At 47.1% G+C, this 57,671-nt stretch carries 42 protein-coding genes (2 of these 42 only partly in view); 23 read left to right on the top strand and 19 right to left on the bottom strand.

Annotated elements, in window-relative coordinates:
• Together BLV62_RS06155 and BLV62_RS06160 are read right to left on the bottom strand one after the other, a co-directional pair.
• A protein-coding gene (locus tag BLV62_RS06155) for a RagB/SusD family nutrient uptake outer membrane protein (protein ID WP_089759748.1) crosses the window boundary here: on the bottom strand, nt 1-391 show its 5' portion. The gene continues 1,103 nt to the left of window position 1, outside the view; only the first 391 of its 1,494 coding nucleotides appear in the window; it begins with the start codon at nt 389-391; its stop codon lies off the left edge, out of view.
• Between the two features lie 23 nt (nt 392-414).
• Nucleotides 415-3,498, bottom strand: coding sequence for a SusC/RagA family TonB-linked outer membrane protein (locus tag BLV62_RS06160; RefSeq protein ID WP_089759749.1), 3,084 nt, complete (start codon nt 3,496-3,498; stop codon nt 415-417).
• 189 nt (nt 3,499-3,687) lie between these two features.
• Between BLV62_RS06160 and BLV62_RS06165 the strand changes: the two genes are divergently transcribed.
• The 4 genes from BLV62_RS06165 (at nt 3,688) to BLV62_RS06180 (ending at nt 7,311) form a co-directional block, all read left to right on the top strand.
• On the top strand, nt 3,688-4,575 hold the full coding sequence (locus BLV62_RS06165) for a helix-turn-helix domain-containing protein (protein WP_089759751.1): 888 nt from the start codon (nt 3,688-3,690) through the stop codon (nt 4,573-4,575).
• A 132-nt stretch (nt 4,576-4,707) separates the two neighbouring features.
• Entirely contained in the window at nt 4,708-5,058 is a 351-nt protein-coding gene (locus tag BLV62_RS06170; RefSeq protein ID WP_089759753.1) for an L-rhamnose mutarotase, read from the top strand.
• 6 nt (nt 5,059-5,064) lie between these two features.
• On the top strand, nt 5,065-6,570 hold the full coding sequence (locus BLV62_RS06175; protein WP_089759755.1) for an alpha-L-fucosidase: 1,506 nt from the start codon (nt 5,065-5,067) through the stop codon (nt 6,568-6,570).
• A gap of 138 nt (nt 6,571-6,708) precedes the next feature.
• Nucleotides 6,709-7,311, top strand: coding sequence for an SMI1/KNR4 family protein (locus BLV62_RS06180; RefSeq protein ID WP_089759899.1), 603 nt, complete (start codon nt 6,709-6,711; stop codon nt 7,309-7,311).
• On the opposite strand, the gene BLV62_RS06185 is transcribed toward BLV62_RS06180, so the two are convergent.
• Entirely contained in the window at nt 7,308-8,300 is a 993-nt protein-coding gene (locus BLV62_RS06185; protein ID WP_089759756.1) for an AraC family transcriptional regulator, read from the bottom strand. The two genes, BLV62_RS06180 and BLV62_RS06185, sit on opposite strands and share 4 nt — an antisense overlap.
• Nucleotides 8,301-8,442: 142 nt before the next feature.
• Between BLV62_RS06185 and BLV62_RS06190 the strand changes: the two genes are divergently transcribed.
• From BLV62_RS06190 to BLV62_RS06200, 3 genes are all read left to right on the top strand, one after another.
• On the top strand, nt 8,443-8,838 hold the full coding sequence (locus BLV62_RS06190) for a nuclear transport factor 2 family protein (protein ID WP_089759758.1): 396 nt from the start codon (nt 8,443-8,445) through the stop codon (nt 8,836-8,838).
• A 149-nt stretch (nt 8,839-8,987) separates the two neighbouring features.
• Nucleotides 8,988-9,293, top strand: coding sequence for a DUF493 domain-containing protein (locus BLV62_RS06195; protein ID WP_089759761.1), 306 nt, complete (start codon nt 8,988-8,990; stop codon nt 9,291-9,293).
• Between the two features lie 28 nt (nt 9,294-9,321).
• On the top strand, nt 9,322-10,494 hold the full coding sequence (locus BLV62_RS06200) for a glycosyltransferase (RefSeq protein WP_139169960.1): 1,173 nt from the start codon (nt 9,322-9,324) through the stop codon (nt 10,492-10,494).
• On the opposite strand, the gene BLV62_RS06205 is transcribed toward BLV62_RS06200, so the two are convergent.
• Genes BLV62_RS06205 through BLV62_RS06215 form a run of 3 tightly spaced genes read right to left on the bottom strand, consistent with a single transcriptional unit; the run spans nt 10,480 to nt 13,944 of the window.
• Nucleotides 10,480-11,556, bottom strand: coding sequence for a glycosyltransferase family 2 protein (locus BLV62_RS06205; protein WP_089759765.1), 1,077 nt, complete (start codon nt 11,554-11,556; stop codon nt 10,480-10,482). The genes BLV62_RS06200 and BLV62_RS06205 overlap by 15 nt on opposite strands.
• A gap of 10 nt (nt 11,557-11,566) precedes the next feature.
• Entirely contained in the window at nt 11,567-12,754 is a 1,188-nt protein-coding gene (locus BLV62_RS06210; RefSeq protein ID WP_089759767.1) for a glycosyltransferase, read from the bottom strand.
• A 20-nt stretch (nt 12,755-12,774) separates the two neighbouring features.
• Nucleotides 12,775-13,944, bottom strand: a complete 1,170-nt coding sequence (locus tag BLV62_RS06215) for a glycosyltransferase (RefSeq protein WP_089759768.1) — start codon at nt 13,942-13,944, stop codon at nt 12,775-12,777.
• Between the two features lie 173 nt (nt 13,945-14,117).
• Here BLV62_RS06215 and BLV62_RS06220 point away from each other — a divergent pair, with 173 nt between their 5' ends.
• Nucleotides 14,118-14,405 carry a hypothetical protein gene (locus BLV62_RS06220; RefSeq protein ID WP_089759770.1) on the top strand — a complete coding sequence of 96 codons (288 nt, stop codon included), beginning with the start codon at nt 14,118-14,120 and terminating at the stop codon, nt 14,403-14,405.
• Nucleotides 14,406-14,615: 210 nt separating this feature from the next.
• Here the strand turns inward: BLV62_RS06220 and msrA are convergent, their stop codons facing one another.
• Entirely contained in the window at nt 14,616-15,107 is a 492-nt protein-coding gene (gene msrA, locus BLV62_RS06225) for a peptide-methionine (S)-S-oxide reductase MsrA (RefSeq protein WP_089759772.1), read from the bottom strand.
• A gap of 68 nt (nt 15,108-15,175) precedes the next feature.
• The gene (locus tag BLV62_RS06230) at nt 15,176-15,658 is read right to left on the bottom strand and encodes a glutathione peroxidase (protein ID WP_089759900.1); all 483 of its coding nucleotides are present in this window, start codon (nt 15,656-15,658) and stop codon (nt 15,176-15,178) included.
• Nucleotides 15,659-16,184: 526 nt separating this feature from the next.
• Here BLV62_RS06230 and BLV62_RS06235 point away from each other — a divergent pair.
• From BLV62_RS06235 to BLV62_RS06250, 4 genes are all read left to right on the top strand, one after another.
• Nucleotides 16,185-17,069 (top strand): hypothetical protein, encoded by an 885-nt coding sequence (locus BLV62_RS06235; protein WP_089759774.1) that lies wholly within the window; start codon nt 16,185-16,187, stop codon nt 17,067-17,069.
• 9 nt (nt 17,070-17,078) lie between these two features.
• Nucleotides 17,079-17,600 carry a baeRF3 domain-containing protein gene (locus BLV62_RS06240; protein ID WP_258522412.1) on the top strand — a complete coding sequence of 174 codons (522 nt, stop codon included), beginning with the start codon at nt 17,079-17,081 and terminating at the stop codon, nt 17,598-17,600.
• Between the two features lie 150 nt (nt 17,601-17,750).
• A complete protein-coding gene (locus tag BLV62_RS06245; protein ID WP_139169962.1) occupies nt 17,751-18,200 on the top strand; it encodes a hypothetical protein in 450 nt (149 codons plus the stop codon).
• Nucleotides 18,201-18,242: 42 nt separating this feature from the next.
• Complete coding sequence (locus BLV62_RS06250; RefSeq protein ID WP_089759780.1) at nt 18,243-18,767, top strand: YceI family protein; 525 nt, start codon at nt 18,243-18,245, stop codon at nt 18,765-18,767.
• A 60-nt stretch (nt 18,768-18,827) separates the two neighbouring features.
• On the opposite strand, the gene BLV62_RS06255 is transcribed toward BLV62_RS06250, so the two are convergent.
• From BLV62_RS06255 to BLV62_RS06265, 3 genes are all read right to left on the bottom strand, one after another.
• Nucleotides 18,828-21,647, bottom strand: coding sequence for an FAD-binding and (Fe-S)-binding domain-containing protein (locus BLV62_RS06255; protein ID WP_089759782.1), 2,820 nt, complete (start codon nt 21,645-21,647; stop codon nt 18,828-18,830).
• Between the two features lie 193 nt (nt 21,648-21,840).
• On the bottom strand, nt 21,841-22,539 hold the full coding sequence (locus tag BLV62_RS06260) for a siderophore-interacting protein (RefSeq protein ID WP_089759784.1): 699 nt from the start codon (nt 22,537-22,539) through the stop codon (nt 21,841-21,843).
• Between the two features lie 83 nt (nt 22,540-22,622).
• The gene (locus tag BLV62_RS06265; protein ID WP_089759785.1) at nt 22,623-23,510 is read right to left on the bottom strand and encodes an AraC family transcriptional regulator; all 888 of its coding nucleotides are present in this window, start codon (nt 23,508-23,510) and stop codon (nt 22,623-22,625) included.
• 296 nt (nt 23,511-23,806) lie between these two features.
• On the opposite strand from BLV62_RS06265, the gene BLV62_RS06270 reads away from it, so the two are divergent.
• Nucleotides 23,807-25,360 (top strand): S41 family peptidase, encoded by a 1,554-nt coding sequence (locus BLV62_RS06270; protein ID WP_139169964.1) that lies wholly within the window; start codon nt 23,807-23,809, stop codon nt 25,358-25,360.
• Between the two features lie 32 nt (nt 25,361-25,392).
• On the opposite strand, the gene BLV62_RS06275 is transcribed toward BLV62_RS06270, so the two are convergent.
• The 6 genes from BLV62_RS06275 to BLV62_RS06300 all read right to left on the bottom strand — a co-directional run bounded on the left by BLV62_RS06275 (nt 25,393) and on the right by BLV62_RS06300 (nt 34,952).
• Complete coding sequence (locus tag BLV62_RS06275) at nt 25,393-26,706, bottom strand: sensor histidine kinase (protein ID WP_089759790.1); 1,314 nt, start codon at nt 26,704-26,706, stop codon at nt 25,393-25,395.
• 210 nt (nt 26,707-26,916) lie between these two features.
• Complete coding sequence (locus BLV62_RS06280; RefSeq protein WP_089759792.1) at nt 26,917-28,011, bottom strand: glycosyltransferase family 4 protein; 1,095 nt, start codon at nt 28,009-28,011, stop codon at nt 26,917-26,919.
• Nucleotides 28,012-28,107: 96 nt separating this feature from the next.
• Nucleotides 28,108-29,394 (bottom strand): hypothetical protein, encoded by a 1,287-nt coding sequence (locus BLV62_RS06285; RefSeq protein WP_089759795.1) that lies wholly within the window; start codon nt 29,392-29,394, stop codon nt 28,108-28,110.
• A gap of 177 nt (nt 29,395-29,571) precedes the next feature.
• The gene (locus tag BLV62_RS06290; protein WP_089759796.1) at nt 29,572-32,721 is read right to left on the bottom strand and encodes an error-prone DNA polymerase; all 3,150 of its coding nucleotides are present in this window, start codon (nt 32,719-32,721) and stop codon (nt 29,572-29,574) included.
• An 11-nt stretch (nt 32,722-32,732) separates the two neighbouring features.
• Nucleotides 32,733-34,223, bottom strand: a complete 1,491-nt coding sequence (locus BLV62_RS06295; RefSeq protein ID WP_089759798.1) for a Y-family DNA polymerase — start codon at nt 34,221-34,223, stop codon at nt 32,733-32,735.
• Nucleotides 34,224-34,226: 3 nt separating this feature from the next.
• Nucleotides 34,227-34,952, bottom strand: a complete 726-nt coding sequence (locus BLV62_RS06300) for an ImuA family protein (protein WP_089759800.1) — start codon at nt 34,950-34,952, stop codon at nt 34,227-34,229.
• A gap of 230 nt (nt 34,953-35,182) precedes the next feature.
• On the opposite strand from BLV62_RS06300, the gene BLV62_RS06305 reads away from it, so the two are divergent.
• The 6 genes from BLV62_RS06305 to BLV62_RS06330 all read left to right on the top strand — a co-directional run bounded on the left by BLV62_RS06305 (nt 35,183) and on the right by BLV62_RS06330 (nt 46,825).
• On the top strand, nt 35,183-35,779 hold the full coding sequence (locus tag BLV62_RS06305) for an RNA polymerase sigma-70 factor (RefSeq protein ID WP_089759802.1): 597 nt from the start codon (nt 35,183-35,185) through the stop codon (nt 35,777-35,779).
• 61 nt (nt 35,780-35,840) lie between these two features.
• Complete coding sequence (locus BLV62_RS06310) at nt 35,841-36,905, top strand: FecR family protein (RefSeq protein WP_089759804.1); 1,065 nt, start codon at nt 35,841-35,843, stop codon at nt 36,903-36,905.
• Nucleotides 36,906-37,013: 108 nt separating this feature from the next.
• Complete coding sequence (locus BLV62_RS06315; protein ID WP_211117674.1) at nt 37,014-40,466, top strand: TonB-dependent receptor; 3,453 nt, start codon at nt 37,014-37,016, stop codon at nt 40,464-40,466.
• A gap of 30 nt (nt 40,467-40,496) precedes the next feature.
• Nucleotides 40,497-41,960: a RagB/SusD family nutrient uptake outer membrane protein gene (locus BLV62_RS06320; protein ID WP_089759806.1), complete on the top strand. Its 1,464-nt coding sequence runs from the start codon at nt 40,497-40,499 to the stop codon at nt 41,958-41,960.
• 56 nt (nt 41,961-42,016) lie between these two features.
• Nucleotides 42,017-44,770: an MGH1-like glycoside hydrolase domain-containing protein gene (locus BLV62_RS06325; protein ID WP_139169966.1), complete on the top strand. Its 2,754-nt coding sequence runs from the start codon at nt 42,017-42,019 to the stop codon at nt 44,768-44,770.
• A gap of 129 nt (nt 44,771-44,899) precedes the next feature.
• The gene (locus tag BLV62_RS06330) at nt 44,900-46,825 is read left to right on the top strand and encodes a glycoside hydrolase family 97 protein (RefSeq protein ID WP_089759810.1); all 1,926 of its coding nucleotides are present in this window, start codon (nt 44,900-44,902) and stop codon (nt 46,823-46,825) included.
• Nucleotides 46,826-46,911: 86 nt separating this feature from the next.
• Here BLV62_RS06330 and BLV62_RS06335 read toward each other — a convergent pair whose 3' ends face one another.
• On the bottom strand, nt 46,912-48,186 hold the full coding sequence (locus tag BLV62_RS06335; protein ID WP_168927746.1) for a neutral/alkaline non-lysosomal ceramidase N-terminal domain-containing protein: 1,275 nt from the start codon (nt 48,184-48,186) through the stop codon (nt 46,912-46,914).
• Between the two features lie 210 nt (nt 48,187-48,396).
• Here BLV62_RS06335 and chrA point away from each other — a divergent pair, with 210 nt between their 5' ends.
• The 4 genes from chrA (at nt 48,397) to BLV62_RS06355 (ending at nt 55,487) form a co-directional block, all read left to right on the top strand.
• Nucleotides 48,397-49,563: a chromate efflux transporter gene (chrA, locus tag BLV62_RS06340; RefSeq protein ID WP_089759904.1), complete on the top strand. Its 1,167-nt coding sequence runs from the start codon at nt 48,397-48,399 to the stop codon at nt 49,561-49,563.
• A 179-nt stretch (nt 49,564-49,742) separates the two neighbouring features.
• Nucleotides 49,743-52,193 carry a glutaminase family protein gene (locus BLV62_RS06345; protein WP_089759814.1) on the top strand — a complete coding sequence of 817 codons (2,451 nt, stop codon included), beginning with the start codon at nt 49,743-49,745 and terminating at the stop codon, nt 52,191-52,193.
• Between the two features lie 108 nt (nt 52,194-52,301).
• The gene (locus BLV62_RS06350) at nt 52,302-54,584 is read left to right on the top strand and encodes a GH92 family glycosyl hydrolase (protein ID WP_371863511.1); all 2,283 of its coding nucleotides are present in this window, start codon (nt 52,302-52,304) and stop codon (nt 54,582-54,584) included.
• 102 nt (nt 54,585-54,686) lie between these two features.
• On the top strand, nt 54,687-55,487 hold the full coding sequence (locus BLV62_RS06355) for a response regulator transcription factor (RefSeq protein WP_089759818.1): 801 nt from the start codon (nt 54,687-54,689) through the stop codon (nt 55,485-55,487).
• Here the strand turns inward: BLV62_RS06355 and BLV62_RS06360 are convergent, their stop codons facing one another.
• A protein-coding gene (locus BLV62_RS06360; RefSeq protein ID WP_089759820.1) for a ligand-binding sensor domain-containing protein crosses the window boundary here: on the bottom strand, nt 55,488-57,671 show its 3' portion. Its footprint extends 981 nt past the window's final position; the window shows 2,184 of its 3,165 coding nt (coding positions 982-3,165); the start codon falls outside the window, past its right edge — the gene reads right to left on this strand; its stop codon occupies nt 55,488-55,490.

Here is a 57,671-nt window from a genome sequence, read left to right on the forward strand (position 1 = left end):
GCAGTACTTTACCCACATTGGCAAGAAAGGAGTTGGCGGAGGCTATAGCCTGGTAGCAATTCACATAATAAGAGTAAACAAAATCTCCTGATTGCGGCGTTATGCCTGCAGTAAGCGCGGTAGTACCGCCGCCGTAGTTATATTGCCCGTACGAGTCATCACTGAAGTTGTCCCAGGCCATAACTGTGTATTGAGAAGTGGCATATCCTACGCTGGCATAAAGGGAACTGTAAAGTCCTGTAAGCGCCAGGTCGGCATCCGATTCACTTTTCCAGAATACAGAGGAGGAGAGCGCCGAAGGCGGTGTTTTATCAAGGAATGTTTTACTGCATGATATTGTACTTAAGACAAGCGGCAGTGCAACAAGTATATTAAGCGTCAGTTTTTTCATATTGGTAGCATTGAGAAAGATGATTAGAACTGCACAGAAGCGCCGAAGGTGAATGTCCTGTTTTGCGGATAGCTGAGATAGGTGCCGCTGGCGGAAGTCCTTTCAGGGTCCAGGCCCGGAAATTTGCTGGCTGTAAATACATTGTCGGCGGTGAAATAAATCCTTGCCATCTTCATACCTACCTGCTTTGCCAGGCTGGCAGGGAATGTATAACCCAGCTGTATGTTCTTCAACCGCAGGAACGAAGCGTCTTTCAGGAAGTAAGTAGAAGCGTAGTTCTGTACGGCCGGGTAGCTGTCGGCAACATAGATCTTGGGCATGGTGTTGGAAGGATGCTCAGGCGTCCAGCGCTGCAGCCAATCGGTAGTGGGCACTGAACCCTGCCTGAAAGGTTCTATTCCCCAACCGTTCACATAGATCTTCTGACCCTGGGAGCCGAATAACTGGGCGCTGAAATCAAACCCTTTATATCCTGCACTGAGGTTAATGGCATACTGGTAAGCCGGGTAACGTCCGCTTACATAGGTTCTGTCTTTATCATCTATCTTTTTGTCGCCATTGAGATCCTTGAATTTCAGGTCGCCGGGCGTTGGAGTAACCGGTTGAACCGGCGATTGATCTATTTCCTGCTGGTTCTGGAATATGCCGTCCCAGGTATAAAGGTAGAACTCATCCAATGGTTTACCTTCCTGCCTGATTGAGTTGCCTATGATCTCCGTTTTTCCATACTTTTCCAGCTTATTCGTATAGTGCTGTATGTTAGCTCCAATGCTCCAGGAAAAGTCGGTGCCGATAACATCCCGGTACAGCGCACTCAATTCAAACCCTTTGTTCCTTAAGGCGCCGTCGTTGATCGTTGGGGCGTTAAGGCCCAACCATAACGGAACCTGCGAGGTGCGCAGGATGTCGAATGTATATTTATTGAACCAGTCGCCGTTCAGCGTTAACCTGTTGTCCAGTATGCTGAAATCGAAGCCCAGGTCGAAAACGCGGGTAGTTTCCCATTGCAGGGAAGGATCGGTGAGCGTAGTAGCCGCAAACCCCGGCGCCGGCGAGCTGCCAAATGCATAGCTCCTGTTCTCGAGGGTTGACTGGTAAGGATATGTTCCGATATTCTGGTTGCCTAACTGCCCCCAGGAACCGCGCAGTTTCAGGTCGTTCAGCCAGGATGCATGTTCCAGGAACGATTCCTTTGAAATACGCCAACCGCCGGAAAATGAATAGAACAGTCCCCAACGGGTATTGCCCGGCAGGCGGGAAGTGCCGTCGTACCTGACGCTGGCGCCCAGCAGGTATTTATCCATATAGTCGTAGTTCGCCGTTCCATAGTAAGAGCGGATAGCCCATTCGGCGGAGGTGCCGTTGTTTGTTTGCCCGTTCGCCGGTCCGGCATCCAGTTCTCTCAGGAGGTTGGTAGGGAATTGGGTGCGCGAAGCATTGAGCCTGCCGCTTCCGTTATGTTCCTGCTGGTAGCCTGCCAGCGCGGAAATGTTATGATCGCCCAATTGTTTTTTATAGGTGAGCTGGCTGTAGTATACAGTGTATAAACTATCGGACCTGCCAACATTCAGTCCTGGCGTTCCTACATCCAGCGCGCCGGCCGAACTCATATCTGAGTAGAAGTAGGTTTGTACCAGCGGCCTGAAATCGTTGAACTGGTAAGCGTCATAGTTAATGCCCGCCCTGTTTTCCCATTTCAGCCCGTCAACTATATCTACATCCAGCGATAAATTGCCTTGTGCGTAATAGTCCTTATACCTGATCCTCACATCCTCGCCTACGATAGCCACGGTATTTTTGTTTCCCAGTTCGTTGGGGTAGGCCCGTTTGATCCAGCGGCCGTCAGCGCTCCGTGGCGGGTAGAGAGGCGATTGAGCCAGCGTGGAAAGGAACATATCCGTACTGCCATTTTCAGGCGCTTTACGGTCGCTGTACCGCATCTGGATATTGGTACCCAGGGTAACGCGTTTATGCACCCTGGATGATAATCCGAAATTGAGCGTATATTTCTTTTCCTCGAAGCCTATCATCACCCCGTTCTGGTTGGAGAGTCCTACTCCCAGGCTGTAGGTAGTGCCTTCACGCCCGCCATTGATATTTAGATAATGGTTTTGTACAGTACTGGTTCTGAATACATCATTCAGCCAGTTATGGTTCGGGTATTTTATGCGATCGGTTGCATTTTTGTACAGATCAATTTGCGATTGGGTGTACAAAGGTTGCAGGCCGGAGTTCAATCTTGCTTCGTTGGATAATTCCATGAACTGGGCTGAATTGGTAACCAGGTCGGGCAACGCGGTAGCAGATTGAAATCCGATGTTATAATTGTAACTGAGATTGAATCCGCCGCCTTTTCCTTTCTTTGTTTTTACGACTATTACGCCATTGGCGCCCCTTGATCCGTAGATCGCGGCGGAAGCGGCGTCTTTAAGCACGGAAATGGATTCAATATCATTCGGGTTGAGGATACCCAGGCTGCCCGGCAATCCATCTACGATCACCAGCGGTTCATTGCCTGCGCCGCTGAAAGTGCCGATACCCCTGATGCGCAATTGCACAGATTCATTGCCCGGTTCCCCCGAGTTCTGCACTACCTGCAAACCGGGGAGTTGCCCCTGCAACAGCGTGGAGGGATTCGTTGCAACCCGTTTGTTCAGGTCTTCGCCGGATACGGTAACTACTGCACTGGTCAGTTTTCGCTTGCTCTGCGTATTGTACCCGACTACCACAACCTGGTTCAGGTCTGCCGTCTGCGTTTGCAATACGATATTTATGAATTGCTGCCCCGATATTTTAATCGTCTGTGGCGCAAACCCAACGGAGCTGAACGTAACGAAAGCGCCTTCCGTCACATTGATGGTAAATTCTCCCTTTGCATCCGTAGTGGCCACAAATACCGGTTTGTCAACATTGACGGTAACATTGGGCAACGCTTCGCCCGTTGGTGAAACAACTTTTCCCTGGATTTTCCTGGCAGGAGGCGCCTGACCCTGGAACGCTTTTGCCGGACTAAAAAATAAGAGAGAAAGAAAAACAGAAAGTACACACAGTCGGTGGAATGACCCCGGTCCCAATTTGGGGGGATAGATTTTTGGTTTCAATAACATATATTTTGGTTTAGACGTGGATAGGCTTTTATTGGTTCACTTTTTACATCCGAAGTTCACAGAGGAAAGATCTTTGTCCCGTTGCTAACAAATATAAAATCAGGCAGATAACTGCCAGCACTATGAATAAGACTTTGTTTTATACAATTCCGACCAATTGTTTATCTTAGCCCGGGGCCTTTATTATATATGAGCAGGAGACTTCTGAAACATTCTTTTTCTTTACTGCATGTTGATCATGTGCAATTAAACCATAGATGGAACTATAAGAACGTTATCAGTCCGTACTATCGCCTTTACTATATCAACGAAGGCGAAGGACTGCTATCTAACGCCTCGCAACAAATTTGCCTGGAACCCGGCTATATTTATCTCATTCCCAGTTTTACGCTCTGCAACCTCTATTGCAAGGAATATCTCAGCCAGTATTTTATCCAGTTTTTCGAAGATTCGCCGGATGGTATTTCCCTGTTCCATCATAACCGGTCGCTGATGAAATTGCCGGCTACGGAACTGGACATCGTACATTTCCAGCGTATGCTGGCCATTAACCCGGGCCGGGGTATTAACAGGAGCGATAATCCCAAAGTTTATGAGAAAAGTGATTATTACCGCGAGTACCAGGCGCTGAATAACAGGCAGAGCATGGGAGCTTACCTGGAAACGCAGGGCATCATTTTGCAACTTTTGTCGCGGTTCGTGGATTCCGAAAATTTCGACCAGGCCGGCAGCGAGGAGATCCCCCAGAAAGTTCTCAGCGCTATGAGCTATATCCAGATCAACCTGCATCAACCTATTACAGTAGCGCAGCTGGCAAGCCGCGCAAGCCAGCATCCCGATTATTTCTCCCGGCAATTCCTGCGCTATACCGGCGAAAGACCGCTGGCATATATTCATACCAAACGGATTGAAAGAGCGCAGTTCCTTATTATCACTACCCGCATGGCATATTCCGAGATCGCCTCCGAGATCGGATTTGATAGCCTGCCGCACTTCTCCCGCGTATTCAAGAAGATCACCAGGCTAACCCCCGGCGAGTATCGCCGCCAGTACCAGCAGATGCACGACGGCGAATAATGGCAGAAGTCGGATTTAGATAAAACAAAGTCTTTTTCGGTATACCCCCGTGCACGACGGCAAATATAAATTTGCTGCCATGTCAACCTTTTGAATAGTCAGGTAGCAGCATTAATTCCACTTAAATAAACTATGAAACGATTCGCACTCGCACTCGACCTGGTAGACGACCCGGTTCTTATCCGTGAATATGATGAATGGCACCGTAAAGGAAATGGCTGGCCTGAAATAACCAAAAGCATTATGGATGCCGGCATTTTAAATATGGAAATTTACCGTACCGGCAACCGCCTTTTCATGATCATGGAAACGACCGATGATTTCTCTTTTGAAGAAAAATCACGTCTCGATGCCGCCAATCCCAAAGTCCGGGAATGGGAACAACTCATGTGGAAATACCAGCTGCCATTACCATGGGCGCAACAGGACGAAAAATGGGTCATGATGGATCAAATATTCAAACTCAACGAACCTGATAAATAGTTTAATATGAAAAATACAATTATCCTACTCTTTGGTGTTTGCGTAATGGCATCGGCCAACGGTCAGGACAAATCCCACGTTACCGGCCCTTATAAGGCAAGCGAAAAATCCCTGGAACAATACAGCTATCCCGACTGGTTCCGCGATGCAAAATTTGGTATCTGGTCCCACTGGGGCCCCCAGGCCGTTCCACGGGAAGGCGACTGGTATGCTAAGAACATGTACATCCAGGGTAGCCGTCAGAACGTCGCACATGTAAAGAAATACGGACCTCCGTCGAAGTTTGGATATAAAGACATTATTCCTTTGTGGAAGGCCGAAAAATGGCGCCCTGAAGAACTGATGAAGCTCTACAAAAAAGCAGGGGCGCGTTATTTTGTGTCTATGGGTACGCACCACGATAACTTCTTTCTCTGGCATTCTTCCATCAACAAATGGAATGCGGTGAACATGGGTCCGCATAAAGATGTGGTGAAACTCTGGCAACAGGCAGCCAAAAAAGAGGGATTGCGTTTTGGCGTATCTGAACACCTGGCTGCCAGCTTCAACTGGTTTCAACCCAGCCACGGGGCCGATGCAACAGGACCGCTGGCCGGCGTACCATACGATGGCGCAGATCCTGCCTACCAGGATCTCTACCACGAAAAAGCCGATTCGGCTGATATAAACAACTGGCTTACCAATAATCCAAAATGGCATGCGCACTGGCTTAAATGCATAGAGGAACTGATCGATAATTATCATCCCGATCTTTTGTATTCAGACAGCCAGGTGCCATTCGGAGAAACAGGTCTGGAAATGGTTGCGCATTTTTATAATGATAACGTATCCAGGAACAATGGCAGGATGACTGCCGTATACACGCCTAAACAGCCATCCGGCGGCAGATGGGTGCAGGATGTGGAACGCGGACTGCTGGATTCTATCTGCCCTTTCCCATGGCAAACGGATACTTCAATAGGCGACTGGTATTACCAGACCGGCCAATCTTATAAAACCGCTGAAGAAATAATCCGCCTGCTGCTCGACATCGTGAGCAAGAACGGGAACCTGCTGCTGAACGTTGTACAAACACCGGAAGGCGACCTGGAGCCGGATGTGATCAGCATACTGGACGGCCTGGGCGCCTGGATGCAGGCCAACAGCGAAGGTATATATGGCTCACGGCCCTGGAAGATCTATGGCGAAGGGCCATCTACTATTAAAGGTAACCAGGCGAAAGGCCACTTCGGCGGTATCAGCGATGTACAGCAATACCAAACCTCCGATGTGCGATTCACTACCAAAGGAAATTCTATCTATGCCTATTGCATGAAAACGCCTGAGAAAACAGTGCGCATCAATTCACTGGCTAAAGGGAACGCATATACGGACAAATCCGTAAAAGCTGTTTACATGCTGGGAGTAAAGAAACCTGTACGTTGGCAGCAAGAGGCCGACGCGCTGGTGATCACGCTGCCGGATAATGTACCGGCTTCGGGCATCACCGGGTTCAGGGTGGAGATGAAGTAAAGCATAATACATCGAAAAAAGCGCCTCTTGTTGTCATAAAACAGGAGGCGCTCTTTGTTTTTCTGCCAATTTTTATTTCGGCAGCTTGGCGATCCGGTAGAAAACCCTACATTCGGGCAGCATATTTTTATCAGAATTATGAGCACCATTGTAGACCAATTTTTGAAAGGCCTGAAAGAACGCCTGCCGGAAGAAGATAACGAAGATCTTTCTTACGCTGTTGGCGCCACAGACGAAGAGATCGCCCGGCTTAAAGAACGTTACCCGCAAACTCCGGATTCTCTTGTTTACCTGCTGAAACAGATCAACGGTACTTATCACCAGCAATATGGAGACAGGAAAATTGCTGTATTGATGTTGGGGTCGGATGTGGGAGAATACCCGTACTACCTGAAGTCAGTAGACCAGATACTAAAAGAAAAGATGTACAACGAAAGTATCCGTGAACGTTATGATACTTATTTCGATGAAATATCTGAACTGGTAGGAGAAGGGATAGACCCTGATGTGCCTGTGCAATCCTGGCTCCATTTCTCCGACTGTATGAACAATGGCGGCACTTCCAGCTTATACATCGATTTTAATCCCGCGCCCGGCGGAACGCCGGGGCAGATAGTCCGCTTCCTGCATGATCCCGATAGTTACAAGGTGATCGCGCCGTCGTTTGATCAATACCTGCAGGACCTGGTAGATAAAGACTATGATTTTATTTTGGAAGAAGACGAAGATGATTTTTATTAACCGGCTTCCTGGTAATGGCCTGGCGCCTTTCCTGTCCAACGTTTGAAGGCCCTGCTGAAGGCGCTGGGTTCATTGTAGCCTAACATCCAGGAAATATCTTTCAGTTCAAAATTACCTGAAGAAATATATTGTTCAGCAAGGGAGCGTTTTACTTCATCAGCAATCTGCTGAAAAGTAAAACCTTCCTTTTTTAACTGGCGCTGAAGGCTGCGTGGACTGACATTGAAATTGGCGGCGATATCGTCCAGTGAGGATACGCCCAGGTATGCGTTTGCCAGCAGGTAATTATAGATCCTTGTTTGCAGGGTAGAGGTTCTGGCTGCCGGTTTGGCAAGCCGCTTTATTTTCTTGAGGAATAATTCCTGCAACTCATAATTAGCCGTAAGGATAGGTTCATCCCAGAGCGGCCCCGGGATAGTTAACCCGTATTTCCCGCTGCTTTTTACCGGCCTGCAACGCAATACCCGCTCATATTCTTCAGGGTCGCTAACCTTATAGGGCAGGAAAACGGATTGGGGAACAATTTTCTTCAACATCAGCCCATCCAGTTCATGGATGGTTATTACCAGCAATAGTTCCATCAGGCTGCCGAGGTCATTTGACGACTGCTGTTTGGTTGCTGGCAGCAGGGTTATATGAGTGCTGTTTTTATCCTGCCTGAGGCTCATGCTGGCCTGGTCGGTGAACAGGTGCACCAATGCTGCCGCATGGGTAAGCGCTTCGCCTACCGTTGCACTGCTTTGAATGATATGGCCCACTATTCCCAGGGCGCTGGCGCGAAGAGATTCGCCCATATGCAGGCTGAACAACGGGTCATTTGCCAGGTGTGCAGCGTTCTTCCACAGGTGATGGAGTTGTTGATGGGTAAGAGGTGCACTGTTTGGGTTTTTAAGGTAGGTAGAAGGAATGCCTGACAGTTTACAGAGTTGCGCTGCGTTAACATCCCGCTGTACTGCGTAGGCGATGATATTGTTTACCAGTTCTTTCATGCCGTAAATATAAAACCTATAACCGGGTTAAATAAACTGGTGTCGTGATATGGTATGTGATTGTCGTGAAAAGATAAGCAGCCGGGCTGCCCCCGATGCTAGTTTTGCTGTATCAAATTAACAAAACAAAAAAAGATACATTATGGAAAAGCAATCACTGGCCGTAGTAACCGAATTTATTGATGCAGTAAAAGCATTGAACCTGGAAAAAGTAGGCGCCCTGTTGCATCCTGAAGTTAAGTGGCATCAACCGGGCCGGAACCGTTTTTCGGGAGCTAAACAATCAGCAGCCGAAGTATTCCAGATGGTAGGAGGGATGTTTGAAGTGTCGCAGAATACAATGAAACTGGAGAAGGCGGATCTTTTTGCCCTCAATGGCGGCAGCGTGGCGGTATCGCTGACCTGGAAGGCTTCCAGGCCCGGCGCTGAGCTGGATACTGAAAATATAGATGTCTATACTGTCGAAAACGGGCAGATAGTTGCCGTCACGGTATTTGCCACAGACCTGGGGCAGGAAGACAATTTCTGGGGTAATTGAGTGCATGGGCCGGTCAGCTGACCGGCCTTTTTTTAATCTGTTATTTGAATGTAACTTTTAGACCTTAACATCGTTTTATTGACGATATGTTGGAAATAAGCGCCTAAAAATGGTTAATTTGCAGGTTTGGTAATTAATAAAAAAAGAAAATGGCAATTGAAGAGAACAGGGATGCCAACTTGAGCGGAGATCCATATGAGAATTTTCGGGCATTATTGCAGCAATCGGTAGTTTTTCCTACTACATATACTTTCAAATTCATCGTTAAAGCAGAGGAAGAAAAGATCATTGAATTGGAATCGATATTCGTTGGCACTCCGGCGAAGATCACGGTTACCAATTCATCTACCGGTAAATACAGGTCATTTACCGTAAAAGTGCAGGTGCAGGATGAAGAAGAAGTGATCAACTATTATAAAGAAGTGTCGAAGATCGACTCGGTGATCATGCTGTAAAAAGCCGTACGTTTAATATTGTTCATAAGTGAAGCGATTATTGTTCTACTTTCCCGTCAACCCGGCAGCGAAGAATGCAGGTAACATTACCAGGGCTTTAGGATTCCTGGAATATTTTAAGAAAAGGAACCTGGAGGTCGATTTTGTATCCGAAAAATACTGGGGCATCTATACCCCTGAAGGGATAGCGGAACTCAAAGCAACCGGCCTGGTGAACGAAGTACATTTGCTGGAGTGGAAACCCAAGAAGAAAAATCCGATCACCTATTTCTTCGGATATAAACTTAAGAACAAGTCATTTGTCAGGAAGATAAACCCGAAAGGTGCTGTTTTTAACCGCGTAACTTTATATTTGCAGCAACAGTTCAATGAACTGCTTTTAAAAAAGCATTACGATTATATCCTCATCAGCTATGCTTTCTGGGCCGACCTGATCTATAAAAATCCCCTTGCTGCCAAATCCCTTACCATCATAGATACGCATGACCTGGAATCGTCGCAGTTTCAGCATGAAGAAGGGTTTGATGTTGGCGTGGCGCTGGGCGATGAATTAAGACGGCTGGAGCTTTACGACCAGGTATGGGCTATTTCGCCGGAAGAAAGTTATTTCTTCTCACAATTTCTTGGCAACCGGGTAAAATATATTCCCATGATGTTGCCTGATCCTATACCGGTAACCCCCAACTCTAACCCGGAATTCGATCTTGTTTATGTAGCCAGCGATAATCCAAAGAATATCATGTCGGCAGCCTGGTTCTTTGATCATGTATATCCATTGATCTCTCCGGACGCCAGGCTGGCGGTAGTAGGCAAGATCACCTCGCATGTGCCTGAAAACCTGCCCAATGTTACGCTGATCCCGTATGTGGAACACCTGGAAACCATTTATACCAATGCCCGCGTTGCTTTATCGCCTATGCTGGAAGGAACCGGCGTAAAAGTGAAAGTAGTGGAAGCTCTGTCGCATGGCCTGCCGGTAGTTTGTACGGAAAGAGGTACAGATGGCCTGCCGTTCAAGAGCAATAACGGCTGCCTGGTTGGGGAAACGCCTGCAGAATTTGCCGGCTATGTAAACCAGTTGTTGCAGGATGCCGACTTGTATAAGCAACAGGCTGAAATGGCGAAAAATACTTTCCTGCAATGCTTCTCCGCTGAAGAAGTATCCAAACGCCTGGATGCTGCATTATCAATCGGCCGATGAGGGCTTGTCGAAAGCCCATTTTTTTTCATAGGTGCTGAAGTACCGGTGAGCGAGCCAGGGGCTGATCCGGCTCAGGAACAAACCGACATGCAGCACAGGGATTCTTTTCCCGTATGTATCGTAAAGAGAAGCTTTTTCCCAGCCCAGGTCGCGGCTGTTCTTTTGTAATAGTTTTATAAACGCCCTGTATGCTTCTTTGCTTACAGCGCCCCCGTTCCTGTACAATTCAAAGTACCCGCTATAAATGATCACCCTGGCGTTGTGATAACGCATGAAATCATTTTTGTATTTAGCCCAAACGCCTTTGGAAATGAGAAATAATTTCATCTGCTGGTCGGCCTGGTAAAAGAGCGCTGCTTTATCTTCCCTGAAACCGCTGCTCATGGTAGAAGCTTCTCCTTCATTGCTCCTGAGAAAATAATTATACAGGCAGCCGCTGATACATACCAGCTTTTTAGTGTGAAAAACAGCTTCCAGCATAAATGGAGAGTCTTCAAACACGCGCTGGCGGAAGCGTATATTATGGGCTTCCAGCAACGAACGTTTATAAACCTTGCCCCAGGTAGCAGTGTTCAGCACTTCTTTTCCCGGTGTGTTTTCAGCAAGAAAACAGGAAATGGGGTCTGCATTGATAAACGCCGAAGGATCATATTCAAACTGGTATAAGACTTCCGGTTTTTCATCTCGTTTTTTTACGATCCGGTAACCGAAACAAACTATCTCCGCATTCTCTTTCACCGCCGCATCCATTGCCCGTTCCAGGGTTTCAGGCTCTATCCAGTCGTCGCCATCCACGAAAGTGATGTATTCTCCCGTTGCCTTCTCTATTCCCTTATTCCTCGCTACCCCCTGTCCGGCGTTCTCCTGTTGTATTATCCTGATATTAGCATGTTTTTCCGCCGCCGCTTCCAGGAGGTTCAACGACTGGTCGGTAGACCCATCGTCAATAAAGAGCAATTCCGTGTTGGGATAAGTTTGCCCAACCAGGGACGCAATTGTGTTTCCCAGGTACGGAGCAAGATTATAAACCGGAATAATTACTGTGACAAGCGGAGAGGACATCTGGAATATTTTACTTTTTCACCTTTAATGCGGCGTCAATTCGTTGAAACACTTTTTCTGCTGCGAATGTTCTCCTGAACGACGCGGCGCTCAATGCGCTTTGTTCTGCATACAATGCCGGGTCGGTCAGCAGCCGGATGATATGATCTGCAAAACCTGCGGGATCTTCCGATACCAGGCAGCCATTGTCGATTTTATCAGGAAGGCCATCCAATCCCCTTTCATTGCAAACAACGGGTTTGCCGTATGCGAAGGCCTCCACAACTTTTATCTTAACGCCGGTACCCGCCAGCATAGGGCATATCACAACTTTTGACGCCTGGTAGTAATCGTTCAGGTCTTCCACGAACGGAAGATAGGTTACATTGCCGAGGCCCTGCGGAATATGCGAATTGATCTTTCCTATCACGCATAAACGGTACGATTGAGGCAGCAGCGGGTATACCTTTTCAAAGAACCAGGTTGCCGACATAATGTTCTTGTCATTGTCGCTGGCTACATAGATCAGGTCAAACTGCGGCCCGGAGCTGCCGCTTGCCGGTACAGGTTCATGCAGCATCATGGGAACATACTTTACCTTGTTGCCAAGAAATTGCGAGAAGAGGTAGTGCTCTTCTGTTGAAATTGCCCATACCTGGTCGTAGAGCGAAAGCCTCCTGATCTCGTCTCCCAGGGCTGCGCCAACGTTCACGTTTTTATCCAGCTGGTGTTGAGAGGCCATCAGGTCATGCGTATCTATGATGGTGAACGCATCGCCGATTAAAGGATTGTCTTTAACCAGGTCGGCATAATAGGCGTAGGAGATAAGAATATAGTCGTATTTATTTTGCGTAAGCAGTTTGTCGAATTCCCTGCGCAGGTGCAGGTTCACCAGGTTAGGCAAACCTCCTTTTACATGGTTGAGCTTACGGTTGAAAAGCATGTTTGGGAGCTTGTATTCAAAAAGATATACAAGCGGGTTCTTTTTCGGGGGCTTGCGGAACCAGAACCAGGCATTTTCTACCAACCCGCTTTTTCTCACCATTTCCATTTCTTCCTCCGTTATCCTTTCCCATTGGCCCTGCCTGGAAACCAGGTCCACTTTCATTCCCCTGCTTTTAAAATATTGCAGCAGCATGTAGGCCCGGGATTGTGCGCCGTTTTGACGGCCGACAGGATTGTATGGAAATAAATATAAAATGCGTTGCTGTTCAGACATGCTACTGGCAATTTATTAAATTAATGTTTGGGAGAATAGTTAAGCGCTTTGTCGAGCTTTTTATACACGTTGGCGGCAGCAAAATTATTCCTGAATGAAGCGGCGCTTAATTCGCTTTGTTGTGCATGAAACGCTTTATCTTCCAGCAGTTTCAGGATGTAGCCGGCAAACTCTTTCGGGTCTTGCGTTACCAGGCAACCGCAGTTGCTCTTATCTGGCAATCCGTCCATACCTCTTTCGTTGCAAACAACGGGCAGGCCGTACAGCATGGCTTCCACCACTTTTATCTTCACGCCGGTTCCGGAAAGCATAGGACATATAACAACCTTTGATTGCAGGTAATATTCGCTGAGGTCTTCCGCAAAAGGAACCAGGGTAACGTTTTTGTAAGTACCCGGTATAAAGCGGGAAATAGATCCAACCACGCAAAGGTTCACATGCTCAGGGATCAACGGGAATACCTGTTTGAAGAACCAGTCTGCCGCTGCAAGATTATGCGGGTTATGCGAAGCCACATAGATCATGTCATATTTCTTCAGAACATCCCTTTTTATATCTGCCGGTTCTTCTACCATCGTCGGAATGTATTTCACCTGGTTTTTCAGGAACTGGCTGAAGAAATAGTTTTCTTCAGGCGAGCATAACCAGACCTGGTCAAACCTCGACAGTCTTTTCAATTCATCACCCAGGGCGATCCCCCGATTGACGCCTTTGTCGTGCTGGTGCTGGGCCGACAACAGGTCGTGCGTATCGGCAATGGTAACAGCGTTCCCGGTACGGGGATTATCCTTTATCAGGTCGGCCCAATAGGCATAGCTGACAATGATGAAATCGTATTGGTGCTGTTCAAGTATCTTATTGAATTTCTCCTGCAAATAGGGGCTCACATGATTCGGGATTGCGCCTTTTACGTTGTGGAGCAGTTTAGGCAGTTTGTAGGAGAAAAGGTACTGGAAGAAATTTTTCTTTGCCGGTTTCCGCGGGTAGAACCAGGCATTTCTCACCTGCCCGCTTTCCCTGAATGCTTTAATATTCTCGTCTGATGTCACGCCCCAATAGTCGGTCAACGAAAAAAAATCGACCTCCATACCCCGTTCCTTAAAATACTTAAGCAACGTAATTACACGGGTCTGCGCGCCACTGGTCTTCTCTATCGGATTTAAAGGAAAAGTGAAAAGGACTTTAGTCATATCAGGCTTATGAATAAGAAATTCGCGCAAAGCTAGAGAAAATAATGTAAATATTCTAAACGCTTGTTTTATAGTTTGTTAGATATGTGTATTGAGCCTTATCCACGCTGCCGGGCGGGGCTTTAATGCTGGCATAACTTATGGGTTGGAATTACAGACTAAAAACTATAATTATGAAAACACCGAATGAAGGAGAAAAAACAGTAGTTAAAGTGCCGGGAAATGAAATGGGAGAGAAGGCTTCCATAGGAGGGAAATATAATTCAGGGGTCACCTCCGGTGATCCTAAAGAGAAAGAAGAGATAGAGAAACAGGCTAACATGAAAGAAGAACAACCGGCTTCAGACAAAGAAAAATCAGAGAAAAACCAGGAGAATTTTTTAACGAAGGAAGACCTGCCCGACAGCACGAATGAATCGACCGGCGTACCGGGAACAGGGCAGCGGCAGGACTCCAACTGATCATAATCTTTTTTCCCTTTTACCACTTTGCCTGTTCTCCTCTTTGAGAGGCAACGATTGCCGGGCTTTGATCATGCAGCAAGTGAAAGTTTTGCCGGAAGCAACCTGCAGGCAATGGCAAATAAGAGCGAAAACAGGTGCGGCTTATGATTTCAAAACAGGAAGGCGCCTCCGCCTTGGAGACGCCTTCCTGTTTTGAATCCGTTTTATTTACTTAAGCGTCCATTCAGGCCTGATGTAATGACAGGTATACCCGAACGGATGTTTCTGCAGGTAGTCCTGGTGCTCTTCTTCCGCATCCCAGAAATCGGATGCCGGAACTACTTCTGTTACGATCTTTCCCGGCCATTTACCTGATGCGTTCATTTCATCTATCAGCTTAACAGCTGTTTCATGTTGTTTTTCATCCAGGTAAAAAATGGCGGAACGATAGGAGGCGCCTATATCGTTACCCTGCCTGTTACGGGTAGTAGGATCATGGATCTGGAAGAAAAATTCCAGCAATTCCCTGTAAGATAATTTACCAGGATCAAAAGTAATTGCTATGGCTTCGGCATGGGTGCCGTGATTCCTGTAAGTAGCATTAGGTACGTCGCCGCCTGTATAACCAACCACAGTGGAATTGACGCCAGGCAACTGGCGGATCAGTTCTTCCACGCCCCAAAAACAGCCTCCGGCTAGTATGGCTTTTTCAACACTCATATTCCTATAGTTTTTTGACAGGATGAAGTTAGGTTTTTGCGCTGAATTACTGAAATCAGCATTCCTGCCTATTTAATTCCAAGAGCGGCTTTAAAAGCGCTATTGTCAGGAGTGACCGACGACTGGAAAAAATGTGTCAGCCTGCCTTGTTCATCTACAATATATTTACAGAAATTCCAGGTCGGCTGCTGGGAATTCCATCCATTCAGTTCTTTCTTTGTCAGCCACTGATAAACGGGATGTTGTTCTTCTCCCAGTACGCTGATCTTTTCCATCATCGGGAAAGTAACCCCGAAATTCACCTGGCAGAATTGGGCAATCGCCTCATTGCTTCCAGGTTCCTGCGCCCCGAAATCATTGGCCGGGAACCCTAAAACCACCACTTTGTCTTTATTCGCTTCATAGAACTCTTGCCAGTCGGCATACTGCGGGGTATAACCGCATTCAGAAGCAGTATTCAGTACTACAATTTTCTTTCCCTTGTAAGCAGAAAGATCGACGGTGCTGCCATTGATGGCCTTTGGCTTTAAATCAAAAAAGGAAGTAGACATAACTAATGAATTTACGCCGCTGATACTTTTAATTTTGTAAAAGATACGGGTATTATAATTATGTACCAACTAATCGCAGGCGCTTTGCCTGTCATCTCTTTTCAATATCCCTATGCAAAGCAGGGCAATAGCCAGGTTTCTCCATACCGCCAGATGGCGGGATGAAATTTTTCCCACGATCTTAGGCAGCGCGAAGCGGGCCACGATAACAGATAAAATATTAAAAAGGCATCATGAGAAGCCCTGAACTTGCAGCGGAAAAATGGAAGTTCTTTTGTACCAGGAAGCTCATCATAAATAAATAACCCGTAAAGAGCGCACTTAGCAACACGAACAATAAATTCCGTTTTTTCCTGTAAAAAAATATAGATTTTGTTCTATTGGCGCTTGCCGGTATACCGCCAAACAGGACAAATTTAATTTTTCCACCCCAATGAGGCCGGTAAAAGTGGTATGCATTTTACTCCGTTCTAATCAGCAACTCTTTCTAAGAAGGAGATATTTCAGAACTAAAAATGTTTGAATTATGGGAAAAGACAGAAATGGAGTATTCCATCCGGGGAAAGGAAAACCATCAGGAGCTAACAAAGAAGAAGGATTAGGAGCGCAGTCGACGCCTCCTGAAAAAATGAAGGAATACCTGGAGATATCAGACAAGTATACCACCGGGCCCGACGAGTTGTCGCCCAATCTTCGCCTTCTGCATCACAACAGGAACACTTCCAAAGCCAATACTTCCAGGGGTTATGGTACTAAAACCAGCGGTAAACCTGATCATACAAAGCAGCAGGAGGAAAACGGGCAGAATCGCTTTGCCGGTGTGGAAACTGCGAGCCAGCCTACTGAAATGCCGGGCATCCTAACCCGCGAGGCTTTCAAAGAACTGGGCGCCGTATCGGCCAATCATTGTATTTCTATCTATATTCCAACACATGAATATGGTACTGCGGTAAATGAAATGTCGGATTCCATCCTTTTCAAAAACAAATTGCAGGAAGCAAGTAAAAAGCTGCTGGAAAAAGGAATGAAACAACCGGATGTAGATAAGCTGCTGGGGCCAGCTTATTCCTGGGTTTATGACACCGGTTTCTGGAGAAACCAGCTACAAGGTTTTGCCGTTTTCCTGGCCCCCGATTTCTGCAGGTACATTAAAATGCCGGCGGCGCCGCCGGAACTGCTGATAGTGAATACTTCTTTCCAGTTGTCGCCGTTAGTACCGTCTATGCTTGCCACCAGGGACTTTTACCTGTTGCTGCTAAGCAAACATGCCACCCGGTTGTATAAATATGATACTGCAGGCATCAACGAAGTAAAAGTTGCGGGTCTTGAAACCCTGAGCAGCTACGAAGCGCCGGATATCGATAACGGTGAACACAGGGGCGTTGACGGCTACACCAACAGCGCCGATTAGCTGAAAGCCATTGATGATATTATCTTCAGGGAAGTATTGAACACTGAAAAAGCGCCGCTGGTGCTGGCAGGAACAGAAGAAATGGTAGCGGAGTACCGCACCGTTTCCGCCTATAAACACCTGTACCCCGAAGCGATCATCGGCAATCATACTTACGACGATTTGCAGGCCCTGTGTCGACAGGCCCGTAATATATTGCAACCGTATTTCGACCAGGAACTGGATAAAGCAAAAGAGAGGTATGCCAATGAATCGGCTACCCGCCTTACTTCTTCCATTGTGGCAGACGTAGTTCCCGCCGCCTTCTACGGCCAGGTAGATACTTTGTTTGCAGCCCGCGACGCTCATTCCTGGGGCACATTCGATGAAATGAACAATGTGCTGAAAGTAGATGATGAAATGAATGGAGAAAACGACGACCTGGTTGACAAAGCAGTGGTGAAAACCATTGCCAATGGAGGTCGGGTATTTATTTTACCTAAAGAGCAAATGCCGGCCGACAGCCCTGTTGCCGCATTAATGAGATATTAAACGAGACGAAGACAAACAACCGCTTCTGCGCCCGCAGAGGCGGTTGTTTCAGTATAACAACCGCCACAGAAGTGTTTCGTTTTTGCTACATTATACCAACTATATCTAAATAACTTACATTTGTTCCTGCATTTAACCAATGCCGGCATTATGGGTTTATTTAATTTTTTTAAGAAACCGCTACGGATCAACGATGAATTTTTCGGACCGCTCCGATATATTGAGATCAAAGGCGCCCGGGGATATTTTGAAGGGAAAGGCCTGTTTGCTCCTTTAGGGTATGAAACCGAATACCTGATCGAAGCGGAAACCTCCGGACCGGCGGAATGGCAAAAAGAATTTTATAAAAACCTTCAGCTGGAATTCGATGGCTATATAGAAAAGATCAAACCGCTTATAACCGACGAATTAAGGGAGGAGGACCCTGATATTGAAATAGGGGATTTTAAAGATGAATTTACACTTGTAAATATCACTATCCCTTTTTCCCATACGCCTGTTGTGCGTTGGAATATGGCCTTTACAACCATTCATGAGGCCGATCACTACGTTACCGTCGAGTTTTCCGGCGATGAACCTGTAGAAGCGGTATTGGAATAATGATCCGCTCTATGCCTGTTGTTCCTGCAATAATTAAACTATATGAATAAATTAGTTCTGTTAATGTTTATCGCTGTAGCATCCTGTATTTCAGCTGCTGCACAAACCATTGATTCCAGCAAGTCGGGTGTGAAATTTGAAATCGGGAATATGGGAGTGAAGAAAGTAAAAGGTACTTTTTCAGGTATGAAAGGAACCATCGACTTCAACCCTCAAAATCCCGCTGCCGCTCATTTTGATGTGTGCATCGATGCCAGCACTGTAAACACAGAAAATGAGAAGAGAGACAACCACCTGAGAAATAAAGACTTCTTCGAAACAGATAAATATCCTGAGATCTGCTTCAAATCCAAAGAAGTTACAAAAACAGCGGAGGGTTACAGCGTAGCCGGTAAACTTACCGCCCACGGCGTAACAAACGATGTAACCATACCTTTTACCTTTAACAATAATGTTTTTGAAGGTAAGTTCATACTTAAAAGACTGGACTATAAAATAGGAGAGGGAACAAACACTTTTATGGTAGGTAACGAAGTGGAAGTGACCATCACCTGCGCCGTAAAATAATTCATCAACTAAAGATCCGCCTTATAAAGGGAGTATCCTTTTATAAGGCGGATCTTTTATTTACAGGCATTCTTCCAGCAGGTAAACGATAGATTCATAGTTCCTGCCCGTAGCCTCTGAAAGCGCCATTTCACAGGTTTTGGAACTGGAATAGTAGCCATCGTACGAGCACGACTTTACTTCTGTTGCTTCAGGCAAGGTAGCAGAATGGGTCAGCTCAGGGAAAAGGAATCCCCTGTCGCCAGCCATACCGCAACAACCCGCATGCACGGGAACTGTCACCTCTTCTGACAGCTGCCTGGCGATTTTCAGGAACTGGTCTTCCTGTCCTGTTTTCTGCAGGGTACAAACCGGGTGCAATACAACATGCTGCTTGCGGTTTTTAATGGTAGCTCCCGGAAGTATGTAATCACTAATAAAGTCTATACTATCAAGGATGGTAAGCTTGTCGAACTTTGCTCTATTCCCGGCCGATAACTGTGCCCTGGCATGTTTAAGCGTATAGGTGCAGGAGCTGATATCAATCACCACGGGATATTTTCCTTCCTGTGTCCATTCCCATAGTTTATGGATAGTTTGATCGGCTGTATGTTCAAACGCTTTCGGAAAGCCTTTGGAAGAGAAGATCTGCCCGCAGCAGGCGCCATTTATATCCGGTGGGATGATCAAACGGATATCTCTTTTCAGGGCCAGGCTCACCATTGTTTCGGGCAGGCTTTTCTTATGTTCTTTAGATCCGCCCATGGTGCGGTTGATACAGGTAGGGAAGTAAATAACAGTTTGCGCTCCCTGTGTTCTTGCGGCATCTTTACGGGCCTGCTGCAGTGAAGAGGGAACGATCTGGTTAGACCATAACGGGATCGCCGGCGCTACTTTCTTCAATGATCCCGTAAGTTTTACCAGGGTATTCTTCCCAAAAACCTTATTGATCCCTGTTGCGGTACCCAAGGCTATTTTAACCAGTCCTTCAGTGGCCGGGAAGTTCCTGGCCACCGTTAAAGCGAGGGAATTGGCAAAACCGTTATGGTTTTCATTCCGCAGGCGTTTAACAAGCGAGCCTGTATTGATGTCTACCGGGCAGGCTTCTGCACAAAGCCCGTCTACCGCGCAGGTAGACAGTCCTTCGTATTGATACTGTTCCAGCAATTCGTTGTAAGCTTTGTCGCCGGCCGCCTTTAACCTCGATAATTCGCGGCGGGCAACGATTCTCCGGCGTGGCGTCATGGTAAGGTTGCGGCTGGGGCATTTATATTCACAGAACCCGCATTCCATACATTTGTCCACTTCTTCTTCCACTCCTGGCAGGTCTTTCAGGTTGCGGATATGCGCTTCTTTATCGGCATTGATAATTACTCCCGGGTTCACCACTCCCAGCGGATCTACTTTATCCTTTACTGATTTCATGATCCGGTAAATATCGGCGCCCCACTCGGTTTCAACGAATGGCGCCATATTGCGGCCGGTGCCATGTTCCGCTTTCAGCGCTCCTTTATATTTGCCGACAACCAGCGTTACCACTTCCCGGATGAAGTTATCATAGCGCTCTACTTCTGAAGCAAGATCGAACGACTGTGTAACTACGAAGTGAATGTTCCCGTCTTTGGCATGCCCGAAAATGATAGCATTTTCATAGCCATATTTACGGAACAGTTGCTGAAGGTCCACGATCGCATCGCCCAGTTGCAGTACCGGAACGGCAATGTCTTCGAGGATGACGGTAGTACCGCTTTTCCTTACTGCGCCTACGGATGGGAACATGCCTTTTCTTATTTTCCATAAAAAGGCCTGTTCTTTAGGATCGTTGGTAAAGGCAGCTGGAATAGCCAGCGGGATCTGCGCCTGCAACTCATAGAACCTGGCAGTTTTGGCAGCTACTTCTTCTTTCGTATATCCCTGGTACTCGACCAGCAGCGCTGCGCCGGTAGCAGGCAGTTGCGCCAGCAGTTCAGGTATCCCTTTCAGGTGTTCAACAGAACGCAGGGAGGCATTGTCCATCAGTTCTATTGTTTCGGCCCCCGAATTGGTAAGGGCTTCAATAGCGCTGCATGCCTTCTGTATGTCGTTAAAGCACATAAGGGAGGTTTCCTTGACAGGGTAGTCAGGAACGGTTTCAAAAACGGCTTCCGATATGAATCCAAGGGTGCCTTCGGCTCCTATCATGAGGCGGGCCATAATGTCCAGCGGTTTTTCGTAGTCGATGAATGCATTGACTGCGTAGCCCACTGTATTTTTGGTTTTATACTTATGCCTGATCAGTTCAAACATCGCGGGATCGTTAAGGATCTCGTTCCTCCAGCTGCTCAGCTGAGCTGCCAGTTCAGGGCATTCCTGTTCAAACCTGTTGTAATCTTCCGGGTTTTCTGTAGAAAAGGTAGCGCCGGAAGGAAGTATGAATCGAAGGTATTTTACCGTATGGTAGGAGTTCCTGGCAACGCCGCAGCACATGCCGCTGGCGTTGTTGGAGATAATGCCGCCTATCATGGCCGAATTGATGCTGGCCGGATCAGGGCCTATCTTCCTACCATACTTTTTAAGCAGGGCGTTGACGATGCCACCGGTAATACCCGGTTGCATCCTTACGGTATTGCCCCCGTCTTCAATCTTAATAGCATTCCAGTTTTTGCTGAGGTCAACGAGCAGCCCGTCGGTAATAGACTGGCCGGATAAACTGGTGCCTGCAGCCCGGAAGGTCAGCGGAATATTGTGGTCGTGTGAAAATTTCAGCAGGTTCCGGATCTCTTCTTCTGAAACAGGATTTACTACTGCTTTAGGTTTAAGGTGATAGAATCCGGCATCGGAGGCATAGGTCACCAGGTCGATCAATTTTGTCAGAATCCTTTCTGGCGGTAAAATAGACTGTAATTTTTCTTCAATGTTCATAGCTTATTCTTTGGCTGACAGGCTGGTTAGGCTGAAAGATCTTAAAGAAACATCGGATATGACGATTCCGATGGATAAAATTAATCCAAACCTGGGAACATATCATAATTTCTTCAGCCAAAAGCCAGTACAACACAAAAAAAGCATCCCGTTTAAAGGATGCTTTCACATAACAGTAGCAGGAATTCCCTTGTCATTTCCAGAATCCCTGGGCCTTTATCTGGGAACTGTTAATACCCGTTTTCCTGAGAAGGTTCCTCAGATCCGCCACCATGCGGACGTTTCCTACCAGGTAAAACACCTGCTCCTGCGAAAAAGGGAAGTCTAAAAGCGATGCTACCAGGGTGCTGAGGGCGTCTGATTGCTGCAGCACCGGTTGGAATGGCGACCTGGGAAAATAGCTATTAAACTCTTCTACATGCTCAGGATCTTTAATAACCACATTTCCTTTTATCTGCGCCGTATTGCCGGCTAATTGCTGCAAAGCCAGGAAATGCGCCAGGGCCGACTGGTCGCCAAGGAAAACCAGTTCCTGCCCCTGTACCGGTTTTTGCATGGAAGAACCAATGCCCAGGTACACCAGCAGCTCGCCTGTCTGCAGCTGTTGTGCCCACCTGGCGCCTGCGCCATCATGTGCTGCATCAATGAACAGGGTACAGGTATGTGTGGAGGCATCCCACTGCGCTGGCGTATAGTCGCGGAAGGTATATGGGGCTACCTTGCATTTGATATGCTGGGTTACTGTCCATTTGCTCATATCGGCGTCGGGCAGGTGCAGATCCACTTCAAAGAAGGTTCCTGATGCCCATGGTCTTATATCCAGTATGGTTCCTTGTTTCGTGAAAGTTCTTTCAAGGAACGATATTTTCTTTTCTTTCACTGCTGATATCATACTTTAAAATTTAATCGCCCGTTGGGGTATTTATTTTTTCTACTGCAAAAGAACTGGAAAATGACCTGCCGCAAAATGGACAATTACCTGTGATGATTGGACGATTCCCGGTATCTTTTCCGGAATGCCAGCGGGGTAATTTTTTCTGATTTCTTAAAGATCCTCGAAAAATAGGCGTGGTCTTCGTATCCCAGGTTATATGCTATCTGTTTTACATCTTCATCTGTATAACACAACAGCCGTTTGGCTTCCAGCATTATTTCCTGTTGTATCCAGTAGCTTGCAGGGAAACCTGTTATGTTCTTCACTACCTCGTTCAGGTAAGAGGCGGATACATGCAGTCTCTCTGCATACAGGGCCGGGGTTTTCAGGTGCTTATACTGCTGGTTGACCAGCTTTTTAAAATCGTTGGTCAGGCATAGCGGCCGGGAGGTGATCTTATTGCCGGACCAGCCATGCTGGGTAAATAATTCTGCCATCATGCTTATGATAACTTTGGCAAAGTCTCTCGCTACATGACGGGAGAAATCCCCTGTCTTCTGGGCAGACAGGTTAGACAATAGCTGGAATGCCTGGCAGAAAACAGCGGTAACCGGCACAGGGATGGCCTGTTCGTACGGAGACCGGTTCTCAAATAACGCTCTTTTTTCGTTGTCTATAAACGATGCGTCTATTGCCAGCAGCCAGCCGGTGGCAGTCTCCTGTTTGCTGTACTGATGGACCTGCCCCGGCAGGATGTAGACCAGGTGAGGGCCTTCCAGCTTTACCGTTTCAAAATCGAGGGTAAACTGGCTGTATCCTTTTTCCTGGAAGATGAACATATAGTGGTCGTCCCTGTGCGCCTCCTGGACGGAAGGCTTGTTTTTCGAGTGCTCGTTCGTACCTGACAGGTTTTTTAGTTTAAAACCAGCATGGTTATTTAACCGGCCTTCGTGAAGCGGGATCTCTTTCGGAAATTTTGATTGCCCCATTTTACTAGGAATTCAGATAAAAATGCTGTTAAGATAAGCTATTCTCACATGGGCGGCAGCATGATTGGCTGCCGCCCTCCCGATGCTGCAAGGACCGGGGAGCTATCGATCATCTTACAGGTAATAGACGGATATCCGGCCCGGATATTTCAACCAGCATAAAAAAAATTCCATTTGTGGTAATAACGATGGGATAAGATGGTAACAGTTAGAAGTTTAGTCATCAGATTTGCGCCTCACATGATAGTTTCGTAGTTTGCACAAAGTATCAACCAAAAACTGCTTAGGTGGAACTTATGAGAAAATTATTATTATTCGTACTGCTGGTATCCCTGATCCCTGTATCCCTGATAAAGGCCCAGTCGAGGCCGCTTTTGTCCAAGGATAGTCTGGGTATTTACAACCGGGTATTAAGCCCCCGCGCTATGAAAGAGGACCTGCAGCTCCTGCGGAACATCGGTGATAAAACCAATTCAGGTTTGTACCGTTACCGTACCAAAAAACAAATAGACAGCATTTATAACTGGGCGGCCGCCAGTGTCAAGAAACCGATGCGCGTCACCGAGTTCTATAAAATAATATTGCAGTTGGCAGACTTTGAAGGAAGTTGTCATAATTATACCATCGTGGACCAGCAGCTGCTGGATTACCTGAACCGCCAGCGGGGCTTTTTTCCTTACGACCTGAAATACCTGGAAGGAAAGATCATTTTCAATCATCATACGCCTGAAATTCCCGCAGGTTCACGTATCCTGAGCATCAACGGCGTACCCGATACCACGCTGATGAAGTCGTTCTACAAGTATTTTACCGGCGATGGCTATACGATCACCCAGAAACTGACAGGCAGCGTACAACGGGCCTACGGGATCCGGTACCTGCTGGAATACGGCGTGAAAGACAGCTTCGCTGTTCGTTTTACTCCTCCTTATTCTTCCGAGGTTAAATCGGCCGTGCTGCCCGCAGTAACGCTCGAAACCCGCAAGGCTAACCTGGAGAAGCGCTACAGTGCAAGCCTCGACAGTATTATCGATTACAATGTACAGCCTAAATACAGTTTCAGGATGCTGGATTCGTCTACCGGCCTGCTGAACTTCCGGATATTCAGTATGGCCAGCGGGGCGGATGATCCGGCTTTCCCGGTGTATGTGCGGTTCATTGACAGCGTTTTCCAGCTGCTCGACAAAAAAGCCATTCCCAACCTGGTGATCGATATCCGGAGCAACCCCGGGGGCAGCGATCCTACTTTCGAGCAGCCAATGATGTACCTGACAGATCATCCTTTTAAAGAGAATACCTTAGCCTATATTATTTTCGACAGGGATGATATCCCTTTCAGGAAATATTTCTGGGGAGTAAGTACCAGTCATAAAATGACACCCGAAGAAGAAGTAGCAGGCCGGCAGTTCCTGAAAGACAATTACCTGCCATACAGCAATGGAAGAAGTTACCAGAATCCTAAATACAACCCTGTTTATTATCCTAAACAGCCTGCCTATAAGGGACATACTTACCTGCTGATAGATGAGAACACCGCTTCTGCGGCTTCGCATCTTTCTTCGCTGGTGAAAGCCTATGCCAGGAATACCACCATTGTGGGCGTAGAAACCGTTGGAGGGTATTACGGGCATAACGGGCATTCGCCGCTGGTGTTCGAATTGCCCAATTCCAGGATCAAGAACCAGTTCTCCATGGTTTATGTTGTGCAGGATGCGCCGGTAAAACCGGATATACCGGAGGGGAGAGGAACGATACCGGATATAGAGGTTTGGCAGAGTTATGAAGATTTTATGCAGCTGAAAGATACACAGATGGAGTATGTATTGAAGCTGATCAGGGAGAAGAAGTAGTACAGAAGTCCCTGCTTTGATCTGCCGGTCGTTTACAGGTCATCATCGTCCTCGTCGCCTTGTGCGCCTTTGGGAAGAAGGATGGTAAAAGCGGTTCCTTTCCCGGGATGGCTTTCTACCTGGATGGTTCCTTGGTTCAGGACAGTAAATTCATGGCTTAATAATAGCCCCAGTCCGAATCCCCGTTCGCCGGAGGTTCCGTTCTGGGGCTGTCGGGAAGACGTAAAAAGCGTATTAACCTGGCGGTGGCTCATGCCTATGCCCTCGTCGCTGATCCGGATGGAAATACGATGATCGGTTTCTGTAGTCGCGATCCTGATAGCGCCGTATTCGTTGCTGAACTTCAGCGCATTGCTGAATAGGTTCCTGAAAATAACGGCTACCTGGTCGCGGTCCGCCCTGATGAAGTGCTGGGGAGGAACCCGGGTATCTACCCTGATCTTTTTCTGTTGTATAGCCAGGTCAAAGAAGGCGATCACTTCCTCCAGCACCGACAGGATGCTGAAATTTGTTGGAGTGGTCTGTATTCCCTGCATGCTTCTGGTACTCCAGCGGAGCAGGTTGTCCAGCGTCCCACCAAACTGCGATATTTTTTCCTGCAACATACTGGTCGTATCCTTCATGTAATTATTGTCTACCAATCCCTGGTGAAACATATCGAGCACCCCTTCCAAAGTAGCAAGAGGTCCGCGTATATCGTGGGCCAGTATGGAAAAAAGTTTTTCTTTATCCTTATTCATAGCCAGCAACGCCTGGCGTTGTTTTTCTATGGCCCGCTGGTTGTCTGTTTGTATATGTTTGAAGAATACAAGGTTGACGAGGATACAGATAGTTGCCCCGATGATGTTCGACCAGACCTGTACCTGTGAAACCGGTTTGCCAAGTATGGCGGGTTGGGGAAATAATACAACGGCGATAAATGCAATAATAGCAAGCCCCCCGAGGCATATCACCACCCACCATTTATCATAGATCAGGATAATGGCGATCAGCAACAGCAACAGCAGGTACTCGGCGCCGTTATGAAAGTAAAGGCCCGAAATAGTGTAAATAATGATGCTGATCCCTATCAGTACCAGCCTGGCGCTCAGGTACATCCTTTGTTTGTGCAATACCAGCAAAGTGACGGCTGAACTCATGTTCAGGAGGTTGAGTGCCGCCAGTGTATACCTCCCGGTTACGATATTTATAACCACGTAAATGAACATCAGGCAGGCGCCCGGAAGCGCCATCAGGTTCAGTAATTTTGTTCGCCTGGCCTCTATGTATGGCATAAAGGGATAAATTCCCACATTAATGATATTGTTCCAGACCCTGGCGAGGTAGCTGGATAATAGTTCTCTCATCTACATAGGTATATTGTATGGTTGTGCCCCCGCCGGGAGAAGATACTCCCTTCCTTATGGGCATGCCGGTATTTTAAATATGTGCGCTTAGGTAAAGTAAAGTATAGGACGAAGCTAAGTATAATCCGCTCAAATATGAAATCCGCGCTGTTATTAAATACGGATTGGCTCCCGGTGCAGGCCACCGGGAGCGGGAAAGGTATAGCGTGTCTAAATGCTATCGGTTTGTTTCAGCAGCAGCTGGTCTAATTTCCGGAAATAGGCTTCAACGCCAAATTGCTCCTTTACCAGTTCGTGCAGTTCTCCCGGCGTTATGGAAGCGTGGAAGCTATCCAGGAGGCTGTCGAAGTGTTGCAACAGCGCCGGCGAATCGGGGGGTAGATCAGGGAGTTGATAGGCTCCGGGAAAGCCCATATCCGACAAGGCTTTGACAGCGCCAACCGGTGTGCCGATCACTGGTATGCCGGCTGCCAGCGCCTCCAGAGTTACCATTTCAAAGCCCTCAAAAATGGAAGGTATAATAAGCAGGTCGGCTTTGGCATAGGCTTCCCGGCAAATGTTATCGATGGTCAGTCCTGCAACCACTGTTGTTTTCGTACTTCCTTCGAAGTAATCCTTGTCCAGCGGTTGGTTGGTAACCACAAGCAGCCGCCATCCTTCCTGCTTTTCCATGGCCTTGGCGATTTGCTGAAGCATGGGGAGTCCTTTTTCTTTAACAGGGCGTCCTACAAACAACAGCGTACGTTCGCCGGAAGCGCTCCGAGGGTGCGGATAAAAGATATTTGTATCCACGCAGTTTGCCAGGACCTTTATCTTCTCCGGCGCGGTATGATACCAGCGAATAGTATCTGCTTTCACTTTTTCGGAAACAGCCAGCACCAGCCGGGCGCTTTCACAGGCTTTTTGCTGAAGTTTCCCATACCGGCTTAAGGACGTTTCTTTTCTGCCATATGCCAGTTCCATTTCGTGATAAGAGCCGTGTTGGATCATTGCGTCAACAGGGTAGTAGGCAGATGATTCGCCCTGGGTTACCACCATTTGGTTGGGGCGGCGGGCCCACCACAGATAGGCGCTGGCGTACCGGGAAAGATAGATAGGCCGTCTTTTCTGAAAATGCCGGAAGCGGAACAGGAAAGGCAACAGCCTGCCAAACAGTGTATGATTTAACAGGAAATCTTCTGTAATGATCTTGGTAGGAATATTCCTGCTTTGAAAATAAGTATCCAGGTAATATGCTACTCTTTCTACACCACCTGCATTTGATGTCCCGTTAAATGATACCAGGAGCGCCTTTTTTATTCGCATAGTTAACTATAAGGTTCGTAAATCTGACCAGTTGATTTTGCCTGTTCAACTGTAAAACTACTTATAAATTGAATTATTCTCCTGGTTGGAGGAACGCTATTTTGCCTGAAGTTTATCCAGCAATTCCTGTTGTTGCTGTATGATCTGTTGTTGCGCTGCTATCTGTTTGTTGAGCTGTATCATATACAGGGTAAGTTCTTCTATTTTCTGCATTTGTAGTTTTTGCATTTCTGCCAGGTCCAGGCCTTTTGACGCTATGTCATTGGCTGAAGGAATGTCGGGCAGGCGATTGTTTTTATTGATATAGTTTTCGAGTTCCTGTATGGAAGGAAGCTGATAGTTTTTATCGAAAACATAGTCGGGCCAGTTGCTGGAATTTTTAACAACCACTTTTGTAAAGATACCGGAACCGTTTACGGCCAGCATATAACCTTTAGGATCTATGGTATTTATACAGAGCGCGCCATTGGCTTTTACCATTAACAAAGGAGTGCCATAGGAATGGACGGCAAGTACATTGTTATTGTTTAACCTGGATGTATTTTTAGACCTGCCATCCAGCACCAGTGCGGCGCCGAGGTTGTCGTTGGCCGGGGGAACAATATCATCCGCTTCTGCAATGATCACCATGCCATGGGGCCGGGTAGGGCAGTAGGAACGACCGATAAGAGAAGGAATATAATGAGATTGGTTATTGGTTGCGTTTCCGATAGTGAACACGCCGTCGGTAACAGGAATGGATGATTTATTGAACCTGGCGATGGCTACCTCGTCGGTAGAAACATGGAGTTTAGCTCCGGGCGTTGGCGCTCCGACGCCTACTCTACTGGTGGCGGTAGTAACATAAAGGGTAGTATCGACGCTGATATCGTTCAGTATTTTATAATTGAACGGAACATTATAGGCATTGGCGCCAGGATCAGTGCTTGCGGCTTCCACCCTTGTCCAGGAGCCTGTTCCTGCAGTTACCTCGTATAAGGAACCGCCGATGTAAAGATTGTTGTAGATATAGATGTCATAGGCGGTTGCAGCTGTGCCGCTTGCATTCGGAAGGATCTTGATGGCATTTATTGCCTTCGTATAGCCTGTACGGTAAGCATAGGCAGAAAAGGCAAAACCATTTTGGGTAATAGAGCTGTTGCTTGTTCGGATATATATCTCCGTTACTCCCATTTGATCTAAACGGGCATTGTAACCTGTTCCGCTGTTGATTTTAATGCTTGCATTATAGCCGCCCTGCGGGAGGGATAACGTACCCAGTTTGATCCAGGAAGCTGAGCCAACATTGGCATTTTGGATATTAGCAACCACGTTGATCTGCGCGCTGAGGCTTTCACATACGAAAAGCAGGAAGAACAGTAGGTTCCAGGAATTAAGTTTCATAGATAAATGAATTGTTTTAATGAAAAAGTCCAGGCCTGTAAAAGTGATGAGTTAACAAGTACAGGGAGGGTTTTAAATTTTTTTTATTTTGAATAGTATAGGAAATTACGCAACTAAGATATTGAAATTTCAATATGCAGGCAAGGGGTTAATCAAAATAGGAGGCAGACAGCTGCATTACCTGAAATTCCTGGAATTATCAAACATATCAAGTTGCTGTTCTTCTTTTTTGCCTGTATTTCCTCTTGCGTTGTTCAGCGTTTTATTTAAAAGCCCCGTAATGTTGTAACAGCTTTCCGCAATAATATGGATCACTTCTCCTTCCCGTTGCAGTTTCCCTTCTACCATCAGCAGGGAGGATTGTGAAAGGGCCGGCCTGAATGCCTCGTATACATTGGCAAAAACAACCAGGTTAATAAAGCCTGTGGAGTCTTCCAGGGTAAGGAAGGTAACCCCTTTGGCTGTGCCGGGCCGCTGGCGCACAATAATTAATCCTGCTACCCGTACATAAGTTCCATCCGGTATGGAAGAAAGCGCAGCTGCCTGCACTACTTTCATCTCCTTTAACTGCTTTGCTACAAAACTTACGGGGTGCGAACGTAAAGACAACGATACCGTTTCATAATCTTCTACCACATGCTCAATATCCGTCATCGCCGGAAGCACGGTATTTTCTACAACCCCAGCCTGGCCTGTATACATCCCTGTTGGCCGGTCTTTCAACGCGGTAACTTCCCATAGTGCATTCCGCCTGTCGAGGCCTATAGAATTAAATGCATCTGCCAATGCCAGTTTTTCAACTGCCAGTAACGGTATGCCTGCATCTACCAGTGCGGCAATTGTTTTGTAACCACCGGCAGGGCGATTGGATACAAGTATATCCATATCCGCTTGCCGCAGTCCCCGCACCTGCCGAAAGCCCAGGCGAAGATCCCGGTACCTGTTATTATTGTTCACCAAGGTATTATCCCAGGATGAATAATTGATGTCTACTTCTTTAACAATGACGCCATGTTTTATCGCATCCTGTATGATCTGCGCCGGCTGGTAAAATCCCATAGGCATGCTGTTGAGCAGGGCGCAGGCAAAAACTTCGGGGTAATGGTATTTGATATAGCCTGAAATGTAAACCAGGTGGGCAAAAGAAGCAGCATGGCTTTCAGGGAACCCGTAACTGCCAAAGCCTTCCAGCTGCCTGAAAATGTTCCTGGCATATTCTTCGGAATAGCCTTTTCTCTTCATTCCTTCGATCAGCTTGATCTCAAAATGTTTTAAGATACCATTCATTTTAAAAGTGGCCATACTGCGTCTTAACTGGTCTGCTTCCGCCCCGGTGAAATCGGCGGCAACAATGGCTACCTGCATCGCCTGCTCCTGGAAGAGCGGCACGCCCAATGTTTTCTTCAGTATTTCTTCCAGCTCTTTGGAAGGGTAAGTTACCTGCTCGGGATGTTCGCGCCGCTTTAAATACGGATGCACCATATTCCCAACAATAGGGCCTGGACGAACGATCGCTACTTCTATGACCAGGTCATAGAATTTCTTTGGCTTCAGTCTTGGCAACATCGACATTTGCGCCCGGCTTTCTATCTGGAAAACGCCTATCGTATCGGCATGCGAAAACATTTCGTATACTTTTTCATCATCCTGCGGCACATTCGATAAAGTAAATTTCAGGCCGTATTCCTGTTCAATCAGTTCATACGATTTTTTGATACAGGTTAACATACCTAATGACAGCACATCTACCTTCATAAAACCTAAAGCATCAATATCATCTTTATTCCATTCTATATTGGTCCTGTCTTCCATCCTCGCATTCAGGATAGGGCAGAGGGCAGATAATTTCTGGTTGCTGATAACAAATCCACCGGTATGCTGGCCTAGCTGCCGCGGGAAGCCCCTGTACTGCAATGTAAGGTCCAGCACTTTCCTGATAAGCGGTTCTGAAGGATCTATACCCTGCTCCTGCAGCCTGTGTTCCGGCACCTCGGTATCATGATGGGTAGATATTTTAGCCAGTTTGTTGATGGTATCCGCTGAAACGCCCATTACTTTTGCCACATCCCTGACAGCGCCCCTGTAATGCACCTGTACTACTGTGGCTACAATAGCCGCCCTGTCGCGTCCATACTTTTCATACACATATTGCATGATCTCCTCACGGCGCGAATGTTCAAAGTCTACATCAATATCTGGTGGTTCTTTGCGTTCATCAGAAACAAAACGTTCAAACAGTAAATTGAACTTGGTAGGATCTACTCCTGTAACTCCCAGGCAGAAACAGACGGTTGAATTAGCGGCGGAACCCCGGCCCTGGCATAGAATATTACGCGCTCTTGCTTCTCTTACCAGGTCCCAGACCGTAAGGAAGTAATAGGCGAATTTTCTGCGCTTGATGAAGGATAGTTCATATTTTAAATTGTTGATCACCTTTTCAGGGATATCTTTCCCATAATGTTTCTTCGCACCTAGCCATGCCTGTTTGGTTAATTCCTGCTGCGGCGTTTTTCCTTTAGGTACTACTTCGTGGGGATATTCGTATTGCAGTTCATCCAGGGAAAAAGTGCAGGCTGCAGCAATTTCGACGGTACTCTGTAAAGCCTGGGGATATTGCCTGAACAGCCGTTCCATTTCCCTGGCAGGTTTGATATGCCGTTCTGCATTTGGCAACAGGCGATAGCCGGCGGTATGGATCGTACATTTCTCCCGGATGCAGGTCAGCACATCCTGCAGTTCCCTGCGTTGAGGTATGTGATAATGGACGTCGTTGGTCGCTGCCGGTTTGCATTTAAGTTCCTGCGCCAGCTGGTTGAGGCGGTACATGAGCTGCAGGTCGCCTCCCATATAGTAGCGCGACATGCCAATGTAAAGATCAGGGCCCAGCATCCTGGCATATTCGGCAACATGTTTTTTATAGTCTGCCGGCAATGTTAAGCGTTGGGTTAAAGACTGCGGAGGCACCACTATATACTTGCAATTCCTGAGATTGTAAACATCTTCTTTTCTCAGCAGGCATTTCCCTTTTTCTGTTCTTAAGTTGCCGGTGGTGAGCAGCTGGCTTAATAAACTATATCCATCCAGGTTAGTAGGGTATACAAGCAAAGAGGGACCATCTGCCAGGTCGAGCCGGCATCCGGCAATTAACCGGATGTTTAAGGCTTTGGCGGCGGCATGCGCCCGAACAATTCCTGCAAGCGTATTCCGGTCGGTGATGGCTATTTGCGTATATCCCAGTTCCATGGCGGTTGCCATCAGTTCGTCGGGATGCGAGGCGCCCCGCAGGAAGGTAAAGTTGCTGGTAACCTGTAATTCCACGTACTTCATACATTCACTTTTTAAGGAAACTCGCCATGCAGGAACCACTGGGCATTCCCTTTTTCATAATGCCCGCTTCTGAATACCCAGTACCGGCTTCCGTTCTTATCTTCCACTACATAATAGTCCCTGTGTTCTCCTTCTTCTATCCACCATTCTTTTTCTATGCGTTTAGGACCATCTGCTTTAATAATTTCATGCAACTGACCGTTAAGCCGGAAGTTCATTGGCGGGTAATCGGGGATGGGGGCAGATACTGCAATGGCAAGCGGGGTATTGAACAAACATAACGGAAGGTGCCTGTTCAGCTGCCAGTTGGTTAACGGTTGTTCGTCCAGCGCTGAAGCAGGTTTGATGGCGCGTTCGGGCCAGTGATGTTCATCGGGTAAATACCTGGTGATGTGTGCGCCCGGCCTGGCGCTTAACCTGTCTACCAGCTCAGCCAACCTGTTATTATCTATACTGGATGCTTCCCATAGTTTTTGGGTAGAAGGATTAAGCGGTTCTACCAGTAATGCTTCCAGCACAAACAGTTCTATCCCCAGGCCTGGTTCGATGGCTGATAGCTTAGGATCGAAAAGTTTAATAAGATGCGCTGTGTTATTGGAAGGGCGGTGAGTGCCTATTTCTACCTGCAATGTTTTTCCGTCAGTTCTGTATGCTTTGAAGATACATTGCCTAAGCCCGTTGTTTTCCTGTTGCAGGCGTGTGCAGAGTTGTTTGAGTACCCGTTCGAGGGCAATTTCTATTCCTGTTCTGGTAACAATAGGGTCCATACAGGGCAGCCGTTCGATATAGGGAGAAAGGGGAACTACATACTGCAGCCATTCTTCTTTTTCCCCGAACGCCTGTTGCAAGCGGGTCAGCAAAGCGTCGCCAAACCTGCGTTTCAGGGCGGAAGGTGAAATAGCGGTAAGACCAGCAATTGTTCTTAGCCCCAGTTGGTTTAAACGTTCTGCGATAGTATGATCTATGCGCAGCGCTTCTACAGGCAAGGGATAGAGGGCTTCCCGCTGCTGACGAGGGGGAATGAGGCGATTACCCGTATAGTGGCTTAATGCCCAGGAGGCGCCTATGGTATCGCTCATGGAGGCGTAGATATGATAGCCGAATGCGCGGAGCCGGTGGATGATCTCTTTCAGGTAGTTGCTTTCATTGCCCCAGAGATGCGGGCAACCGGTTGCATCCAGGATGAGGGTATCAGGAAGGTATACGGAAACCTGCGGGGTAAAGCGGATGCACCATTCGGCCAGGCTGTGCAACAGCTGGTTGTCTAAATCCGGTTCATCGTCAATAGCCTGGATGCCGGGAACAATGATCCTGGCATCAGAAAGCAACATGCCTTCTGTAACGCCTTCCCTGTATGCTTTTTCGCTAACTGCGCTAACCAGTATCCTTCCGTGTTGTTTTGTTGTGAGCACAAAAGGCGTTTCTTTCAATGCCGGTTGCCTGCGTTGATAGTAATCCGTTTTCAGGAACTTAAACCATATAGACACATATCGTTTTCGCATTTATCACCCTATTTTCCGTTGCTCGGTAAAACCTTCGTTGCCCGTTCCGGTAACAGGTATGAAGCGATCATCTACCCATTCCATCAGGTATTTGCCTGGTTTACCATTGCGTGTTTTCAATACTTCAACCTGCCAGCGCGGATCTCCGACTCCCGGCATTCCTTCTTCCATGGCGCTGCGGACAGGAGAAACGCGGATGCGCGACAATGCGGCGGTAGGGTTCATCCTGCGGGGAAGATGCCGTAACACGAACCCTGTTACTTTACTTTTTTCTACTGCCAGTTGCAGGCGCCTGGATGTTTCAAAACCCAGTTCCTGTAATTCTCCTATCACCACTGCCAGGCCTTCTGTTTTAAGCGCTTCTTCCATAGCCCAGCAAACATCTACGGGCCTCGGAACCTGTACGAAAATGATCCGTTCAGGGGTAATGCCAAATAGCATGAGCGCAGGAGGGTAGATCCGTTGCTCTGTTGAGATCCAGATGCCAGGACCGCTGTTCTTCATCAGCATGCCGGCAATGGCTGAAATAAACCCGCTGCAGGCGGGCCTGTCTGCCATCGAAAGACTGATGATCTCGTGTACGCCATGGGCAGGGAAGATCCCGTTCGGAAAACAGGCATTCATCTCGCCCAGGTCAACTTTGGCCTGTTCAGATGAAGCTGTTCTGAAACCCTGGAGTAACAGCAGTTCTTTCCGCAATCCATTTACTATCTCTTCCTTCGTTGCCATTTTTGAAGCAGAATCTCACGGCAAGTTTACTAAAAATATTAGTATTAAATGCAAAAAATTTTAGCTTGTATTTTGAGAAAGTAACGGGAGAAGTGCGATGTTATTGGTTCCTTTAGTGTTGTGAGAAAAAATTTAAACTAAAACTTGAATAAAATAACCAGTTGCGTTAACATTGTAATTGTATAAAAGGGAAACTCCGCATATTAATAAACAATAATACAATCGATTGCATGGTGAGTCGCCTACAGCCTACAAACGAAGAGCCATTAATAGAGCTTCAACGCATCGCCAATGGCGATGAACAGGAGTTCCGTCGGTTGTTTCATTATTTCAGTCCCCGCCTCAACCAGTTTGCATTTTCTATTATCCGTGTAAAAGAAGCTGCTACAGAAGTAGTGGATGATGTATTTATCAGGCTATGGAAGCAAAAAGAAAAGGCAACCACGATCGCAAATATCCGGGTATACCTGTATGTAGCTGTTAAGAACAGCGCATTGAACTATCTTTCTTCCAAAGCCAACCGGCAGATCACAGAACCTTTTAATCATTTGGATATCGCCCTGAGCCGTGACCAGTTGCCTGATCAGAAGATGATCAGTGCCGAACTGCAAAAGAGGATCACCTCCGCTATCGAAGCCCTGCCTCCACGCTGTAAAATGATCTTCAAACTGGTACGGGAAGATGGGCTCCGCTACAAGGACGTAGCAGAGATCCTTAACCTGACCGTTAACACGGTAGACGCCCAGATGGTGATCGCCGTTAAACGCATTGCTGAAAAAGTACAATCGCATTTTACTTCCTTCCCCAAAAAATCAGTCAAAAAATAATTTTTAAAAACCTTTAAGGTCATCTTCCTTTTTTCCTGTCTTTATCATTAACAACGGTTCAATGTATAAAGAAAGGATTGCACAGCTAATTGCCAGGAAACTATCAGGGGAAGCCTCCCCGGAAGAAATAAAGGAACTGGACGCTCTGCTGCAGGAGCAGCCAGGCGACGCCTACTTTCTTTCCGTACTGGCAGAATACTGGACTACCCCTGTTTCTTCTGTTGCGGGTATAGACGAAGACCCTGAAGCGCATTTTCATTATATACTCAATACAGCAGCTAATGACGCAGCAGAGAAAAAGACGGTACATAAATATAAACTGCCGGCCTGGCTGGCTATTGCAGCGGCTTTTACAGGCCTGGTAGCTGTCGCGTGGTGGTATGTTTCGCAGTATCATAATTCATCTGCCAGGAACCTGGCTTCCCGCGTGGAAACAGTTGCTAAACCAGGCGCCAAGTCAAGGCTCTTGCTCCCTGATGGAAGTATTGTATGGCTGAATTCAGGAAGTCGCATCAGCTATCCTGCTACCTTTTCAGACAGCATCCGGGAAGTGCAGCTGGAAGGAGAGGCCTATTTCGATGTTGCTAAAGTTGCCGAGCGCCCTTTTATTGTACGCACCCGCGACCTGGACATCAGGGTACTGGGTACTGCTTTCAATGTAAAAAGCTACCCGGAAGAAAGCCGGACAGAAGCTACGCTGATAAGAGGACTGGTGCAGGTTTCAAAGAAGGGCCAGGGCCAGCAGCCCGCCATCCTCCTGCATCCGCACGAAAAAGTAGTGGTGAGCAAGGCTGTAGAACATAATCCCACTAAGGAAACTGCCAATCCCTCCGCCAGCGATATGATGGTAGTACAACTCAAGAAGAATGCAATGGATACGGCTGTAGTAGAAACAGCATGGGTATACAACAAACTGGTTTTTGACGGGGAAGATTTCGGGGAGATCGCCGGTGAAATGGAAAGATGGTTCAATGTAAAAATATCAATTCATGATCCTGCTGTAGCAAAATTCAGGTTTCATGCAAGATTTGAGAACGAAACGGTAGCTGAAGTATTATCAGCCCTCCAGGTATCAGAACCCTTCACCTTTAAAATCAATAATAATGAGGTAGATATTTACAAGTAACAACCAAAAAAAGGGAATGCGCTAACATTCCCCCTTAGTCTAATGTTCAGAAACCTCCGATCGGCAAAATCACGGGTTTCTTACTTTTTAAACAATAAATCCAAAGTTATGAAAAAAAACGCACCTCCTGCCAGGGAGGGAAAAGCACTATGTCTGCTTAAATTCCTTCTATGTATGAAGCTTTCCATGTTAATTATTTTTCTTACTGCTACCCAGGTCAATGCCGCGAAAGTATTCAGCCAGACTTTAACAGCCAGCTTTGAACAAACTGAGTTGCGTACTATCCTGAATGTGATCGAGAAAAAGACCAAAGTCAGGTTCTTATATAATTACGATCTTTCCCTGTTAACGAAAAAAGTTGATTTCTCTGTTAAGGAGGCAAAGGTGACGGATGCCCTCAATAAACTGCTGGATAAAACAGGATTGCGTTACAAGGATATGGGGAATAACCTGATCGTTATTTCATCCGGCAACGACAGGGAAGCTGAACGGACCCGTGTAGCCGTTAGCGGTACTGTGACTGATGAAAGCGGTCAGCCTTTACCAGGTGTAAGCATCAATATCAAAGGCACTTCTCTTGGTACAACCACTAACGCCGAAGGGCATTTTAACTTAAACACCCGCTCGGCAGACGATATCTTAATATTCACCTATATCGGTTACGCTTCGCAGGAAATTCCGCTGAATGGCAGAACGGTGCTCAGCGTCAAAATGCTGGCCACTTCCAGCAACCTGAACGATGTAGTGGTAGTTGGTTATGGCACCCAGAAGAAGCAGAATGTTACAGGCGCAATTGCCTCTGTTCCCATGCAGGAACTCCGCGACATGCCGGTTTCTAACGTGGCAACAGGACTGCAGGGAAAAATAGCCGGCGTAGTAGTGCAGCAGAATTCCGGCAGCCCAGGCAGAACGCCCGCCATCAAGGTACGGGGCTTCGGGTCTATTACCGCCGGTAATAACCCATTGATCGTAGTAGATGGCAATATTGTTTCGCCAACAGTTTTCGGGTTGTTTGACGCCGATGAAATTGAAAAGATAGATGTACTGAAAGACGCTTCTTCTGCGGCTATCTATGGTTCCAGAGGGTCCAACGGCGTTATACTGGTAACTACAAAAAGAGGCCGCGCCGGCAAAACAAAAATGGGATTAAGCGTATACACCGGTTACCAGGAGGTAACGAAGAAACTGGATGTACTCAACTCCCAGCAGTTCGCTGAGTTTGCAAAAGAGGCGGCTAACAATGCGTACCTGGACAATGTTCCCGGCGCTAAAATTACAGACCCCAACAGCGCCAGGCCTTCTGACTACCTGCGTTACAGGTACGCCCGCGGCGACCTGTTCGACTGGTTCAATTTCGATGATCCGGCTAAAGTAGCGGCGCTTCCTGATCATAAGTTCCAGGACCTGATCTTCCGCCGGGCGCCTATCAGCAACTATCATTTTACTGCCAGCGGCGGTACGGAAACCGTGCAGTATACAGTGAGCGCAGGCTACCTCAAACAAGATGGTATCATCCAGCGCTCAGCCATGGACCGCTATACTTTACGCGCCAACGTAGATATTAAAGCTACCCCGAAACTTACGTTAGGCGCCAACATCAATCCTTCTTACAGGATAACACAGGAGGTGAAATCCGACGGCCACTGGGCAGATAATGGCATCATCAACGCTGCATTGTCTGCATTGCCTATGGCCCCGATCTACGACGATAAAGGGAACTATTCTTCACAAGCGGCGCTGGCAGCGCCATACAACCTGCCGGGCATTACCAACCCTGTAGCCAATTACAGCGAATACCACAGCCAGTTTGACCAGACTAACCTCATATCCAACGTGTATGCGGAATATAAATTCCTTCCCAACCTGAAATACAGGGTGTCGGGGAACGTCAATCTTTTCCAGAACAGGAGAAATGCCTATACGACTTCAAAAATGCCGCTCAACCAGCAGTTGCCGCCTACCGCCGCTACCGGAAGCGCATTTTCTGAACAGGAACTTAACTGGCTGGTAAACCAGGTGCTGACCTATAACGTGACGTTTAACAACAAACATAACCTGGAAGTGCTGGCTGGTACCGAATCCAATAAAGTGCAATACCAGTCTTCCAATGCTGCCGGCAGCGCGTTTGCAAACGACATCGTGGAAACGCTGAACGCCGCAGGTTTGCCAACATCCGTTACTTCCCAGAAAACGGAAAATGCAACAGTATCTTACTTTGCAAGAGTAGACTATAACTATCTTTCTAAATACCTGCTTAAAATATCTGTGCGCCGCGATGGGTCTTCTATCTTCGGACCAGATAACAGGTTTGGTACTTTCCCGGCCGCCTCTGTAGGTTGGAGGGTTACGGAAGAACCCTTTATGAAGAACCTGTCAGCGCTTTCAGAACTCAAACTGCGTGTCAGCTACGGTCTTTCAGGCAACAACGCCTTCTCCGTCTACTATCCGTATATGGGGACGCTTGGCACAGCCAATTATGCCTTTACCAATAACCTGGCTACTGGCCTTGCTATCAATTCTCTGTCTAACAACAGCCTGGGTTGGGAACGCAACCAGCAGCTCGACCTGGGCCTCGAAATTGGTTTGCTGAAGAACAGGATCTTCGTTTCTGTAGATTATTACGATCGTATCACCAAAGACCTGTTATTATACGTGAACGTACCTACGCTGACAGGCTTTGGATCTGCCTATAAAAATATCGGCAGAATGAGCAATAAAGGGATGGAGTTTGTTGTGAACAGTTATAACCTTACAGGCGCATTCACCTGGAACACCAGCGCCAATCTTTCCTTTAACAAGAACAAGGTACTGGAACTGGGGCCCACAGGCGATCCTATACTGACCGGCAGCGGGATCGGCGAAACGAATATCACGATGATAGGCCAGCCCATCGGTAGTTTCTATGGATACAAACAACTTGGCGTCTTTAAAGATGAAGCCGACCTGCATACCAATCCACACGATAAAACAACCAGGCCCGGCGATGTGAAATACGCGGATATAAACGGCGATGGCATTATTGATGCAAAAGACAGGACCGTTATAGGAAACAACCAGCCAGACTTCATCTATGGCATGACCAATACTTTCTCTTATAAGAACATCGATCTCTCTGTTTCCATTCAAGGTACGCAGGGCGGGAAGATCCTTAACCTGAGCCGCCGGTTCTTCGATAACCTGGAAGGCGGCGGCAATAACCTGTCGATAATCCTGGATCGCTGGCGTTCACCACAGAATCCCGGTAACGGCATTGAACCAAGAGCCAATGCCCGCACTACCGGAAACAATAATGCCGTATCGTCCCGCTGGGTTGAAGACGGCTCTTACCTGCGGATACAGAATGTGAGCCTGGGCTATAAATTGCCTAAATCGGTGACGGATCGTATCAGGCTGCAACAGGTACGGATATACGCTTCTGTGCAGAATCTTTATACCTGGTCAAAGTACCTGAATTTTAACCCTGAAGTTAGTAACTATGAAGGCGCTTTAACAGGAGGAGTGGATTATGGCAGCTACCCGTTGGCAAGAACGATGACATTAGGTATCAATATTGGTTTTTAATGCCTGGTTAAACGACAAAAATTATATCAGATGAAATTCAATAATCATATCATATACAAGGCAGGATTGGTTGTGCTTATGCTGTCGTCCTGTGGTAAAGGGTTTATAGACCTTAAGCCGAAATCCAGTGTTACTACCGGTAATTTTTACCAGACAGCGGAAGATTTCAGGAACGCTGTGAACGGCGCATACGCCGGGCTCAGGTTAAACGGCACCTATGGGGCCGACAGTTATATATTTGGAGAAGTGAGATCAGATAACGCAGTGCCAGTATCTTCCGGTTCGGTTACCGACCAGGATGAATTTGACCGCTTCTATATACGCACTACCAATCCATATATCAATAACCGTTGGGCGGATAGTTATAACGCGATAGCAAGATGCAATGCTATACTGGGCCGTATTGATCCTATTGCAATGGATAACAACCTGAAAGCGCGTTATATCGGTGAAGCAAAATTCCTGCGGGCCTTATTCTTCTTTAACCTGGTACGTACTTACGGAGATGTGCCATTGGTATTGAAAGAAATTGTGAACTCGGACGACGGATATGCCTATGGCAGAAATCCCAAAGCCGAAGTATATGCGCAGATAGAAAAAGACCTTACGGAAGCGGCGCAGGCATTGCCGGTTTCTTACAATGGTAACGATATTGGCCGCGCTACCCAGGGCGCCGCAAAAGCTATACTGGCGCGGGTATTGCTCACCCAAAAGAAATATCCGCAGGCTACCGAACAGTTGAAAGCGGTGATAGACCAGAAGCAGTATGACCTGGTAACCTCGTACGCCGATTTTTTTAAAGTAAGCAACAAGAATAACAAGGAAGCTATTTTTGATGTGCAGTATAAGTCAGGGGGCGTAGGACTTGGCAATCCATGGCCTAACTCTTTTGCTCCCCAGAACTCCGGCAACGCGGTGATCATGTTCGGAGGCGGGGGTAACAACACGCCATCCAACGACCTGGTGAATGATTACGAAGCGGGCGATCTGCGGAAAGATGCAACCGTTGCTACTTCCTATGTCAATGCCAGCGGTACGACCATTCCAGGTAATTTTGTGAAGAAGTATTTTGATGTACCTGCAACCGCCAACGACAATGGAAACAATATTCCTGTGATCCGTTATGCAGATGTGTTGCTCATGTATGCAGAGTGCCTGAACGAAGCAGCATATGTAGCCAATGGCGATGCCTTTACTTACCTGAACAAGGTACGCAACAGGGCCGGCCTGAAAGATCTGACCGCAGCCCAGGTACCCGACCAGGCTGCATTCCGCCTGGCTATGGAACATGAAAGAAGAGTGGAGTTTGCATTTGAAAACCTGCGCTGGTACGACCTGGTAAGAACAGGACGCGCTATCCCGGTAATGAACGGGAAAGCTACCCAGATCAACCTGGTGAACCCGGTTACTAACCAGAACCTGGTGTTCCCCATCCCACAAAGCCAGATAGATATCAACAAAACAAAGATCACGCAGAACGAAGGATCTAACTGATTTAAACAGGCCAGAGGCGACAGCCCTGGCCTGTTTTTCTATGCAATGTTTCTATTATGAAATCAATGAAAGGACTTGCTTTTTGCCTGCTGTCTTTACTGGCGGGAGAAAGCATTGCGCAGGTAAATATTCCACGGTACGATACAACAGGACTGAATGGTAACCATGATCTGCACCTGCCGGCCTGGGGACCATATTCCAAAGGGTATGCAGGGATCTCGCATATCCCGGAACTGAAATCCGGCAAGCGTTTCGATTTTTCGGTATTGCCAGGCTATTACCGTAATAAAATACTCGTACCTAATGTTCGCTTCGAATCCTCTTACTTTCCCTGGAATGTAAAAGAAGACCTGAGTAAGATTGTGTACCGTTATGAGCTGGAATGGAAAGACCAGGTGTATACGGATGTCACTTATCAACTAATAGACCCGTCAACCGTGCTGGTATCGGTGCATTGCGTCAATAATACCGCACTTCCTCAGAACCTCTCCCTGAACCTGGTAGGATCGGTCAGTTATCCTGAAAATTATGGCCTGTTTACCTTGCAACACGACAACGATGCAAAATGGTATAACGCCGTTGGTTACAGGTCCGTTTCCTATGCCGTAAAGAAGCCTACCGATAACCTGGTCACTGATGGCTGGATGCGGGGAGAAGTAAGGGATCAGGGTTTGATAGAAGGCCGGGGAATAGGGCAGGGGTTTGGCAGGCAGGCTGGCGATAAGCTGGAGTATGAAGTGAACTTCCCTCAGGATGCAGTGCAAGGCAGACTGCTCCTCGTATACACGATGAAGAGCGGCAAAGGATCGGCCCTGCAGCTCTCAGGACTCCTTAACCAGCGGGTTGATTTCAAACCCTCTGATACACTGGCGATCGCGGAAATTCCTTTTACAGCAGGAAAAGACAGGCAACGCCTGGCCATCACTTCTCTTGGCGGCGGCGATATAGTACTGAATGGTTTTGCGCTGACTACTTCAAAAGGGCCTGTCAGGATCGTTCCTGCAACGATTTCTAAAAGCCCTGTAACGGAAGAAGATCCAAAAGCGCATACCTTATTGCTGAAATACCGTGATATCCCCATGTATTACGGCATCACCTGGGATCAGGAGCCCTCCAGGATCCGGACTATACAGAACGACGAACTGGATATTTATATGCGGGAGGTAACGCATAACCATGTAAGCAAAGTGTTGAAAGGAAATATGAAGGGAGAATACGCGAATGTCTTTATCAGGCCCGTTGAGTTGCAGCCATTTTCTTCACAGACCTGTACTGCGTTGATCAGCTATGGGCCGAAGGACAGTGTGCTGGCAACGCTGACCAAGAACACTCCTTTGCAAACGCGTTTCGCGGCGCAGTTAAAGGATACTATCTCTGCGGTCAAAGGAATATTACCGGAAGGAGCGCCCTATCTTTTTACTAACAAAATGCTGAAAAGCGCCTTGTTCTCTAATATTGTTTATCCCATTTATACGCAGGGTCAATACATCAGGCATTTTACGCCAGGTAAATGGTGGAATAGTTTATATACTTGGGATGTTGGCTTCATAGCATTGGGATTAACAACTGCTGATAGTCTTAAGCTGGCGATAGATTGTCTTAACGCTTACCTGACCCCTCCGGGCAGCCAGTCGGCCTTTGTGCATCATGGTTCCCCGGTTCCTGTGCAGGTCTATGCGTTCCTGGAGATCTGGAATAAAACCCAATCCAAAGAACTACTCAGTTATTTTTACCCGGGACTGAAACAGTATTACGAATTTATGGCAGGGCGTTACGGAAGTTCAACAACGAATGTACTTCAATCCAACCTGCTTAAGACCTGGGATTATTTCTACAACTCAGGCGGCTGGGACGACTATCCTCCGCAAGTGGAAGTACACAAGAGGCAACTGGAAAAAAGCGTTACCCCGGTGATCACCACGGCGCAGGTGATCCGCATGGCGAAAATTCTCAGGATGGCCGCCAGGGCGCTGAATAAAACTGCTGACCTGGAAGAATATGATAAGGATATTCAAAGATTTTCGACCGCACTGCAACGCCAGGCATGGGATGCAGGCAGCGGTTATTTTTCCTATATGTTGCACGACAGTAGCGGTCGTGCAACCACTTTCTTCAAAGATCCCCGGTCGGGCGACAATTTCAACAAGGGATTGGATGGAGCTTACCCCCTTGTAGCGGGCATTTGTACGCCTGCCCAGCAGGAAGGACTAATAGATAAGCTCTTTTCCCCCAGGCATATGTGGAGTCCTTCGGGCATTACAGTAGTAGATCAGTCGGCCCCTTATTACCTGGCAGACGGTTATTGGAATGGGGCCGTATGGATGCCGCATCAGTGGTTTGTCTGGAAAACAATGCTGGACCTGGACAGGAGCGATCTTGCCAGCAAAGTAGCGATGAAAGGCCTGGATGTTTTCAGGCGGGAAACAGATGCTTCCTATTATACTTTCGAACATTTCCTGGCATCAACCGGCAGGGGAGCCGGCTGGCACCAGTTTTCGGGATTGTCGACCCCTGTACTGGCCTGGTTTGCGGCCTATTTTAAAACCGGGACCATCACCCCAGGATTTGAAATATGGATCAACGAACAGGCGTTTAACGGGGAGTATACGGAATACAAAGCAGCGATATCGTTCGACCAGGCAACGGCTCCGCATAAGCGGGCAATGCTGGCCGGAATGAACCCGGCGTTTGATTACCAGGCAACGTTTAACGGGAAACCGATTGCAATAGCCCGTATGGCTAAAGGAGTACTACAGCTTACCTTGCCTGCAACAAACAAAAGCGGGACATTACTGATCCGGAAGAAGTGACAGGATATCTATAAAGTGCATTTTTTTATCGATAAAATGGAAATCTAAAAAATATATGATAAGTACTTTTGGGCCGAAATGAGGAGGGCATCCTCGGTTTAATGACAGCCCAAAAGTATTTGACAATTCATGAAAAAGATCTTTGCATTCACCACGTTATTAATGCTGGCAGGCCTGCGCCTGTTGGCTGCGCACCAGGTATCCAGCCCCGACGGCAGGATCGTTGTTGATGTATTTACAGACGACCAGGGAAATCCCAAGTATACCATTGCATTTAACGGATCGAAGTTGCTGGCGCCTTCTTCTCTGGGCCTGGAACTCGATGGTATCAACTTTTTTAGCGGCTTAAAGCTCGTTGCTGCTTCGGGAATCGAATCCGTACGCGATCAGTATAACATGATAAGCGGGAAAAGGACCATCAATCATTACCTGGCGAAGAAAAGGACGTTTACCTTCCAGGAGAGAAGCGGCCGGAAAATAGCGGTTATTTTCCAGGTGTCGAACGACGGGGTAGCCTTCAGGTACCAGTTTGCCGGCAATGGAGAAGTAAAAACCGTTAAAGCGGAATATACATCGTTTGCCTTACCAACCGCCAGGGCTTTTATCCAGCCTTTAGCCGTAGCTAAATCAGGCTGGGAACAAGCCAACCCGTCGTACGAAGAACACTATTACCAGGATGTACCAGCCGGTACGCCTTCCGAACTGGGTGCAGGGTTTATATACCCGGCATTGTTCCATGTTGCCGGTAACTGGGTGCTGATCTCTGAAGCTGCCGTAGGGCGCGACTGGTGCGCCACGCACCTGGACTGCGAGAATGGCAACCCAGAATATAAAGTAAAGTTCCCTGATGCACGGGAAGTAATCTTTGATAAACAGTTGCTGCCTGTTCAAAAAATGAATGGAGTTTCGCCGTGGAGGATCATCGCGGTAGGTTCCCTGAAAACGATCGTGGAATCAACGTTGGGCACCGACCTGGCAGATCCCCGCGCAATTAAAAACGCTTCTTTCGTTAAGCCGGGCAAAGCCAGCTGGAGCTGGATCAACAGTAAGGATGACTATATTATCTACGAAGAACAGAAAAAGTATATAGACTTTGCGGCAGATATGCACTGGCAATATTGCCTGATAGATGTGAACTGGGACAGGAACATCGGGTATGATAAAATAAAAGAGCTGGCCGATTATGCCAAAGGAAAGAATGTTGGATTGATACTCTGGTATAATTCGGCGGGCGATTGGAACACTGTAAAATATACGCCCCGCAATAAACTGCTCACCAAAGAACTGCGGCAAAAAGAGTTTGCCCTGTTACAGTCGATGGGTATCAAAGGCATTAAAGTTGATTTCTTTGGCGGAGATGGAAAATCAGTCATGCAGTACTACGACGATATTTTGCAGGACGCTGCCCGGTACGATCTTATGGTGAATTTTCATGGCGCAACGTTGCCAAGAGGCATAGCCCGGACATATCCTAACCTCGTAACCGCAGAAGCGGTGAAAGGAATGGAGTATGCGACTTTTGACCAGAAGGATGCGGATAAACTGCCAAACCATGCAGCCATGCTGCCATTCACCCGGAATGTATTCGATCCTATGGACTTTACGCCGATGAATCTTTATAAATTCACTTCTACCAACACTGTCAGGAAAACCACTGCTGCGTTTGAACTGGCCACTACTATCGTTTTCTGGTCGGGTATCCAGCACATGGCGGAATCGCCTGAAGGGATGAGCCATGTACCGGGATTTGCCAAACAGTTTTTGCGCACCTTGCCTGATACCTGGAACGAAACCCGTTTCATTACCGGCTACCCCGGGAAGGATGTGGTGATCGCAAGACGCAGTGGCAATAAATGGTTTGTTGCGGGGGTCAATGGAGAACAAACTGCGAAAGAGCTGAAACTGGATCTCGCCTTCCTTGGAAAAAGAAAGGCAGTATGGATCAATGAAGATAGCAGCGATCTCCTGAAACAAACGGAAATAACCCTTCCTGCCAGCGGGGCGTTGCCAATTTCGCTGGCTGCCAACGGAGGTTTTGTATTGGTAATTGAGTGATCATAACTATGCATATTCAACCGCTATAGTAGTTGACTGACAGCGGTAAAAAAGGCTCACAGGTAGCGCTGTGAGCCTTTTGCCATTTACAGGGAACTACGTATCAGCCCCGTGAGCTTATAATAGTTTTCCAGGTGTTTGGTCACTATCTGTTCCCCGGCTCCAACCTGTATCAGGTTATCGCCATCGGCTCCATAACCGCCAAGAGCGGCAGAACGCACATCGGGAATATAACCGGGCCATTTGCCCCCGCTCCACGAATAACCAAACATAAATCCATTCACCCCCGCCAGTTTCATCTTATCTTTCCAGTCGAGCTGGAACTGGACAAACATTTCTCCCGGGCATACGGCAACAGAAATATTGTTGTTGATGAGCATCGTGATCAGGTGTACATTGAAGATCCTTTTGCTGTCATATCTTCCTGTAAACTTCAAAGAATCTACCTTGTATCTGATATCCGTTTCCCCGGTTGCCGGCATGGAAATATTCCTGGCCAGTTTTGTTACTTCCCAGGCCAGCAGCTCGCCCGTCCTTTCCATAGGCGCATAGTCTGTTTTCGTGGAAGTGTCGTCAGGCCCGCTTTTGCGGGGACTGATCATCAGCGACTCTACGTTTCCGCCGCCGCCGTTCACGAACAGGCAGGTCACTTTATCGCCAAAGCTGGCTTCCACTTTCCTGGAAGCTACGCCGGGGTAGTCGGCCGATACCTCGTAGTTAAAGCACACAATATCCGCATGCATGGCATAGTTCATTACAATGGCCTTAGGATTGTTTGCCAGGTCGGTGATCTTGAGTACGCCCAGCTCCGGGTCTACAGGGCCAAATGGAATGCGTTCAGGATTTTCCCGCCTGTAATGATCGTCTGCGATCCAGGATTCGCGGGCTTTGCCATCTTCCCGCATTATCAGGCGGTTAAAGCCCAGTTGAGGGAAAGTGCTTTTTCCTGCGGCAATTTTCGCAGGGAACATGTTTGCCACGGCCTCTCCGACCACTTTGATGATCTGCGCTTCATAATAGGGCTGGAACGGACTGCTTTCAGAAACATTGATCTTGTTGTCAACCATGGGAGCGGAGTGATTGTGAGAAGAACTGAGTATCACCCTGGCAATATTGAATTGCTGTTTGCATGCTTCTACAACCCGGTCGCTGGTAAAAATGGGCAGATCAAGGGACACAAAGGCCAGTCGCTGGCCTTGTACCTCCAACACCAGGCTCCTGGCATACACAGAATCGTGGATCTTCTGGTCTGTTTTGGGCGTGATGTTGATCTTGCCTGTACCGGCCATTAGTTTACCATTACCGGCAAAGGCCTGCTGAAGGGAAAGTGAGCACAATAGAATGCTGAGTAACGTTCTCATGGAACGCTTCGTGGAATTTAAAGCAATCATTTTGAATGTATTTTCTTGTGAGATAAAAATAATCGGCAGGCCCGAGATAACCAGTGTTTTTTGAAGCAGGGAGAATATTGTACCAGGAATCAGGAAATTATTATTACCATTTATACATTTTTTCTGCCGATAACAGCAGCAAATTCCTATTTTAAACCCTGCAAACAGACCAGGCAGCTTATGGATGGGATCAGCGAAAATGACAGCAGCATTGTACGATTGAAAGAAATAGCCTTCTCCTGCTTTAAACTGGGCGTTATCGGGTTTGGCGGCATCGCAGGCATGGTGGCTACAATAGAAAATGAAATGGTGGTCAGGAGACGATGGATCGATCACCAGCATTTCACCGATATTTTAAGCACTTCCTATATCATTCCCGGACCTAATGCAGTAGAGATCATCATGCACTGCGGGAAGGAGCGGGGAGGGCGTTTGGGCCTCATAGTGGCGGGCGTTTGTTATATCCTGCCTGCAATGATCATCTGCCTGTTATTCGGTTATTTCTACCGGCAATACAGCGCAATCCCCGACGTACAGGATTTTATTTTCGGTATCCGGCCGGCAACAACCGCACTGGTGATCGGCGCTGTGATCCGTCTTACAAACAATACCATCAGGTCTAATGTGGTTTTGATCATTCTCTGCATCGCAGTGCTGGCCGGCTCCCTGTACGGGATCAACGAAATATACCTGATCCTGGCCGCCGGTTTAATAAACCTGGCCATAAGGGCAGGGAAAAGGGCAATGTCGCTGACCCTGGGGTTGGTTGCTTTGCCGGCCATTGAACAAACTGCTACCCAATATTCCAATTCCAAACTCTTTTTAATTTTTTTAAAAATCGGCGCTATTCTCTACGGCAGCGGCTATGTGCTTTTCGGGTATATGGATGAATCGCTGGTCCGGAACCAGCACTGGTTAACGAGGCAACAGCTGATAGATTCTATCGCCGTAGGACAAATAACTCCCGGCCCAATCCTTTCCAGCGCCACGTTTGCAGGTTTCCTCATCAATGGCGTAACAGGCGGCGTATTGGCTACAGTGGCCATTTTCCTGCCTTCTTTCTTCATTTCATTCTTCCTGCATAAAGTGGTCACCTGGGCAAGAGGAAGCAAACAGCTTAGGTACTTCCTCGATGGGCTCAGTGCCGCATCCATCTCTATCATTGCAGTAGTAGGCATTCATTTGCTGGGAGAAACATTCAAAAGTTACCAGGGCACTATCATATTAGCGATTTGCCTGTTGCTTGGTTTCTTCAGCAAAAAGATCAGCAGCCTGGTAATAATTTTAATCGGCAGCCTGGGCGGCTTCCTGGTATTGCACCTTACGCAGTGGCTGCACCTTGCCTGACAAGGGCGATCAGCTGCTAAAAATGATTCAATTTGGATTTTTATTGAGACGTTTTAGCTAACACACTTGCATTGATTGCCAGAAATTTGTGTTCGTCTAACAGGGTGCAATTTCACGCTATAGTAATAAATTAAAACTGACAAAAAATTATGACAATGTTGGCTAATCGGTGTTGCAGGATGACCTTTATTCTTGTATGTTGTATCTTCCAGTCTGTGCTCCTCAGCGCACAGCAAAAAGCTCCCAGCTATCCGCTTGTTACGCACACTCCTTACTTCAGCATCTGGAGCAGTACAGATAAACTGAACGAATCTGTAACCCGGCACTGGACAGGAGCTAACCATTCGCTGGTTGGAATTATTAAAGTAGATGATACCTATTACCGTTTCCTCGGGAAAGAAACTGAAGAATTTGTAAGCATACTCCCTGCGGCAGATGAGCAGGTATATGAAGCGGCTTATACTTTCGACCAGCCGGCTGCCAACTGGTTTGAAACCGGGTTTAATGACGCCGGCTGGAAAACAGGTAAAGCGCCGTTTTCAGACGATTCCAAGGCGAACACTACCTGGAATACAGATGATCTCTGGGTACGCAGAACATTTAACCTGAACGAAGCAACGAAGTTCGATAATCTTTACCTGAGAATTAACCACGACGATAATATTGAAATTTACCTGAACGGCAAACAGATCTATCGCAAGCAGGGTTGGGTAAATCATTATACCTACCTGCCGCTCGGCGAACAGTTGAAAGCTAACCTGAAGGCCGGCAAAAATGTACTGGCTTTCCACGTACATAACAGCGCAGGCGGCAGGTTCCTGGATGCAGGTATCTCCAGGCTGCTGGAAAGCGACGATAGCAAACTGATCAAAACTGCCGTACAAAAAGATGTGGAGATCAAAGCAATGGAAACCGTCTACCACTTTACCTGCGGAAACGCGGACCTGGATCTGACCTTTACTTCTCCTTTGCTGATAAAAGACCTGGCTTTAATGTCAACACCTGTTTCTTATGTGACTTACGAGGTGAGAGCTAACGACGGCAATAAACATGCAGTATCCGTATTGCTGACTGCCAATTCAGAAATCGCCACCAACATGCCTGCTGAAGAAGTAACGGCAGAAGCGAATGCCAGCGGCAGCCTGAAATTGCTGAAAACCGGCACTGTTGCACAACCGGTGCTGGAAAAGAAAGGAGACGATATCCGTATCGATTGGGGGTACCTGTATATAGGCGCTTCAAAAGATAATGCACAACAATATATTTCTTCCGATGAAAAGAGCGGTATTCACCAGTTCCTTTCCGGTCAATTCCAGGGCCCAGCTACTACCAGGGGAAAACGCCTGAACCTGAACACAGTGGTATCCTTTGGCCAGGTAGGCAATGAAGCTGTGAAGAAATTTATGTTGCTGGGATACGACGAAGTATATGCTATCCAGTATTTTCATACTAATCTCCGCCCCTGGTGGAATAAGAACGGCAACCAGCGTTTTGATGCGTTGATGAACAAGATGGCTGCCGGCTATAAAGAAGTGATGGTTAAAGTGAAGAGCTTCCAGGATGTTGTTTACAACGATGCACTGAAAGCCGGAGGAAAAGAATATGCAGACCTCTGCAAACTGGTTTACCGCCAGAGCATAGCTGCCCATGCTTTAGTGGAAAGCCCGCAAAAAGAACTGCTCTTCTTATCCAAAGAGAACTTCAGTAACGGTTGCATCGCCACTGTAGACCTGACCTATCCTTCAGCGCCGTTGTACATTGCTTATAACCCTGAGCTGGAAAAAGGTATGATGAACGGCATCTTCTATTACAGCGAAAGCGGTAAATGGACCAAGCCTTTTGCAGCGCACGACCTGGGAACATATCCTATTGCCAATGGCCAGGTATATGGAGAAGATATGCCGGTAGAAGAAGCAGGAAATATGCTTATCTTAACCGCAGCTATCGCCAAGGCGGAAGGCAATGCCAACTATGCCCGCAAACATTGGCCTGTACTTACAACCTGGGCTAAATACCTCGAAAAGGAAGGATTTAATCCGGCCAACCAGTTATGTACAGACGACTTTGCAGGTCACCTCGCCGGGAACGTTAATCTCTCCGCCAAAGCTATCATGGCGCTGAGAAGCTACGCTTTCCTCGCAGAAAAACTGGGCGAAAAGAAAGAAGCGGCTTATTACCTCGATCGCAGCAAAACAATGGTACAGGACTGGATAAAACTGGCAGACGATGGCGATCACTACGCCCTGTCGTTCGATAAAAAGGACACCTGGAGCCAGAAATACAACCTCGTATGGGACAAAGTGCTGAACTTTAACATCTTCCCTGCAAGCGTATTTAACAAAGAGATCAGCTATTATCTTACCAAACAACTGCCTTATGGCCTGCCGCTGGATTCACGTAAAACATATACGAAATCTGACTGGATCATGTGGACGGCGGTAATGGCAAATAACAAAGCTGATTTCGAAAAATTCATCCTGCCGCTTCATAAGTATATGTCTGAAACCCCAAGCAGGGTACCGATGAGCGACTGGCACGAAACAACAAACGGCGAGCAAACCGGCTTCCAGGCAAGAAGCGTGGTAGGCGGTTACTTTATGAAAGTGTTGAACGATAAACTGAATAAATAGTATATCAGTATAAAGAGAAAAAAGGCGGTTGACCTGGTATATATTTGTCCTTCGGGGCAATCATATTCCGGTCACCCGCTTTATGCATTCTTAGTTAAACCAACACCTATACGACTGGTTGTTATGAAAAAACGATTATTTATAGCGCTTGCTATCCAGTTGGCTGTATCCAATGCCTACAGTCAGCGTACTGCGCTTGCAGACTATGTAAACACCCTGCAGGGCACCAATTCCAGCCATGAACTTACCAGGGGCAATACCTATCCGACTACTGCTTTACCCTTCGGGATGCATACCTGGACTCCCCAAACCGGCAATAATGGCGATGGCTGGAAATACCAGTATCACAAAAAAAGCATCCGTGGATTTCAGCAGGCGCATCAGTGCAGCTCCTGGTCTAACGACTACGCGGTATTTTCGCTCATGCCGGTGATAGACCAGCTTACCGTTAACGAAAATGAAAGAGCTACTGCCTTCGAACATACGAACGAAATTGCAAAGCCTTATTACTACAAAGTAACGCTCAATAACAATATCACTACCGAAATGGCGCCTTCAGAAAGAGGAGCGCATCTCCGGTTCTCCTTTCCCAAAGGACATAAGGCATTCCTGGTGCTGGACGGCTATACAGGCTTAAGCGGGGTGAAGATACATCCCGCAGAAAAGATGATCACGGGGTTTGTAAACAATGGAAGAGGATTCCAGAAGGGATGGAAAAGCCATTTTGTGATCATGTTCGATACGCCGTTCTACGCTTACGGAACCTGGCAGAACACTGATAACAAAGTAGAAGCAGGCAAGAATGAAATAGAGGGAAAAGGGGCAGGCATCTACCTCGAGTTTAAAGATGGAGCAGTGGTACAGGCAAAAACCGCTTCTTCCTATATCAGCGACGAACAGGCGAAGCTGAACCTGCATCGGGAGCTGGGCGCACATAAAACATTGGAACAAACCAAAGCAGCAGCTAAGAACACCTGGAACGATCACCTGTCTAAAATATTGGTAGAAGGCGGATCGGAAGAAGATAAAGCCACCTTTTATTCCTGCTTTTTCAGGGCCAGCCTGTTCTCCAGGAAATTTTATGAACTGGACAAGAATGGGAAACCTTACTATTTCAGCCCTTACGACGGTACTGTACACGATGGCTATATGTTCACCGACACCGGTTTCTGGGATACCTTCAGGGCGCAGTTCCCGCTGAATGCGCTCCTGTACCCGCAGATGCACGGCCGTTACATGCAGGCCCTGCTGGATGCGAACAAACAATGCGGATGGTTGCCTTCCTGGTCTTTCCCTAACGAACAGGGAAGTATGATAGGCAATCATGCCATCTCGCTGCTCTCTGATGCCTGGGCTAAAGGAATAAGGACCTTCGACCCGGCTGCAGCCCTGGAAGCATACCATCACGAAGCTAACAATAAAGGTCCGTGGGGCCCTGCCAACGGGAGGGACGGATATGTTGAATATAACCGTTTGGGTTATGTTCCTTACCCGCGTATCCGTGAAGCGACCGCTAAAACACTGGAATACGCCTACGATGATTTCTGCGCCTGGAAACTGGCATCGGAAACGCACCAGGAAAAATATCTCAAAGAATGGGAGCAGCGGATGTACAATTATCGCAACGTATTCGACAGCGCTACCGGCTTTATGCGGGGAAAAGATGAAAACGGCAACTGGTTGAAGAACTTCGACCCGGTAGAATGGGGAGGACCTTTTACCGAGGGCAATGCCTGGCATTGGGTATGGTCGGTATTCCACGATATCAACGGCCTGAAAAAAATGCTGGGAGGCGACGAGGCTTTCTGCGCCAAGCTGGATGCGGTATTTACGGAACCCAATACCGTGAAGGTTGGCACTTACGGCGGCATGATCCATGAAATGACGGAAATGGTAATGGCCAATATGGGACAATACGCCCATGGCAATCAACCTATCCAGCATATGGTATATCTCTACAACTATGGCAAACAACCATGGAAAAGCCAGTATCACGCCAGGGAAGTAATGCGCAGGTTATATAATGCAACAGAAAACGGGTACCCCGGGGATGAAGACCAGGGACAAACTTCTTCCTGGTACGTATTAAGCGCGCTGGGTTTCTACAGCGTATGCCCCGGAACGAACGAATACGTGATGGGCAGCCCGCTTTTCAATAAGATCACCATTACACAGGAAAATGGTAAGAAATTCGTTATAACCGCTAAAAACAATTCTCCTGAAAACGTATATACTCACAATGCCATGTTAAACGGCAAACCGTATACAAAAACATTCATCACCTACCAGGACATTGCAGCCGGAGGAAACCTGTCGTTCGACATGAAAAAGACGCCCGACACGGGTAGAAAACTGCAGGCCGCCGATCTCCCTTATTCTGTTTCAAAATAAGGGAGAATTTGGTTGCAGGAATGTGTTTTATTCTTTAAATTGTATCTCGCAGCTATACCTATTCGCCAAAACCTCTGTAGCAAAAAAATAATAAAGCACAAGATGGAAGGGATCAGCCAAATTTTAAAGAAACCCAAGTCAGGGATCCTGATCGCCGACGACAGCGATGATATCCTGGATTACCTCACCCACGATTTGAAAAAAGAATACATGGTATTTACCGCCAGGAATGGGGAAGAAGCGCTTGCCATATTGCAGCAGGAGCTGATCCAGCTGGTAGTAAGCGATGTAATGATGCCCAAGGTAGATGGCTTTGAACTTTGTGAGAAGATCAAACTGAACCTGGAGCTCAGTCATATTCCCGTGATCCTGTTAACGGCCAAGAACACCCTGCAGGACAGGATACATGGCCTGAAGGCCGGCGCTGATGCCTATATAGAAAAGCCATTCTCATTGGATCATTTATATGCGCAAATAGAAAACCTGCTTTCGGGCAGGTTGAAACTGAAGGAGTGTTATGCGCAATCGCCCGCCGTGCATATTAACAGCATCGCTCATTCCAAAATGGATGAAGCGTTCCTTGAAAAGCTGGTCGATACCATTCATGCACACCTGGACGAAACCCAGCTGGACGTGGAGCGGCTCAGCGTATTAATGAACATGAGCAAGCCTACGCTTTACCGCAAGATCAAATCAATATCAGATCTTTCGCCCCATGATATCATCAACCTGACGCGTTTGAAAAAGGCGGCGGATATGATCAATTCCGGCAACTTCAGGATCAACGAACTGGCAGAGGAAGCCGGCTACAACTCGCCCGGCCAGTTCAGGAGAAACTTCGTGAAATATTTTAAGATGTCGCCGTCCGAGTATATTGATAAATTAATGCGCGTTCACCAATAGTTATTTTTCTTCCGCTTCCGCATAGTTGGCTTTAAGTTGAGGCAGCGTGAGTATAAAAATATTCGACTCTCCGTCTGTAGTATATTCAAGGTTTCCCTGGTGAAGTAATGTAATAGATTTCGCCAGGGATAAACCAATTCCCGCACCGGCGGTCATCGTATTCCCCGACCGGTGAAAAGGTTCAAAAATATTTGTCCGTTCATTTTCAGGCACAATATCCCCGTCGTTTATCACCTGCACCAAAGCCAGCTCGCCCGAGAGCCCCGACTCAACGATGAGCAATATCCTTGAGCGGCAGTATTTAATGGCGTTGTCGACCAGGTTGCTGATTATTTTTATAAAGCCATCGTTATCAATGTTGCAGATGATCACCGGTGTTTTTATCTCTATCCGGTAAACAATCCTTTTATTGCTGATAGCAGGTTGGAAGTTGTTGAAGATCTCTTCGATGATGGGAACAATGTTGCAAGCCGTTAAATGCAGCGCGTAATTGCCGGATTCCATCATCCTGAAATCCAGCAGTTGTTTGGTTAAGGTGAGCAGCCTGTCGGTGTTTTTATTCATCACCATGATCTCATGCTTCATTTCCGGGATAGATTCTACGTTCTTCAGGATCTTTCCCATCGGCATTTTTATAAGCGTAAGCGGTGTTTTGATCTCGTGAGCTACTTTGGTGAAGAAATCGATCTTCGACTGGTAGAGCTCTTTTTCTTTATTCAGTGTGAAGATCTCCATTAACCGCTGCTGCTTCTCTTCGTACCGGTTATGATAGTACCGGGTTGCGAAATAAAATGCAGCGCCAACAACAAGGGTATAGATAAGGTATGCCAGTTTTGTTTTCCAGAATGGCGGCGTTATTTCGATGGTGAAAGATGTCTCGTTAGGCATCCATAATCCACTGCTGTTGGTGGATTTTATTTTAAACATATAATGGCCGGGGGAGAGATTATTAAAATGGATGATCTTATTCTTATCTATATAATTCCAGTTCTTGTCGATACCGTCCAGCATATAGGCGTACTTGACGTTATCCGGGGCCGTATAGGTAAGGGCAACAAAATCAAGACTAAAGGTGGAGTTGTTATAAGGCAACTGGATCTTGTTTTCTTTCAGGAAAAGGTAGTCAGAAAGCAGGTGCCGTGAATTGATGGTAACGTTTTTATTAAAGACCTGCAACTGGCTGATGTAGATAGGAGGAGTGTAGTTGACAGTAGCGTAGTTCTTCGGGTTAAACCTGATCATCCCTTTAAGACAACCAAAATAAATATTTCCTTCCGCATCCCGGAAGGAAGAACGGTGATTGAACTGGTCGCTCAACAACCCGTCGCTCTGTTTAAATACTTTGATCTGTCCTGTTTGCCGGTTGATATATGCCAGTCCCATAGATGTGGAGGCCCAGATATTATTCTCCGCATCCCTGACAATGCAATACACGATATTGCTGGGCAGGCCGGAAGAAGTATTATACACTGAGGCAGTATTTTTGACAGGGTCGACGTAAAAAAGCCCCGACTCAGTACAAACCCAGAGATGCTGATCTGCCTCTTCCAGGAAGTTCAATATTTTCGTTTTATCGAAAGGGTAGTCTCCGTTTACCTGTATAGACAGCTTCCGGGGTTTTTGTTCTTTATCTATATAATAGATGCCGTTTCCGTGAGTCCCCAGCCAGATACGCCCGTTACGGTCCTGGAGAATGGCGGAATAAAACTCGTTGTTTACCAGGTCGGGCAACTGCTGAAATTGTCCGGTTGTAGGATCAAAGTTATAAATGCCATTGGAGGTGCAAACCAGTATATCTCCTGATCTTGTTTTATAAAGAATATTAATGTAATTGCTGTTCAATCCATTGTTGGAAAAAGCAGGATAATGTTGTTTGATCTTGCGGGTTTTCAGATCAAAAACATACAAACCATCTTTGAATGTACCAACATACAGGTTGTCATTATCTGTCAGTAAACCATGTATATTGTTAGGAAGGCCTATGGTATTTTTATTCTCATTGTTATAGTTCACGAACGTGCCTTTATCGGGATCAAACGCTGCAATGCCTTTGTCTTCTGAGCCGATCCAGAGCTTCCCGTACTTATCCTGTACGATCTCCCTGATCACGTTGCCTTCCAGCGATGTGCTGCTGGATGTCGGGAAAAATTTCTCGAATGCAATGGCATGATTAGGATAGTAGTT

This window comes from Chitinophaga terrae (ex Kim and Jung 2007) (genome assembly GCF_900107795.1).
Taxonomy (GTDB): domain Bacteria; phylum Bacteroidota; class Bacteroidia; order Chitinophagales; family Chitinophagaceae; genus Chitinophaga; species Chitinophaga terrae.

What these genes read in the sequence shown, in the direction of transcription:
- BLV62_RS06160 (WP_089759749.1), bottom strand. Translation starts at nt 3,498, where the DNA reads ATGTTATTGAAACCAAAAATCTATCCCCCCAAATTGGGACCGGGGTCA.
- BLV62_RS06165 (WP_089759751.1), top strand. Translation starts at nt 3,688, where the DNA reads ATGAGCAGGAGACTTCTGAAACATTCTTTTTCTTTACTGCATGTTGAT.
- BLV62_RS06170 (WP_089759753.1), top strand. Translation starts at nt 4,708, where the DNA reads ATGAAACGATTCGCACTCGCACTCGACCTGGTAGACGACCCGGTTCTT.
- BLV62_RS06175 (WP_089759755.1), top strand. Translation starts at nt 5,065, where the DNA reads ATGAAAAATACAATTATCCTACTCTTTGGTGTTTGCGTAATGGCATCG.
- BLV62_RS06180 (WP_089759899.1), top strand. Translation starts at nt 6,709, where the DNA reads ATGAGCACCATTGTAGACCAATTTTTGAAAGGCCTGAAAGAACGCCTG.
- BLV62_RS06185 (WP_089759756.1), bottom strand. Translation starts at nt 8,300, where the DNA reads ATGAAAGAACTGGTAAACAATATCATCGCCTACGCAGTACAGCGGGAT.
- BLV62_RS06190 (WP_089759758.1), top strand. Translation starts at nt 8,443, where the DNA reads ATGGAAAAGCAATCACTGGCCGTAGTAACCGAATTTATTGATGCAGTA.
- BLV62_RS06195 (WP_089759761.1), top strand. Translation starts at nt 8,988, where the DNA reads ATGGCAATTGAAGAGAACAGGGATGCCAACTTGAGCGGAGATCCATAT.
- BLV62_RS06205 (WP_089759765.1), bottom strand. Translation starts at nt 11,556, where the DNA reads ATGTCCTCTCCGCTTGTCACAGTAATTATTCCGGTTTATAATCTTGCT.
- BLV62_RS06210 (WP_089759767.1), bottom strand. Translation starts at nt 12,754, where the DNA reads ATGTCTGAACAGCAACGCATTTTATATTTATTTCCATACAATCCTGTC.
- BLV62_RS06215 (WP_089759768.1), bottom strand. Translation starts at nt 13,944, where the DNA reads ATGACTAAAGTCCTTTTCACTTTTCCTTTAAATCCGATAGAGAAGACC.
- BLV62_RS06220 (WP_089759770.1), top strand. Translation starts at nt 14,118, where the DNA reads ATGAAAACACCGAATGAAGGAGAAAAAACAGTAGTTAAAGTGCCGGGA.
- msrA (WP_089759772.1), bottom strand. Translation starts at nt 15,107, where the DNA reads ATGAGTGTTGAAAAAGCCATACTAGCCGGAGGCTGTTTTTGGGGCGTG.
- BLV62_RS06230 (WP_089759900.1), bottom strand. Translation starts at nt 15,658, where the DNA reads ATGTCTACTTCCTTTTTTGATTTAAAGCCAAAGGCCATCAATGGCAGC.
- BLV62_RS06235 (WP_089759774.1), top strand. Translation starts at nt 16,185, where the DNA reads ATGGGAAAAGACAGAAATGGAGTATTCCATCCGGGGAAAGGAAAACCA.
- BLV62_RS06245 (WP_139169962.1), top strand. Translation starts at nt 17,751, where the DNA reads ATGGGTTTATTTAATTTTTTTAAGAAACCGCTACGGATCAACGATGAA.
- BLV62_RS06250 (WP_089759780.1), top strand. Translation starts at nt 18,243, where the DNA reads ATGAATAAATTAGTTCTGTTAATGTTTATCGCTGTAGCATCCTGTATT.
- BLV62_RS06255 (WP_089759782.1), bottom strand. Translation starts at nt 21,647, where the DNA reads ATGAACATTGAAGAAAAATTACAGTCTATTTTACCGCCAGAAAGGATT.
- BLV62_RS06260 (WP_089759784.1), bottom strand. Translation starts at nt 22,539, where the DNA reads ATGATATCAGCAGTGAAAGAAAAGAAAATATCGTTCCTTGAAAGAACT.
- BLV62_RS06265 (WP_089759785.1), bottom strand. Translation starts at nt 23,510, where the DNA reads ATGGGGCAATCAAAATTTCCGAAAGAGATCCCGCTTCACGAAGGCCGG.
- BLV62_RS06270 (WP_139169964.1), top strand. Translation starts at nt 23,807, where the DNA reads ATGAGAAAATTATTATTATTCGTACTGCTGGTATCCCTGATCCCTGTA.
- BLV62_RS06275 (WP_089759790.1), bottom strand. Translation starts at nt 26,706, where the DNA reads ATGAGAGAACTATTATCCAGCTACCTCGCCAGGGTCTGGAACAATATC.
- BLV62_RS06280 (WP_089759792.1), bottom strand. Translation starts at nt 28,011, where the DNA reads ATGCGAATAAAAAAGGCGCTCCTGGTATCATTTAACGGGACATCAAAT.
- BLV62_RS06285 (WP_089759795.1), bottom strand. Translation starts at nt 29,394, where the DNA reads ATGAAACTTAATTCCTGGAACCTACTGTTCTTCCTGCTTTTCGTATGT.
- BLV62_RS06290 (WP_089759796.1), bottom strand. Translation starts at nt 32,721, where the DNA reads ATGAAGTACGTGGAATTACAGGTTACCAGCAACTTTACCTTCCTGCGG.
- BLV62_RS06295 (WP_089759798.1), bottom strand. Translation starts at nt 34,223, where the DNA reads ATGCGAAAACGATATGTGTCTATATGGTTTAAGTTCCTGAAAACGGAT.
- BLV62_RS06300 (WP_089759800.1), bottom strand. Translation starts at nt 34,952, where the DNA reads ATGGCAACGAAGGAAGAGATAGTAAATGGATTGCGGAAAGAACTGCTG.
- BLV62_RS06305 (WP_089759802.1), top strand. Translation starts at nt 35,183, where the DNA reads ATGGTGAGTCGCCTACAGCCTACAAACGAAGAGCCATTAATAGAGCTT.
- BLV62_RS06310 (WP_089759804.1), top strand. Translation starts at nt 35,841, where the DNA reads ATGTATAAAGAAAGGATTGCACAGCTAATTGCCAGGAAACTATCAGGG.
- BLV62_RS06315 (WP_211117674.1), top strand. Translation starts at nt 37,014, where the DNA reads ATGAAAAAAAACGCACCTCCTGCCAGGGAGGGAAAAGCACTATGTCTG.
- BLV62_RS06320 (WP_089759806.1), top strand. Translation starts at nt 40,497, where the DNA reads ATGAAATTCAATAATCATATCATATACAAGGCAGGATTGGTTGTGCTT.
- BLV62_RS06325 (WP_139169966.1), top strand. Translation starts at nt 42,017, where the DNA reads ATGAAATCAATGAAAGGACTTGCTTTTTGCCTGCTGTCTTTACTGGCG.
- BLV62_RS06330 (WP_089759810.1), top strand. Translation starts at nt 44,900, where the DNA reads ATGAAAAAGATCTTTGCATTCACCACGTTATTAATGCTGGCAGGCCTG.
- BLV62_RS06335 (WP_168927746.1), bottom strand. Translation starts at nt 48,186, where the DNA reads ATGAGAACGTTACTCAGCATTCTATTGTGCTCACTTTCCCTTCAGCAG.
- chrA (WP_089759904.1), top strand. Translation starts at nt 48,397, where the DNA reads ATGGATGGGATCAGCGAAAATGACAGCAGCATTGTACGATTGAAAGAA.
- BLV62_RS06345 (WP_089759814.1), top strand. Translation starts at nt 49,743, where the DNA reads ATGACCTTTATTCTTGTATGTTGTATCTTCCAGTCTGTGCTCCTCAGC.
- BLV62_RS06355 (WP_089759818.1), top strand. Translation starts at nt 54,687, where the DNA reads ATGGAAGGGATCAGCCAAATTTTAAAGAAACCCAAGTCAGGGATCCTG.